The organism is Pseudomonas sp. FW305-20 (genome assembly GCF_058788075.1).
The window spans coordinates 56,093-96,559 of record NZ_JBYTAJ010000024.1 but is presented as its reverse complement, the minus strand read 5'-3'; the positions used below and the strand labels follow the sequence as shown (position 1 = coordinate 96,559).

Genomic DNA, 40,467 nt, shown 5'->3' with positions numbered 1-40,467 from the left:
GAATTCTACAGCGTTACTCGCTGCTGTCAACACCTCTTTTACACCGCTTTCGACCGAGAAGATCGAACCGTCAAAAGCGCCAAACCACCCTGCTCTTTCAACTCCTTCTGGGCTTCGATGACCTGAAGCAGCTCGCTGTCGAAAACTGCATAACTCATTGTTTACCAAGGAGTTTCCCGTTTCGACTGCGCCGGAAGTGGGGCGAATTATAGACTTCCAGAATCTGCCGTCAACCCCTAATTGCATTTTTCTATCAAGTACTTGCAGAGCGCTCAAAACAGCTCACACCCTCTTCTATATAGAAGAAGTCCTCAGAGCACTCCGGCCTCTTTGAATGCCGCCACAGCACCAGCATCCAGACCCAACACCCGCTGCAGAACCTCCAGCGTATGCTCCCCTAATAGAGGAGGTGCATTGCGATACTCCACAGGCGTTTCGGACAGGCGAATCGGACTCGCCACTTGCGGCACCATCCCGGCCAGCACATGGGGCAGTTCGATGGCCAACCCGCGCGCCTTAACCTGAGGATCAGCAAACATCTGAGCCAGATCATTGATCGGCCCGCACGGCACACCTGCCTGCTCCAGCTGCAGCACCCACTCAGCAGTCGTCTTGAATACAGTCGCCTGGCGAATAAGTGGGATCAACTCCGCGCGATTCGCCACCCGCAATTTATTGGTCGCAAAGCGTGGATCATCTGCCCATTGCGGCTGTCCAGCCACTTCAGCGAATTTGCGAAACTGCCCGTCATTACCCACGGTGAGGATGAAGTCTCCATCCGCCGTAGGAAAGTCCTGATAAGGCACGATATTCGGATGAGCATTGCCCAGGCGCTTAGGAGCATTGCCGGTAGTCAGGTAATTCATTGCCTGGTTAGCCAGGCAAGCCACCTGAACATCCAGCAACGCCATATCAATATGCTGACCGCCACCGTCATGATCCCGATGCGCAAGCGCTGCAAGGATCGCCACAGTGGAATAGAGACCGGTCAAAATGTCCGTCAGCGCCACGCCAACCTTCACCGGCCCGGCACCCTCATCCCCCTCGGGTCGCCCCGTCAGACTCATCAGGCCGCCCAACCCCTGGATCATGAAGTCATAACCCGCGCGCTTGGCATAAGGGCCGGTCTGACCAAACCCGGTAATCGAGCAATAAATCAGATTTGGATTAATCGCTTTTAGCGACTCATAGTCCAAACCATAGGCCGCCAACCCACCGACCTTGAAGTTCTCGATCAGGATGTCCGACTTCGCCGCCAGATCACGCACCAGCTTCTGCCCTTCAGGCCGAGTGAAGTCGATGGTGACCGATTGCTTGTTGCGATTGGCCGACAAGTAATAGGCGGCCTCGCTAGTGTTCTCGCCATAAGCGTCTTTAAGGAAGGGAGGCCCCCAGGCGCGCGTGTCATCGCCATTACCCGGGCGCTCGACCTTGATCACTTCGGCGCCAAGGTCAGCAAGGATCTGCCCGGCCCAAGGCCCAGCCAGCACCCGCGATAAATCCAGTACCCGTAGATGCGAAAGCGCGCCCATGGCCGTTCTCCTATTAATAGAACGCCTGAATGCCAGTCTGCGCACGACCGAGGATCAGCGCATGGACGTCATGCGTACCTTCATAGGTGTTCACCACTTCCAGGTTGACCAAGTGGCGAGCAACACCGAATTCATCGGAAATACCGTTACCACCCAGCATGTCGCGCGCCATGCGAGCAATGTCCAGGGACTTGCCGCAGGAATTGCGTTTCATCATCGAAGTGATCTCTACCGCTGCAGTACCCTCGTCCTTCATACGACCCAGACGCAGGCAGCCTTGCAGCGCCATGGTGATCTCGGTCTGCATGTCGGCCAGCTTCTTCTGGATCAGCTGGGTGGCGGCCAATGGGCGACCGAACTGCTTGCGATCCAGAGTGTACTGGCGAGCGGTATGCCAGCAGAACTCGGCAGCACCCAGCGCACCCCAGGAGATGCCATAGCGTGCGGAGTTGAGGCAGGTGAACGGACCTTTCAGACCGCGCACATCCGGGAAAATGTTTTCTTCGGGGACAAACACGTTATCCATGACGATCTCGCCGGTGATGGATGCACGCAGGCCGACCTTGCCGTGAATCGCCGGAGCGCTCAGGCCTTTCCAGCCCTTCTCCAGAACGAAGCCACGGATGTCACCCGCATCGTCCTTGCCCCATACGACGAACACATCGGCGATCGGGCTGTTGGTGATCCACATCTTGCTGCCGGTCAGGCTGTAGCCGCCTTCCACTTTGCGGGCACGAGTAATCATCGCGCCTGGGTCGGAGCCGTGGTCAGGTTCGGTCAGACCAAAGCAACCGATCCATTCACCCGAAGCCAGTTTCGGCAGGTACTTTTGCTTCTGCGCTTCGGTGCCGAATTCATTGATCGGCACCATGACCAGCGAGGACTGCACACTCATCATAGAGCGATAGCCGGAGTCGACGCGTTCGACTTCACGGGCAATCAGGCCGTAGCTGACGTAGTTCAGGCCGCTGCCACCATACTGCTCAGGGATAGTCGCGCCCAACAGGCCTACTTCTCCCATCTCGCGGAAGATTGCCGGGTCGGTCTTTTCATGGCGGAAAGCTTCGAGAACACGCGGCGCGAGCTTCTGCTGAGCGAATTGCTCAGCGGTGTCGCGGATCATGCGTTCTTCTTCGGTGAGCTGTTGATCCAGCAGCAGGGGATCGATCCAGTTGAAGCTAGCTTTACCGCCCATGAGTGTGTCCTCTCGAATCGGGTCAAATAACGTGGGCTGATCCTAGGCCGGGTTCGGCGTTACGGCAAACGAGGATTTTGCATACTGTTGTGCTAATTTCTCACTCCGAAACATCGCAAAATAGCTTTTATGCGATGTATTAGTGAGGTTGACGTACATGCGCAGGAAAATCCCCAGCACAACGGCCCTGATCAGCTTTGAAGCGGCCGCTCGCCACGAAAGTTTTACCAAGGCAGCTCAGGAGCTTTCGCTCACTCAAGGCGCCATTTGCCGACAGATCGCCAGCCTTGAGGAGTTCCTCAGCGTAGAACTGTTCCGACGCTCGCGACGTGGGGTCAAGCTGACGGAGGCCGGTCTTTCCTACAGCCGCCGGGTGGCCACCCAACTCGATGCCGTTGAACGGGACACCTTGTCAGTGATGGGCCAGCAAGGTGCCAACGTGATTGAGTTGGCAGTGGTTCCAACCTTTGGCACTCAATGGCTGCTGCCAAGGCTCAAGGATTTCCAGCAAAAACACCCGGAAGTGACGGTCAACCTCACTAACCGAACGCGGCCCTTTCTGTTTGCCGACACCGACTTCGATGCCGCGATCTATTTTGGCGACGCGGACTGGTCGGGTACCGAATCCCACAGGCTGATGGGCGAAAATCCGATGCCGGTGTGCAGCCCCAATCTCATGGGGAAAAACACAACCCTGTCTCCCGGCGACATCGCCGAATTGCCCCTGTTGCAGCAGACCACTCGCCCTTATGCCTGGCGCCAGTGGTTCAACTCTCAAAACCTAAATATCCCGCGAGACATGACAGGACCGCGCTACGAGCTATTCTCCATGCTTGCCCAAGCGGCCATGCACGATATGGGAATAGCACTGATTCCGCCGTTCCTGATTCAACGCGAATTGGCCGAGAAGCGCCTGGTCATTGCCAACCCCCAGGCGCTATCAAGTATCAAGGCGTATTACTTGATGATTCCCGAGCGAAAGGTCGAATCAGCCTCTTTAAGGGCATTTCGCGATTGGTTGGTCAATCAGGCACAGAGCTACAGCCTAGAAGGATAAAGGCTTTTCGCAACAATCTGACTGCGTAGTCAACAAAACCAAAACACTACAGATATAAGTATTTGTCGCATATTTGATAACTGTACCGACAAGCAGTACAAACGTCCCACAAGCGCCTGAAAACGTGGCCTTGAGCCTCTATTGCGGAGCAATAACGCCTCATTCACCTGACCGATGCGTAAATTCTCCAATTTTTATAAAAATCCTTACAAGGCACGGCCTGCAAGGGATTGAACCGGTCAGTTGCGACATTCGGTCACGGGGTGACTTGTAGTTAATTTTCCGTCACCCCTCATAAACCCTTGAAGGGCACTAAGTTCGCCTGCAAAATGCCGCGCCCCGCCCTGATTTGGCGGGATCGTGCTGATCGGCCGCCCCAGCCGCACCATCCGAAGTGCCTGGGTTTACTCAATAAGATCACGCAGGAGATTTGACGTGCACATTGGTGTTCCTCTCGAAACCCAGACGGGTGAAACGCGGGTTGCTGCAACCCCGGAAACCATCAAGAAGCTGATCGGCCAGGGTCATAAGGTCACTGTGCAAAGCGGCGCCGGTATTAATGCCAGCGTTGTCGACAGTGCCTATGAAGCGGCAGGCGCAATTATTGGCAGCGCCAACGATGCGTTTGGTGCCGAACTGATTCTCAAGGTGGTCGCCCCCAGCGACAGCGAGCTGACGCTGATTAAGAGCGGCACCGTTGTGGTGGGCATGCTCAATCCGTTCAGCAATGAAACCATTGCCAAGCTGGCCGAGTGCGGCATTACCGCGTTTGCGCTGGAAGCCGCGCCACGCACCTCCCGCGCTCAGAGCCTGGATGTTCTGTCCTCCCAGGCAAACATCGCCGGTTATAAAGCCGTGTTGCTGGCCGCTCACCACTATCCACGCTTCATGCCGATGCTGATGACGGCTGCGGGTACCGTGAAAGCGGCGCGCGTGCTGATTCTTGGCGCAGGTGTAGCCGGTTTGCAGGCGATAGCTACAGCGAAACGTCTGGGTGCAGTGATCGAAGCGTCTGATGTACGCCCTGCGGTAAAAGAGCAGATCGAATCCCTCGGCGCCAAGTTCGTCGACGTGCCTTACGAAACCGATGAAGAGCGCGAATGTGCCGTTGGTGTCGGTGGTTACGCGCGACCAATGCCTGCCAGCTGGATGCAACGTCAGGCCCTGGCCGTGCACGAACGCGCCAAACAGGCTGACATTGTCATCACCACCGCACTGATCCCGGGCCGTAAGGCGCCAGTATTGTTGAGCGCGGAAACCGTGGCGCAGATGAAGCCGGGCTCGGTGGTCATCGACCTCGCGGCAGCCCAGGGCGGCAACTGCCCGCTGACCGTGGCGGACCAGGTTGTGGTCGAGAACGGCGTAATCATTTGCGGCCCGACCAACCTGGCCGGCGCCGTCGCCGCAGACGCTTCGGCCCTGTACGCACGCAACCTGCTGGACTTCCTGAAGCTGGTCTTCAACAAAGAAGGCCAGTTCGAGATCAACCTCGAAGACGACATCGTCGCCGCGTGCCTGATGTGCCGCGACGGCCAAGTCATCCGCAAAAACGCCTAAGCAGGGATTCAGACGATGGAAGAGCTTATCTCCCCCGGTATCTACAACCTGATCATCTTCGTGCTGGCGATTTATGTCGGTTATCACGTGGTCTGGAACGTTACGCCCGCACTGCACACGCCTTTGATGGCGGTAACCAACGCAATCTCGGCGATCGTGATCGTCGGCGCCATGCTGGCCGCGGCTTTGACCGTAACGCCACTGGGCAAGACCATGGGCACCCTGGCGGTAGCCCTGGCAGCGGTGAACGTATTTGGCGGCTTCCTGGTTACCCGCAGGATGCTTGAGATGTTCAAGAAAAAAGCCCCGAAAGCAGTAAAAGAAGAGGCGCCTAAGTAATGAGCATGAATCTCGTAACGACGCTCTACTTGATCGCGTCGATCTGCTTCATCCAGGCCCTGAAAGGCCTGTCGCACCCGACCACCTCGCGGCGCGGCAATGTGTACGGCATGCTCGGCATGGCTTTGGCAATTCTCACCACAGTGGGTCTCGTCTATAAGCTAGGTGCCGAATTGGCCACCGCCGGCATCGGCTACGTCATCGTAGGCCTGTTGGTCGGAGGTACCGCCGGGTCGATCATGGCCAAGCGCGTTGAAATGACCAAAATGCCGGAACTGGTCGCCTTCATGCACAGCATGATCGGTATGGCCGCGGTGTTCATTGCCATTGCAGCAGTTGTCGAGCCGCAATCGCTGGGCATCGTCAAGCAACTGGGCGATGCGATTCCTGCCGGTAACCGTCTGGAGCTGTTCCTCGGTGCGGCCATCGGTGCAATCACCTTCTCCGGTTCGGTGATCGCCTTCGGCAAGCTGTCGGGCAAGTACAAGTTCCGCCTGTTCCAGGGCGCCCCCGTACAGTTCGGCGGTCAGCACAAGCTGAACCTGCTGCTGGGCCTGGCGACACTGGGCCTCGGCGTGACTTTCATGCTGACCGGTAACCTGAACGCCTTCGCGCTGATGCTGGCCTTGGCCTTCGTGCTGGGCGTGCTGATCATCATCCCGATCGGCGGCGCGGATATGCCGGTGGTTGTGTCGATGCTCAACAGTTACTCCGGCTGGGCAGCAGCAGGCATCGGCTTCTCGCTGAACAACTCGATGCTGATCATCGCCGGCTCGCTGGTAGGTTCGTCCGGTGCGATTCTCTCGTACATCATGTGCAAAGCGATGAACCGCTCGTTCTTCAACGTGCTGCTCGGTGGTTTCGGCAACACCGCGGACGCCGCCGGCCCTGCTGGCTCGAAAGAAGCCCGCCCGGTGAAATCCGGTTCGGCTGACGATGCAACCTTCCTGTTGACCAACGCCGACACCGTGATCATCGTTCCGGGCTACGGCCTGGCGGTAGCACGGGCGCAGCACGCGCTGAAAGAGCTGACCGAGAAGCTGACCCATCGCGGCGTGACCGTGAAGTATGCGATCCACCCGGTCGCCGGTCGTATGCCTGGCCACATGAACGTATTGCTGGCCGAGGCCGAAGTGCCTTACGACCAGGTGTTCGAAATGGAAGACATCAACTCCGAGTTTGGCCAGGCCGACGTGGTGCTGGTACTGGGCGCCAACGACGTGGTCAACCCGGCTGCCAAGAACGATCCGAAATCGCCAATTGCCGGTATGCCGATTCTCGAAGCGTTCAAGGCCAAGACGATCATCGTCAACAAGCGCTCGATGGCCAGCGGCTATGCCGGTCTGGACAACGAGCTGTTCTACCTCGACAAAACCATGATGGTCTTCGGCGACGCCAAGAAAGTCATCGAAGACATGGTCAAAGCCGTCGAGTAAAACCTGCTCCAGCGCAATACCCAAAACCTCAGCCTTTAGTAGGCTGGGGTTTTTTATTGCCCGCTAAAAACCGACCAAAGGCTCTAAATCGGGGCTCTGCATTCGACCATGGTAGCGGGAGGATTTTTTTTGAAATCACTAGACTGCACTCCTTGCTTTCGTTGCCCGAGATAACAATCCATGTACCGTGACCGTATCCGCTTGCCTTCGTTGTTGGATAAAGTGATGAGCGCTGCTGACGCCGCCGCTCTGATTGAGGACGGCATGACCGTCGGCATGAGTGGCTTCACCCGCGCCGGCGAAGCCAAAGCCGTGCCCCACGCACTGGCCGAACGCGCCAAAATCACCCCGCTGAAAATCACCCTGATGACCGGCGCCAGCCTGGGCAACGACCTCGATAAACAGCTCACCGAAGCTGGCGTATTGTCACGACGCATGCCCTTCCAGGTCGACAGCACCCTGCGCAAGGCTATTAATGCCGGCGAAGTGATGTTCATCGATCAGCACCTGTCGGAAACCGTGGAGTCGCTGCGCAATCAGCAACTCAAGCTGCCGGACATCGCAGTGATTGAGGCTGTGGCGATCACGGAGCAGGGCCATATCGTGCCGACCACGTCGGTGGGTAACTCGGCCAGCTTCGCGATTTTCGCCAAGCAGGTGATCGTCGAGATCAACCTCGCGCACAACCCGAATCTCGAAGGTCTGCATGACATCTATATCCCGACCTATCGGCCGACCCGCACACCGATTCCGCTGGTCAAGGTCGACGATCGCATTGGCAGCACAGCCATCCCGATTCCGCCGGAAAAGATCGTCGCGATCGTGATCACCAATCAGTCCGACTCGCCGTCCACCGTGCTGCCGCCGGACGTTGATACCCAGGCCATTGCCGACCACCTGATCGACTTCTTCAAGCAGGAAGTGGCTGCCGGGCGCATGACCAACAAGCTCGGCCCGCTGCAAGCCGGGATTGGCAACATCGCCAACTCGGTGATGTGCGGGCTGATCGACTCGCCGTTCGAAGACCTGACGATGTACTCCGAAGTGCTTCAGGACTCGACCTTCGACCTGATCGACGCCGGCAAGCTGAGCTTTGCTTCAGGCAGTTCAATCACCTTGTCGAGTCGTCGCAATACCGATGTTTTTGGCAACCTTGAGCGCTACAAGGACAAACTGGTCCTGCGCCCGCAGGAGATTTCCAACCACCCGGAAGTGGTGCGCCGGCTCGGCATCATCGGCATCAACACGGCGCTTGAGTTCGACTTGTATGGCAACGTCAACTCCACCCACATCTGTGGCACGCGGATGATGAACGGTATCGGCGGCTCGGGCGACTTTGCGCGCAATGCTCACTTGGCAATCTTCGTGACCAAGTCGATCGCCAAGGGCGGTGCGATTTCCAGCGTGGTGCCGATGGTCAGCCACGTTGACCACACTGAGCATGACGTCGACATCCTTGTCACCGAGATCGGCCTGGCGGACTTGCGTGGCCTGGCGCCGCGAGAACGCGCACGGGTCATCATCGACAACTGCGTGCACCCGGACTATCGCCAAGCCCTGGATGACTACTTCACAGCCGCTTGTGCGCTCGGCGGTCACACACCGCACATCCTGCGTGATGCCCTTAGCTGGCACATCAACCTGGAAGAAACCGGGCGAATGCTCGCGGTGTAATTGGTACAGATAGCAGCTGACGCAAACACAGTTTCGTCAGCTTGCTGTTGCCAGATCAAATACTGAATAAAACTGTACTGCTGTACCGGTCTTTTCCTACCGTAATTGCCTACCTTTCCAAGTCAATCCAGCAAAAACGCACGATATTAGTGCGGACAAGTACAGTTGCCTCAATTTCGACCAGTACACCACCCTTTAACAGTTAACTGGTACCTCACAATACAGGTGAACTGTATCTAGAGAGACTGGCCAAACGAGAGGATCATTGGCATCAGTTAAACCACTACCTAATCCCGCCATAAGCGGAAGGATGTCAACCATGGAACGTACACTCAGTTCCGAGCTGTTTTTCGAAGACAACGCTGTAAAAACCCAGGCTTCCACGCCTCTTCGCGTTCTCGCAAACCTGATGCTGTGGCAGCGCCGCATCTCCAGCCGCCATCAACTGGCTCGTCTGGATTCGCGTCTGCTGGCTGACGCAGGGATTAGCGAAGCACAACGCTACGAAGAGCTGAGCAAGCCGTTCTGGCGCTAAGTTAGCGTCGCTGGCTCTGACCCACCGGGTCCACCGCCAGCACTCCAAATTGAAAAAACAAAGCCCGTCGTGGGGAACCACGACGGGCTTTGTCGTTTTGGCCCCTCAAAACGGGTAATACAGTAGAGACCCTGCTCGACAGGTACAGTTTTACTATTTAAACAATTGAACCAGTACAATTTCAGCGCGGTGTATCTGTTGCGGAAGAGAGGACGGGATCACCATGAAATCCTCAACTGCCAGCAAAAGGACCGCGCCATGAATCACTTACTGGATGTTTCCGTTTCTACGCCCCAAACAACGCCTCGCTTCCTTGGGTTTCGTAGATGGCTGAGGGGCGTTGCCAACCACCTGGAAAGGGCCCGAACCCGGCGTTTGCTGGGCCAACTGGATGACCGGCAACTCTCGGACCTGAACATCAGCCACGCGGATCGTCTCCACGAAATGAATAAACCGTTCTGGCGTTAACTTCCTGCTTGAACAGACGGGACTGTGCGAACCGATACCATAGGCCTAATATCCAAATGGAGCGTGGCGAACGCTGCACGACTGGCGTCTGAATAAACAGACACTGCGCCACCTCTTAATCGGTTTTCCAAAGGAGTTCCACCATGTCCCGTCTTCGTCTGCTCAGCGCTGCAGCCCTGCTTGCCGTGGCCGCCAATTCCCACGCCACCAGCTTTATCGTGACCACCGATGCCGTCGTCGGCGCGCTCAAGGCCACGTCCGATGCGACCTCCGATGTCACTTCTTCCTTTCGCGATGACAAAATCGTACGTGCCGCACGCGACGACGCCGCCAGCTTCGTGGCCAGCGAAGGCGCCATTCGTGGCGTGAAACTGGAAAGTGCACTCGACCATATTCGCCACCAGGCACCTCAGTTGAACGCGAGTGACGCACAACTGGCGCAAGCCATACTGACTATCTAAGCGTCACCACTGAAGTGGGACACGCCCGCCGTGTCCCAATGTTTTGGCGCTGGCTCTAGATCGGGCGTTGCGCTAGCCTTGGGACTCGCCTTCAGCTATCGAGTCTCATGCGTTTTCTTTCAAATCTGCTGATCTCCCCGCTTTTCGTGGCAGCCTGCTGGGTGGGCTCGGTCCATGCCTATGACGCCTTCAATCTGTCTACCCAAGGCATCGTGGCTACCGGCTACGCCTCAAGCATGGTGACCTCCGCCCCCTTCGACCGTAAGCTGCTACTCGCGGCACACGATGACGCTGCGGCGTTCATCGCCAGTGACGGCCAACTGCGAGGAGCACAACTGGAGTCCGCCCTGGTTTATCTGCGCCGGACCCAGCCAAAACTTCGTGCCAGCGACCTTGAACTGGCGCAGGCAATTCTCGTCCAATAGTTATCCTTGTTCTTGCGGAGTCGTTCCATGCGTAGCCCTCTGATTGTTGCCGCCCTTGGCCTTCTGTTCCTGGTCGATGTGGCCCAGGCGCACACTCTGGTCGCCACCAGTAACATCCTCATCAATGCCACCCAGCGCACACTTGATTTCACTTCCGATACCACGACGTCCATCCGAGACTCAAAGATCATTCGTGAAGCCCACGACGATGCGGCCAGTTTCGTCGCCAGCGATGGCGAGATTCGTGGCGCGCACCTGGAAGCGGCCTTCAACACGTTGCGTACCCGCGTACCGGAAGCTCGCGACGCCAGTGATCAGGTTCTCGCCGAAGCCATCCTCGCACTGTGAGGTCGACAGGCGCCTGGCTGTTGGCCGGGGTCATGTTGCTGCTCGGCAACGTGGCCCAGGCTGACTTGCAATTAAGGCTTAAAACCGAAGGCCTCAGCCCCGCTCAACAACAGGCCAGCCAGGCGCTGCTGGATGAAGCCATGCAGGCGCTGCCGCCGCGGTTCATCGAGCAGCTCGACCGACGCATCGACGTCGGCTGGACCGATAACATGCCGAGCAACGCTTATGGCCAGGCGTCGCTGGTGTCGGAGCTCGACCTGAACCGCAACCTGCTTGCCAGCCTCACTGACGGCAGCGCCGCGACCAAAAAGACTTATCGCCCCCATGGCACCGTGCGCCGCGAAATGCTTGCAACGGTGTTGCACGAACTCACCCACATTTATGACCGCTCGCGCCTATGGCCAGATGCGGAGCGCAGGCTGGTTCAACGCTGCACCCGCCGTAACAGCAGCTCAGGGTTGATTGGCATTCCCGATCAATGCCGCGGCCAGTTCGACCGACGCTTTACGCTCAGCGACGACCCGCGCCTGCTGGACCTCGCCGGCTGGCCGCAATACGTAGGCCGTCGTGGCGAGCGCGAACAGCACAACCGGCAAATTGCTCGCAGCCCGGACATTTACGAGACGAGCAGCCCCAAGGAGTTCGTCGCGGTCAACATGGAGTATTTCCTTCTCGACCCGGCATACGCCTGTCGCCGTCCTGCGCTGTACCGTTATTACAAAGAACATTTCGGCTGGGCGCCCGCCGCTAAAGACACCTGCGGCAAATCCTTTTCCTTCCTCAATGCCGGCAATGATTTCGCCAAAACGCCCCTGGGCCAGGTCGATCCGGAACGGGTCTACGCCGTCGACTATCTGCTGGCTGAAGCCAACCAGAACTGGGTCAGCCGCTGGGGTCACAGCATGTTGCGGTTGGTGATCTGTGCACCCGGACGACCACGCGGGCCGGATTGTCGATTGGATCTGGATCAGCACCTGGTGTTGTCCTACCGCGCCTTCGTCGGTGATGTGCAACTGTCGAGCTGGGACGGATTGGTAGGCAAATATCCGTCACGCCTGTTTGTCCTGCCGTTGGCCCAGGTGATCGATGAATACACCAAGACCGAATTGCGCAGCCTGGCCTCGGTGCCGCTGACCCTGTCGCGCAGCGAGATCGAAGACGTGGTGGAACACGCCGCCGAAATGCACTGGAGTTACGATGGCAACTACTTCTTCCTGTCCAATAACTGCGCGGTAGAGGGCCTGAAGCTACTGCGTAGCAGCACCAACAATACAAAACTGGTCGGGTTGGACAGCATCATGCCCAACGGTTTGCTGGAAGTGCTCAAGGGCCGTGGGCTGGCGGACACCAGCGTGCTGGATGATCCCCGCGAAGCGCTGCGCCTGGGTTATCGTTTCGACTCCTTCCGCGATCGTTATCAAGCGATGTTCGAAGTGCTGAAGAAGCACTTGCCGATCAAGCAGGAAAAGGTCGAAGACTGGCTCGCCTTAAAAGCTGAAGAGCGCCGGCAATGGATCGACCAAGCCGATTTGCGCACCAGCGCAGCCCTGCTGTTACTGGAGCAGGCAGCCTTCCGCCAACAATTGGTGCTGGCCCAGGACGAAGTAAAGCAGCGCTATCTGGGCGCTCGGGAACTGAAAAATGGCGGCATGGACAAGGCCAACGCGACTTTGCAGCAAATCCTTGCCAACAGCGGCTTCCTCAGCCGTCCGGCAGAACTGCTCGGCACCGGTGGTTATGGATTGCCGCAGCCGAGCGAGTGGCAACGTCTGGAATCGGAAAGCAGTCTGCGCCAGAAACAGCTTCAGGCGCTCACAGGCGATCTGGACAAAGAGGTAAGAGCGTTGCTCGAACCGAGTCGTGCAGCCGAGATGGCCGCCAACGAAGCCAACGTGAAACAGGTGGGTGAGCACCTGCGAAAGCTGCACAAAGCGTCAGGCGGATTGGAGTTGCCGTGATAGAAACACCGCGGACTTGTAGCAACTGCACATACAACAAAAAGGGCTTCAGAACGTAGTCCTGAAGCCCTTGATCTTGCTGTTTGTCTGTGACGCGAGCTCTGATTTCTCTAGCTGATGCGGGCTTTACGCACGCCATCTGCCAGCGCCGAGCAAAGGCTCAACACGCCATCAACTGCCTGATCCGGCGTCGAGGCATTGGCGATGTGATCGATCAACGCCGACCCCACCACCACACCATCCGCCAGGCGCGCGATGGACGCCGCTTGCTCCGGTGTCCGAATGCCGAAACCGATGCTGATCGGCAGATCGGTATGGCGGCGCAGACGGGCAACGGCTTCTTCAACGTGTTCCAGCGTCGCCGCACCCGCACCGGTCACACCGGCGACAGACACGTAATAGACGAAGCCGGAGCTGCCGTTCAAGACGGTCGGCAGGCGCACATCATCGGTCGTCGGGGTGGTCAGGCGGATGAAGTCCAGACCGGCAGCCTGAGCCGGGTCGCACAGCTCGCCGTTATGCTCGGGCGGCAGGTCGACCACGATCAAACCGTCAACGCCGGCCTCTTTTGCGTCCGCGATGAAACGCGGCACGCCGTACATGTGGATCGGGTTGAAATAACCCATCAGCACCAGCGGCGTCTCGGTGTTGCCTTCCCGGAACTCACGAACCATTTGCAGGGTTTTCGCCAGGTTCTGCTTGGCGCCGAGGGCGCGGATGTTGGCCAACTGGATGGCCGGGCCATCGGCCATTGGATCGGTGAAGGGCATGCCCAGCTCGATCACGTCGGCACCCGCGCCGGGCAAGCCTTTGAGGATCGCCAGGGAGGTGTCATAGCTCGGGTCGCCAGCGGTCACGAAGGTCACCAGGGCGGCACGATTCTGTTCCTTGAGTTCGGCAAAACGCGTTTGCAGGCGGCTCATCAGTGTTTCTCCTGCTTGGATTGCTCTTGTTGAGACTGTTCCATGTGGTGCATCACGGTTTGCATGTCTTTGTCGCCACGACCGGACAGGTTGACCACCATCAGGTGATCTTTTGGCAGGGTCGGTGCACGCTTGAACACTTCGGCCAGGGCATGAGCGCTTTCCAGTGCAGGAATAATCCCTTCCAGGCGGCAGCATTTGTGGAATGCGTCGAGGGCTTCGTCGTCGGTTACCGAGGTGTACTGAACGCGGCCGATGTCATGCAACCAGGCGTGTTCCGGTCCGATGCCTGGATAGTCGAGGCCGGCAGAGATCGAGTGAGCGTCGATGATCTGACCATCGTCGTCCTGCAGCAGGAAGGTACGGTTGCCGTGCAGTACCCCCGGTACGCCGCCGTTCAGGCTGGCCGCGTGTTTACCGGTTTCGATGCCGTAGCCGGCCGCTTCAACGCCAATAATCTCGACGCTCTTGTCGTCGAGGAACGGGTGAAACAGGCCCATGGCGTTGGAGCCGCCACCGATGCACGCCACCAGGCTGTCCGGCAGACGACCTTCCTGATCTTGCAGTTGAGTACGGGTTTCTTTGCCGATAACGGACTGGAAGTCGCGAACCATCGCCGGATAAGGGTGCGGGCCGGCCACAGTGCCAATCAGGTAGAAGGTGCTGTCAACGTTGGTCACCCAGTCACGCAGGGCTTCGTTCATCGCATCTTTCAAGGTGCCGGTACCGGCCACGACCGGGATCACTTCGGCGCCCAGCAGCTTCATGCGAAATACGTTGGCCTGCTGACGTTCGATGTCAGTGGTGCCCATGTAGATCACGCAATCAAGGCCGAAACGTGCAGCAACGGTGGCGGTCGCCACGCCGTGCATGCCAGCGCCGGTCTCGGCGATGATGCGTTTCTTGCCCATGCGCCGCGCCAGCAGGATCTGGCCGATGCAGTTGTTGATCTTGTGCGCGCCAGTGTGGTTCAGCTCTTCGCGCTTGAGGTAAATCTTCGCGCCGCCACAGAACTCTGTCAGACGTTCGGCAAAGTACAGTGGGCTTGGACGACCCACGTAGTCGCGCTGGAAGTAGGCCAATTCTTCTTTGAATGCAGGATCTTCCTTGGCCAATTCGTATTCACGGGCCAGATCGAGGATCAACGGCATCAGGGTTTCGGCGACGTAACGGCCGCCGAACGCGCCAAACAGGCCGTTGGCGTCGGGGCCGTTGCGCAGGTTAGTCTGGGTCATGGGTCGCTCCAGTTGAATGCGTGGGATGCGTTTGAAGAGAGAGTGGGCTAACTCTACCCCTGACGCCTCAGGCTGAAAACCGATAAGATCGCGTCAACCTGTCAGGAAAACTCACAGATCTCATGAGCCATGACCTTCCCCCGCTAAACGCCCTCCGGGCCTTCGAAGCGACTGCCCGCCTGAACAGCGTCAGCAAGGCCGCCGAACAGCTGCACGTCACCCATGGCGCGGTCAGCCGACAACTCAAGGTGCTTGAAGAACACTTGGGCGTAAGCCTGCTGATCAAGGACGGGCGCGGCCTGAAACTCACAGATGCCGGTATTCGCTTGCGCGATGCCAGTGGCGAGGCGTTCGAGCGATTACGGACGGTTTGTGCAGAGCTGACCCAAAGCACCGCCGATGCACCGTTCGTGCTGGGTTGCTCGGGCAGCTTGTTGGCACGCTGGTTTATTCCCAGGTTGGGACGATTGAATACCGACCTGCCGGACTTGCGCCTGCACCTGTCGGCTGGTGAGGGTGATCTCGATCCGCGCCGGCCGGGGCTGGACGCCTTGCTGGTATTTGCCGAGCCACCGTGGCCTGCGGACATGCAGGTCTATGAGTTGGCGAGCGAACGGATCGGCCCGGTCATGAGCCCGCGATTCGCGGGCTACGAACGACTGCAAAACGCACCGCCCGCAGCACTGTTGGGCGAGCCATTGCTGCATACGACCTCCCGCCCTCAGGCTTGGCCAAGTTGGGCACAGCAAAGCAGCCTCGACACCAAAGCATTGAAGTACGGACAGGGTTTCGAGCATTTGTATTATTTGCTGGAGGCCGCAGTGGCCGGCCTGGGTGTGGCGATTGCGCCCGAACCGCTGGTGGCCGAGGACTTGAAAGCCGGGCGCCTGGTTGCGCCTTGGGGCTTCAGTGAAACCCCGGCGCAACTGGCGTTGTGGCTACCCAAGCGCGCCGCGGACGGCCGCGCTCGGCAACTGGCGCAGTGGCTCAAAAACGAGCTGCGCCAGACGGATTAGTCACCGCGTTTGAACAGCAGATAAGCCGCGAGCAGACCCAATGCACCGACAGCCACACCCGCTGTCGTCCAAGGGTGTTCCTGGGCGTAGTCCCGCGTGGCAATCCCGGTTTCACGGGTTTTGACTTTGACTTCTTCGTAGGCATCGCTGAGCAGGTGGCGCGAATGCTTCAGCGCGTTCTCGGCGTTGCTTTTCAGGACTTTCAGGGTTTTACGCGACTCGTCCGAGGCGTCGTCCTTCAGATTTTCCAAAGACTTCAGCAGACTCTCGATTTCGGCTTCCATGCTTTGCAATGAGGCTTTACGTAAAGAGGTGTTGGCCATGGTGGCTCTCCTGCATTGATTGAGTTGCGTGTGTTGGTTGGGACTTCAGGGCTTCGAGAAAGTGCAGTAAATCTGAACTTTCACTTCGGATTGGCCGACAGAAGTAATACGAAAAATCACTGCTAGGCTGTATTTCACACCCTGAGGAGAACGCCATGACCGACCATCACACCTATAAAAAAGTCGAACTCGTCGGTTCGTCCACCAGCAGCATCGAAGACGCCATCAACAACGCACTGGCCGAGGCCAGCAAAAGCCTTAAATATATGGAATGGTTCGAAGTGACCGAAACCCGCGGGCACATCAAGGACGGTAAGGCAGCGCACTTTCAGGTGACGCTCAAGGTCGGGTTCCGGATTGCCAGTAGCTGAGGTTGAGCTAATCTTCTGAGCCTGCGCGCTGGCCGAGCGCCATAGGGAATGGCAAAGCGCTACATATTTACACCCGCTGATTGCTGGGTGCCCCTATTGATCCGACCAGGGAATGCGACCGATGAAGCATTTTATTTTAGCGGTAGGTTTGTTGAGTCTTGCGGGAACAGCCCTGGCTCAGAGCAAGTCGTGCGAAGAACTGAAAGCCGAAATCACAGCGAAACTCGATGCCAAGGGCATTTCTAATTATTCACTGGAAATCATCGATAAAGGCGCCGCTGCTGACGGGAAAGTCGTCGGCACCTGTGAAAAAGGCTCCAAGCAAATCGTCTACAAGCAAGGCTGACCACCCTCGAAAATGAAAAAACCGACGCAACGACATCGGCTTTTTTGGGCTCGCTATTTGAACGTCAGCCCTTCATGACCTGCGCCAGCAGCTCATAGGAATGCACGCGATCGGCATGTTCGTACAAGTCGCAGGTAAAAATCAGCTCGTCCGCCTGGGTCTGCTCGATCAGCACGTCCAGTTTGGCGCGGATTTTCTGCGGACTGCCAACCATCGCCAGGCCAAGGAAATCGCCGACGGCTTCTTTTTCATGAGGCAGCCACAGGCCGTCCATGGTTTTTACCGGCGGACGTTGCACCAGGCTCTGGCCACGCATCAACGCCAGGATGCGCTGATAGACCGAGGTCGCCAGATAATCGGCCTGCTCGTCGGTATCGGCCGCCACCAACGGCACACCGAGCATCACGTAGGGCTTATCCAATACCGCTGAAGGCTTGAAGTGATTGCGATAGACGCGAATGGCCTCATGCATGAAACGCGGTGCGAAATGTGAAGCGAAGGCGTAGGGCAAACCGCGTTCACCTGCCAGTTGTGCACTGAACAGGCTGGAGCCCAACAGCCAGACCGGGACATTGGTGCCGGTGCCTGGCATTGCGATAATCCGTTGGTCCGGGGTGCGCGGGCCGAGGTAGCGCATCAGCTCCGCCACGTCTTCCGGAAACTCGTCGGCGCTGCCAGAGCGTTCACGACGCAAGGCGCGAGCGGTCATCTGGTCGGAACCGGGAGCACGGCCCAGACCCAGGTCGATCCGGCCCGGGTACAGGCTTTCGAGCGTGCCGAACTGCTCGGCGATCACCAGCGGCGCGTGGTTTGGCAGCATCACACCGCCCGAGCCAACTCGAATGGTCGAAGTGCCGCCGGCCAGGTAGCCAAGCAGTACCGAAGTCGCCGAACTGGCAATGCCGTCCATGTTGTGGTGTTCGGCAACCCAGAAACGGTTGTAACCGAACTTTTCGACGTGCTGCGCCAGGTCCAGGGAATTGCGCAGCGACTGGGCCGCGCTGCCGTTCTCCCGCACGGGCACCAGATCGAGGGTGGAAAACTTGATATCGGACAGTCGTTTCATAAGCCTGCTTCTCCAATTGGGGGGCGCAGGTTTTTTCTTACAAACGAAAACCTGCCGAATCTATAAGCGTGATTCATGCAATGAGGGCATATACCCGAGTTTCAATGGCAGAGCCAAAATTCCTACGAAATAAGAGGAACAATCAGATCAGGTGAACTTTGCACCACGGTCTATCCTCAGAACCCTAGCAACCGAAAACCACGAAGGCGCGACGCTCGCGCCGGAATCTTGAGGAGGCATTCATGGCTATCACAAAGAAAGCATCAGCTCATTGGGAAGGTGATCTGAAAACCGGCATCGGCTCGATTTCCACGGAAACCGGTGTTCTCAGAGAAGCGCCCTACGGCTTCAAGGCGCGCTTCGAAGGCGGCAAGGGGACCAATCCGGAAGAGCTGATCGGCGCAGCGCATGCGGGCTGTTTCTCCATGGCATTTTCGATGATTCTCGGCGATGCCGGTCTCAAGGCTGACAGCATCGATACCAATGCCGAAGTCACTCTGGACCAGGTGGACGGCGGATTCGCGATCACGGCGGTGAAACTGATCCTCAAGGCGAAGATTCCTGGGGCGACCCAGGCGCAATTTGAGGAACTGAGCAATAAAGCCAAAGAAGGCTGCCCGGTTTCCAAAGTTCTGAATGCAAAAATCAGTCTGGATGCAACGTTGGTCAGCTGATAGCGGGTTATCGCAATCCCCGATAAAAAGATCGCAGCCTCGGCGGGCTGCGATCTTTTTTGCCCTTAAACAAACAGGGCTGGCGAAATTGTGGTCGAATAAATGGCAGCAGCTAACGCGCATTACTCTGCGCGCTGCCTCAAAGGAGCTTCAACCATGAAACGTTTTGCCTTGGCGATTATCTGTTGCGCGCTGGCCACATCGGCCCTGGCGGCAACGAAATCCTGTGAAGAACTCAAGGCCGAGATCGAAGCCAAGATCCAGGCCAATAACGTCTCGTCCTACACGCTGGAAATCGTCACCAACGACGAAGTACACGATCAGAACATGGTCGTCGGTTCATGCGAAGGCGGCACGAAGAAAATCATCTACCAGAAGAACGACCGCTGATTCTCCTCACATGAGGCAATAGGACTCTCGATCTTGCGCGACGATTTCACGCTTGGCGTTGTACAACCGGGCGCCAGGGGTGAACGCTATCGAACGGCCTTCGAGCACATAACGCTGGCCGGCTTCGAAATGATCGTAGTTGATGGTCAGGTAGCACAAGCGTTCCGAGGGGCCGTTCATCATGCCCAGGCCACCACCACCGGGCACTTCAAAGTCGAATCGAACAGTCAGCTCATGGCTACCGGGGGTGACCTGGAAAAAACGCCCGTCGGTCAACCGCTGATTGTCCAGGCGTTCGGCCATCAGCAATTTATCGTTGGGGAATGGTGTAGAAAACTCGACCCAGGCCATCTGCGGATTAACCGCTGGCAACGGGCTCTGACAGCCTGCAACGATGATTGCAGCAAGCAATAGCGGTAACCTGCGCATGATGATTTTCTCAAGGACCAGTCCTTTAGAATAGCGCCGATCAGGTACGCTGGCAGCCTGCCGGTACACCTTGGCCAATCACTTTTCGCTGCTGATCATAAAGTTTTGCCCATGGCCGAAAGCCGATATTTCCTGCTTTGAGCTGATACCGCTCGCCGGCGTTGAAGTCGTTGAATTTCACGTTTAGCTGGCAGTCACGCCATAGCGGCTCGGCGTCTGGACCGATATTGGTGGGTGCGACCGGGAATTGATAACGAACCGTCAACTCATGGCTACCCGGCTGAACCTCGAAATAGCGTTTGTCGATGGCGGCCTTGTCATCGACTTCCAGCGCTTGCAGCGCGGTGTCTTCCTGCTTCGAATCCAGGTCGATCCACGCTTGAGACGGATCATGGGGGGGTAATCCGAATCCAGCACAACCTGCCAGCATCAACAGGGTTCCTGTCAGCATCAACGTGCGCATAGCGGAGCTCCAGTCAGGCGGGATAGTCTTGCGGGCAGACTCTCCAGGGATGATTCATTTTGATCAGGCCGCTTCCAAGCCTTGGGTTACTTGATCGCGTTTTACGCATTTTGTTTCCGGGCGTGCTGTTTTTGTTTCTCAACGGTTGCGCCGGCGTCAGCTATTACGGCCAATTGGCCAGTGGTCAGCTGCAATTGCTGCGGGCGCGTGAGCCGGTTTCCAAAGTGATTGCCGATCCCGGTCGCGATCCGCTATTGCGTGCGCACCTGACTCAATCGCAAAGGGCCCGCACGTTCGCCAGCCAACAGCTGCGGCTGCCGGATAACCAGAGTTACCGTTTGTACGCCGACATTGGCCGGCCGTTCGTAGTCTGGAACGTGTTTGCCACGCCGGAATTTTCCCTGACCCCACAGAACCATTGCTTCCCGATCGCCGGTTGCGTTGCCTATCGCGGTTATTACAGTCAGAGCGCGGCCCGCGGTGAGGCTGCGTTGCAACGTTTGCAAGGTATGGACGTGTCGATCGGTGGCGTCGAGGCTTATTCGACGCTCGGCTGGTTCAATGATCCGATTATCAGTTCGATGATGGCCTGGGGTGACGAACGATTGGCCACGCTGATCTTCCATGAGCTGGCGCATCAACGTTTTTATGTGAAGGATGACACTGAATTCAATGAGTCTTTCGCCACCTTCGTCGAACAGGAAGGCACCCGCCAATGGCGTGCATTCCGCGGCCTGGCACCGGACAGCGGCGCGAAGGTGCAACAACGCAACCAGTTCGTTCAATTGGTTCTGGATACCCGCTCGCGACTCGAACGGCTATACACCCTGCCCCTGCCCGCCGACCAGATGCGTCAGCGCAAAGCCGACGAGTTCGAACGCTTGCGGGATGAATACCGGCAGCTGCGCGACAGCCAATGGGCTGGGGACAAACGCTATGACGCGTGGATCAATGCACCGATGAACAATGCCCGTCTGTTGCCATTTGGGCTGTACGACCAATGGGTGGCGGCGTTTGCGGCGTTGTTCAGGCAGGTGGGCGGAGATTGGGCGAAGTTTTATGCAGCAGTCGAGCAGCTTGGTGCGTTGCCGGTCGGGGAGCGCAAGGCGGCGTTGAAGGCTTTGGCGGGATCATAAAATTTCAGTGGCTGAACGGGCGCCTTCGCGGGCAAGCCCGCTCCCACAGGATCCGTGTCGTATACGAAAAATGTGGACGACACGGATCCTGTGGGAGCGTGGCTTGCCCGCGAAAGCAATTTCATTAGCGCCGCAAAAACGCCTGGTGCATCTCCTCCAGCGTCTCGAAGTGCCAGGTCGGGGCTTCTGCGCTCAACTCTTCCCGACTGCCAAAACCGTAACCCACCGCCGCGGCATCCAGCCCGTTACTGCGCGCCCCGATCAGGTCGTGTTTACGATCACCGATCATCAGGGTGCTGGCCGGGTCCAGGCCTTGTTCGGCCATCAAGTGGGCGATCAGCTCGACTTTGTTGGTCCGGGTACCATCCAGTTCGCTGCCATAGATCACTTTGAAGTGCTTGGCAAAGTCGAAGTGCCGGGCAATTTCCCGGGCAAAAATCCACGGTTTGGACGTCGCGATGTACAGCTGTCGCCCTTGGTCGCCGAGGGTTTCCAACAGGGGAGTGACGCCGTCGAATACGCGGTTTTCGTACAGGCCGGTGACCTTGAAGCGTTCGCGATAGAAGTTCACCGCTTCCCAGGCCTTGGGCTCGTCGAAGTCGTAGAACTGCATGAACGCCTGCAACAACGGCGGACCGATGAAGTGTTCAAGTTTGCTCAGGTCGGGCTCATCGATCCCCAGTTTGCTCAAGGCGTACTGGATCGAACGGGTGATGCCCTCGCGTGGATCGGTCAGGGTGCCATCGAGGTCGAACAATACGGTTTGGTAATGCATGTTGAATCCTGAATAAGGGCGCAGGGTCAGAGCTGGTCGTAGCCTTCAGCCAAGTGCAAATTCTTGAGCTTCACGTAGTTCGCTGCGCTGTAGGTGAAAAAGGCTTTTTCCTTGTCAGTCAGTGGCCGAATCTGCTTCACCGGGCTGCCCACATAAAGGAAGCCGCTTTCCAGGCGTTTGCCCGGTGGCACCAGGCTGCCAGCACCGATGATCACATCGTCCTCGACCACCGCACCGTCCATGACGATGCTGCCCATGCCGATCAGAATCCGATTGCCCACGGTGCAGCCGTGGAGCATGACTTTATGCGCGATGGTCACATCGTCGCCAATCAGCAACGGAAAGCCATCGGGATTGAACGGCCCGGCGTGGGTGATGTGCAGCACACAGCCGTCCTGCACGCTGGTGCGCGCGCCGATACGGATGCGGTGCATGTCGCCACGGATCACCGTCAGCGGCCAGACCGAGCTGTCTTCGCCGATTTCAACGTCGCCGATCACCACCGCCGAACCGTCGACAAAGGCGCCTTTGCCCAGTAGCGGCGTGTGGTTCTGATACTTGCGAAGGGTCACGATAGGCTCTCTCTTTTGCTGATAGCTGCGGTGAGCGTCGATTGTAATTAAGATGGCGCAATGTTTCTTCCAGCCAAGGTGCCAACCGTGAGCGTGAACAACCCTCTTTTGCAGTCCTACGACCTGCCGCCGTTCTCGGCGATCCGTGCCGAACACGTGCAACCGGCTATTGAACAGATCCTGGCTGACAACCGCGCCGCCATTACCGAGATCCTCAAAACCCAAGGCAAACAACCGACCTGGGCCGGCCTGGTGCTGGCGATGGACGAGCTGAACGATCGACTGGGCGCCGCCTGGAGCCCGGTCAGTCACCTGAACGCCGTGTGCAATAGCGCCGAATTGCGCGAAGCCTATGAGTCCTGTCTGCCGGCCTTGAGTGCCTACTCCACCGAATTGGGCCAGAACCGCGAGTTGTTCGAGGCATTCGAAGCGCTGGCCAACAGCCCTGAAGCGGCCGGTTTCGAGGTGGCGCAGAAAACTATCCTGGAACACTCCCTGCGTGACTTCCGTCTGTCGGGTATCGACCTGCCGGAAGCCGAACAAAAGCGTTACGCCGAAGTGCAGAGCAAATTGTCGGAGCTGGGCAGCCGTTTCTCCAACCAGCTGCTAGACGCCACTCAGGCCTGGACCAAGCACGTCACCGATGAAGCCGCCCTCGCCGGCCTGACCGATTCGGCCAAGGCGCAAATGGCCGCGGCGGCACAGGCCAAAGGCCTGGAAGGCTTCCTGATCACCCTGGAATTCCCGAGCTACTACGCGGTGATGACCTACGCCCAGGACCGCACCCTGCGCGAAGAAGTCTACGCCGCCTACTGCACCCGTGCGTCGGACCAAGGCCCGAATGCCGGTCAGAACGATAACGGCCCGGTCATGGAAGAAATCCTCGACCTGCGTCAGGAATTGGCGAAGCTGCTCGGTTTCGCCAGCTTCTCGGAGCTGAGCCTGGCCACCAAAATGGCCGAATCCAGCGATCAGGTGCTGAGTTTCCTGCGCGATCTGGCCAAGCGCAGCAAGCCGTTCGCCGCCCGGGATCTGGAACAGCTCAAGGCGTACGCCGCCGAACAAGGCTGCCCGGATCTGCAAAGCTGGGACAGCGGTTTCTACGGTGAAAAGCTTCGCGAGCAGCGCTACAGCGTTGCCCAGGAAGCCCTTCGCGCTTACTTCCCGATCGATAAAGTGCTGGGCGGTCTGTTCGCTATCGTTCAGCGCCTGTACGGCATTGAAATCGCCGAACTGAAAGGCTTCGACACCTGGCACCCGGATGTTCGCCTGTTCGAGATCAAGGAAAACGGCCAGCACGTCGGCCGCTTCTTCTTCGACCTCTACGCCCGCGCCAACAAGCGCGGCGGTGCCTGGATGGACGGCGCCCGTGACCGTCGCCGCACGATCAGCGGCGTACTGCAAAGTCCGGTGGCGAACCTGGTGTGCAACTTCACCCCGGCCGACAGCGGCAAGCCAGCGCTGTTGACCCACGATGAAGTGACCACCCTGTTCCACGAATTCGGTCACGGCTTGCATCACTTGTTGACCCGCGTTGAACACGCCGGCGTATCCGGCATCAACGGCGTGGCCTGGGATGCGGTCGAGCTGCCAAGCCAGTTCATGGAGAACTGGTGCTGGGAGCCTGAAGGTCTGGCGCTGATCTCCGGTCACTATGAAACCGGCGAACCGCTGCCTCAGGACCTGCTGGAGAAAATGCTCGCCGCGAAGAACTTCCAGTCCGGTCTGATGATGGTCCGCCAACTGGAGTTCTCGCTGTTCGACTTCGACCTGCACGCCACCCACGGTGATGGCCGTAGCGTGGCGCAGGTACTTGAAGGCGTACGCGACGAGGTCTCGGTCATGCGTCCGCCGGCCTACAACCGTTTCCCCAACAGCTTCGCCCACATTTTCGCCGGCGGTTATGCGGCGGGCTACTACAGCTACAAATGGGCTGAAGTGCTGTCCGCCGATGCCTTCTCGAAATTCGAAGAAGAAGGCGTACTCAACGCCGAAACCGGCCGCGCCTTCCGCGAAGCGATCCTGGCGCGCGGTGGCTCCCAGGAACCGATGGTGCTGTTCGTCGACTTCCGCGGACGTCCGCCGTCGATTGACGCACTCTTGCGCCACAGCGGCCTGAGTGAGGTCGCGGCAGCATGAGCGAGGGTCCTGTGATCACGAAAAAACGCTTTATCGCCGGGGCAGTCTGCCCGGCCTGCAGCGAGCCGGACAAGTTGATGATGTGGAACGAAGACGCTGTCCCGCACCGTGAGTGCGTGGCCTGCGGTTATTCCGACACGCTGAATGAACAAGGCCTGTCCGTGCCCAAGGAGTTGGGCACGCGGGTCAACACTTCGGCGCTGAAGGTCCCGGACGCCAAGGTTCAGGCCGTGCAGTTTTTCCCCAATCCGAAGCTGAAGAAAAAACCTGACGAGCAACACTGAGTCACCGCCACCTTCCACTTCAGAACGGAGTGGAAGGTGGTATCTATCTACCACCTTTGCCCTGCGCTTCCTTTATAGGCTGACCACATTCAGCCTCTACTCAAGGAAGACGCCATGCCCGACACCAATCCGCTTTTGCAGGCCTGGGACCTGCCGCCCTGGTCGCAGATCCGCACCGAACACCTCGTGCCGGCAATCACAACGATCATCACCGACAACCGACAGGTCATTGCCGAAACCATCATCAGCCAATCCGTACTTCCCAATTGGGATGATCTGGTTCTGGCCATCGATGAAGTCGATGCACGGCTGAGCGAGGCTTTGGACATCATCCAGACCCTGGCGATGACGAAACACGACGATACCGCCTGGAACACGGCAGTTGCTGCATGCAATGACGCCGGAGCGAAGTACCAATCCGAAAAAATGAGCAATCGCGCGTTGTTTGAGGCATACCAGCGGTTGGCGAACAGTTCGATCGCCCTCAACTTCGATGAGCCACGCAAGGCCGCGCTGGCCAAGATTCTGCGCAAATTTCAATTGGCGGGAATCGAATTGCCCCGGGCGCAACGGGAAAAGCTGGCCCGGTTGAACCTCGACATTAATCGACTCGAAGAGCTGTTTCTCATCCATCTGAAAAGTGCCAACGCTGCCTGGACCAAGCACGTCGATGACGTTGCGGTTCTGGAAGGTTTATACCCCACCGTAAAAAATCGCCTGAAACACCTGGCCAAAGAAGCAGGACATGAAGGCTGGCTGATTCCCCTGGATGAAAACACCTGCCAGCAAATCATGATGTACGCCGAAAATCGGGCATTGCGAGAAGAATATTTCGTGGCGTATTCCACGCGCGCGTCCGATCAAGGCCCGAATACCGACGAGTTCGATAATGATCCTGTACTGACGCTGATGCTTTCGCTGCGCCACCAGAAAGCCGAACTGCTTGGTTTCGACAATTTCGCGCAACTGCGTCTGGCCACCGCAGCGGCTGAGTCCACCGATCAGGTTCAGCGTTTTCTGCGTCGACAAGTTACGTTGAACACACCGTCACTTGCACAGGATTCAAAGGAGCTACAAGCGTTTGCGCTCGAACGGGGCATTTCGGAAGTACAGGCCTGGGACCACGAATTTCTCGCTGAAAAACTGCGCCACCATCGTTTCCCTCAAGCCCTGGAGAATCTGCGCGACTATTTCCCCCTGGACGGCACCTTGCGACGACTCTGCCTGTTCTGCGAACGCCTGTTCGGGATCCGGATTCTCGAGCAGGCTGAATTCAGTCGCTGGCATAACGATGTGCGACTGTTTGAGATCAGCGAGCATGGCCAAACCCTCGGGCATATTTATCTTGACCCGTACCACCGCAAGGAAGCCCCGGATTACGCCTGGACCGGCACGCTGCGAAACCGACGAAGAAACGCCGAAGGCCGCGTAGCACTACCGATTGCCGATCTTCACTGCAACTTCACACCAGGGGTCGACGGCCATCCGTGCCTGCTTGAGTACAAGGATCTGCGGGTGCTTTTTCATGAGTTCGGTCATTGTCTGCAGCATGTGCTGACGAGTTCGCCGCATCACAACCTCTCCGGCATTTTCCAACTGGGGCGCGACAGTGCGGAATTTGCAGGGCAAGTATTCGAGCAATGGTGCCTGTCACGGGAGTTTCTGTTATGGCTGGGTGCCCACCACCAAAGCGCTGAACGCTTGACCGAGGCACGGGTAGACGCGGCATTGTCAGCCCTCGAAACCCAGACCAGCCGACAAACCGCACTCTTGCTGTTGGGCGCAATGTTCGATTTCGAAGTGCATCGCAGCCAAGGCGATGGTCGTAGCATCCAGCAAGTATTCGAAGAGGTTCAGCGGGAGCTTCCCCACGTGCAACTGCCGTCTTATTGTCGGTTCGCAAACAGCTTCGATTATCTGGTGACCGGTTACGCCGCCTCCGTTTACGCCTACCAGTGGTCACACGTATTGGCTATCGAAGCCTTCAAGCGATTCCAACAGGATTGGGTTTTCAATGCGCAAACAGGGCGAGCCTTTCGCGAGGCGTTTTTTTCTTCGGGCGATTCGCGTTCTTTGCTGACCGCTCTGGAAGCGTTTCTTGAACGGCCGATTGCCGAAGATCTGTTCGCGCTTTCGTCAGAGGCCGTTACCCCGCTGAGGCAACGATTTACTCGACATGGGCTGATTTGAACCAGTTCTTCATCGAACAACTGGCGAACGGACTGGTGCTGCAATCGCCGTTGGCCAACGCGGTGCGGAGCTTGTCGACATCGGCTTGCATCATGTAACGGACGCTGTCCTTGAAATGAGTGCTGTCACCAAAGCCGCCCTGGGTCATTTCGTTCAGGGCGTCTTCCTTGCTCCAGCCTTGCAACACGACCCGGTACATCGCCGCCATTAAGCCCGTGCGGTCCGAGCCATGTTTGCAGTGCATCAGCACCGGCCCCTTGGCTTCAGCGGTCTGGATCGTTCGAAGGGCATTGAGTACATCCGCGTCATCCACATGGTTGGTGCGGTAGGGCAGCTGTATTTGTGCGATTCCTGGCGTCGTTAACCAGCTTGAATCCGACTCTGGCAAGAACGAGATAACCGTCCCGACCTTGAGTTTTTCCAGTAACGGCACAGCGCCCCTGTCTGGCAATGCACTGCGATAGAGCGTCGGGGACATTTTGAAAAGGTTGTACTGCACCTCGACCGATTGAGCCCATTCCTCAGGTCGGGGTAATGCACTGTCGTCGGCAAGGGCCAGCGGCAGGTTTAAAAGTGCGGCCAGCGACAGGCAGATCGCCTGGGTACAACGCAGTAGAGACATGCTCGGGGTGACCGTTCAGGAATCGGGAAGATGACACTGAGCTTCAACTCCCAGCGGTCAAAGGCCTGTGACTCCTCTGTCAAAGAATCGTGAATCAGCCGATCGCTTTCGTTGCAAAACCGAGGTTTTTCAGCTGAATCGGTTCATCTTGATGCTTAGCCTGCTACCATTTGTTTCTCAATATTACCGATGCGGGGCGATCTTCATCGGTGCCAAAACGAAAAGTCGTCCTGCGAGACGGCTGAAAAACCGCTACTGCCTGATGAGGTGCCACCCTATGTCCGATCAAGATCGAGACAACCCGCGGCGTGAGTTTTTGCGCAAATCCCTGACCTTGATCCCGGTGGTCACCGTTGCCAGCAGCGGTCTGGGCAGCGCAGTCCTGATGGCCGCGCCCGAAGCAGCCCCGGCCGGTCCCGTCAAAGCGCCGGTCAGCACCAGCACCTATGAACCCAGCTACTTCACCGCCGAAGAATGGGCGTTCATCAACGCCGCTGTCGCCCAATTGATTCCGAGCGATGCCCAAGGGCCAGGCGCTCTGGAAGCCGGTGTGCCTGAATACATCGACCGCCAGATGAACACGCCTTACGCGGCCGGCGCGTTGTGGTTCATGCAGGGACCATTCAACGCAGACGCCGCTCCGGAAATGGGCTGGCAGAGCAAATTGGTGCCCAAAGAGATTTATCGCCTGGGCATCGCCGCGACGGATGCGTGGTCGAAAACGCTCAACGGTAAAGTATTTGCTGAGCAAGACAGCGCTACCCGAGACGATTTGCTCAAGCAACTCGAAGTCGGAAAACCGCAGTTCGACAGTGTCCCCGCGAAGATTTTCTTCAACCTGCTGCTGCAAAACACCAAAGAAGGGTTCTTCTGCGACCCGATTCACGGCGGCAATAAAGGCATGGTCGGCTGGACCATGATCGGCTTCCCCGGCGCCCGCGCCGATTTCATGGATTGGGTGGACCGCAACGAGCAATACCCCTTCCCGGCAGTTTCAATTCGCGGCGAGAGGGCGTGAGCATGGCAACGGTAATGAAGAAGGTCGACGCAGTGATCGTCGGTTTTGGCTGGACGGGCGCAATCATGGCCAAGGAGCTGACAGAAGCCGGCCTGAATGTGCTGGCGCTGGAGCGCGGGCCGATGCAGGACACTTACCCCGATGGCAACTATCCACAGGTGATCGACGAACTCACCTACAGCGTGCGGAAAAAACTCTTCCAGGACATTTCCAAAGAGACCGTGACCATTCGCCACAGCGTGAATGACATCGCGCTGCCGAACCGCCAACTGGGCGCCTTCCTGCCCGGCAACGGTGTCGGCGGCGCCGGTTTGCACTGGTCCGGCGTGCACTTTCGGGTCGACCCGATCGAGTTGCGCATGCGTAGCCACTACGAAGAACGCTACGGCAAAAGCTTCATTCCCAAGGACATGACCATCCAGGACTTCGGCGTCAGCTATGAAGAGCTGGAACCGTTTTTCGATTACGCCGAGAAGGTTTTCGGCACGTCGGGACAGGCCTGGACGGTGAAGGGTCAATTGGTCGGCGAAGGCAAGGGCGGCAACCCGTACGCGCCGGATCGCTCCGATCATTTCCCGCTGGAATCGCAGAAGAACACTGTTTCCGCACAGCTGTTTCAGAAAGCGGCCACCGCAGTGGGTTACAAACCCTACAACCTGCCGTCGGCCAATACGTCAGGCCCCTACACCAACCCCTACGGCGCACAAATGGGCCCGTGCAACTTCTGCGGCTTTTGCAGTGGTTATGTCTGCTACATGTATTCCAAGGCATCGCCGAACGTAAACATTCTGCCGGCGCTCAAGCCGCTGCCCAATTTCGAGCTGCGGCCCAACTCCCATGTACTGCGGGTCAATCTCGACAGCACCAAGCGCAAGGCAACAGGCGTCACCTACATCGACGGCCAGGGCCGGGAAATCGAGCAGCCGGCAGACCTGGTGATCCTCGGTGCCTTCCAGTTTCACAATGTTCGGCTGATGCTGCTTTCGGGTATCGGCAAGCCGTATGACCCAATCAGCGGCGAAGGCGTGGTCGGCAAGAACTTCGCCTACCAGAACATGGCCACCATCAAGGCCTACTTCGACAAAGACACCCACACCAACAACTTTATTGGTGCCGGCGGTAACGGCGTGGCGGTGGACGACTTCAACGCCGACAACTTTGATCATGGCCCCCATGGTTTCGTCGGCGGCTCACCGATGTGGGTCAACCAGGCCGGCAGCCGACCGATCGCTGGCACATCCAACCCACCGGGCACCCCGGCCTGGGGCAGTGCCTGGAAACGTGCCACCGCCGATTACTACACCCATCAAGTGTCGATGGATGCCCACGGCGCGCATCAATCCTACCGTGGCAATTACCTCGATCTGGACCCGGTGTACCGCGATGCCTACGGCTTGCCACTGTTGCGGATGACCTTCGACTGGCAGGAAAACGACATCAAGATGAACCGTTTCATGGTCGAGAAAATGGGCAAGATCGCCGAAGCAATGAGCCCCAAGGCCATCGCCGTGCTGGGCAAGAAGGTTGGCGATCACTTCAACACCGCGTCTTACCAGACCACCCACCTCAACGGTGGCGCGATCATGGGCACCGATCCGAAAACCAGCGCCCTGAACCGATACTTGCAGAGCTGGGACGTACACAACGTTTTCGTCCCCGGAGCGTCAGCTTTCCCACAAGGTTTGGGCTACAACCCTACCGGCCTGGTGGCCGCATTGACCTACTGGTCGGCCCGGGCGATCCGCGAGCAGTACCTGAAAAACCCCGGCCCGCTGGTTCAGGCTTAAGGAGCGATGACCATGAAAGCACTTGTTATCGCGACCCTGGCGCTGCTCGGTTGTGGCTCGATCAACGCCGCAGAAATCGATCAAAACCTGATCAAACAAGGCGAGTACCTCGCCCGCGCAGGTGACTGCGTGGCCTGTCATACCGCCAAGGACGGCAAGCCGTTCGCCGGTGGTTTGCCGATGGAAACGCCGATCGGGACGATCTACTCCACCAATATCACGCCGGACAAAACCGGCCTGGGTGACTACAGCCTTGAGGATTTCGACAAGGCCGTGCGCCATGGCGTCGCCAAAAACGGTAGTACGTTGTACCCGGCGATGCCGTATCCGTCCTACGCCAGCGTCACCGAAACCGACATGAACGCCTTGTACGCCTACTTCATGCATGGCGTGGCGCCTGTCGCTCAGGCGAACAAGGCCAGCGACATTCCCTGGCCTTTGGGCATGCGCTGGCCGCTTGCGGGTTGGCGCTGGATGTTCGCCCCGGCTGTGGCGGACTACAAAGCGCCACCCGGCGAAGATGCCGTGGTCAGTCGTGGGGCGTATCTGGTGGAAGGTCTCGGACATTGCGGCGCGTGCCATACGCCGCGTGCCCTGACCATGCAGGAAAAATCCCTGAATGCAGGCGAAGGCAGCGCATTTCTGTCAGGCAGTGCGCCATTGGAAGGCTGGATCGCGAAAAGTCTGCGCGGTGATCACAAAGACGGCCTCGGCAGCTGGAGCGAAGAACAATTGGTGCAGTTCCTCAAGACCGGCCGCAGTGATCGCAGCGCCGTGTTTGGCGGCATGAGTGATGTGGTGACACACAGCATGCAGTACATGACCGACAACGATCTGACCGCGATTGCCCGTTACCTCAAGTCCCTGCCGGCGAATGATCCCAATGATCAGCCGCACCAGTACGACAAACAGGTGGCACAGGCGCTGTGGAACGGGGACGACAGCAAGCCCGGCGCTTCGGTGTACATCGACAACTGCGCGGCCTGTCACCGTACCGATGGCCATGGCTACACTAAAGTGTTCCCGGCGCTGGCAGGCAACCCGGTGTTGCAGTCGCAGGATCCGACGTCGCTGATTCACATCGTACTCAAGGGCGGCACGCTGCCGGCGACTCACACGGCACCTTCGACCTTTACCATGCCCGGTTTCGCCTGGCGCTTGTCGGATCAGGAAGTAGCGGATGTGGTGAGTTTCATTGCCACTAGTTGGGGAAACAAAGGGGGCCCTGTTAAAGCCAGTGATGTAATGGCGGTAAGGGAAGACTATTTGAGAACAACTTCAAGTGATGACAAGGGCGAAACGACGACTCATTAAATAAAAAAGCGGTATGGGAAATTCCATACCGCTTTTTTTAGATTTCAGTTACAACCTCAATCGCGATTAAGGTTTGACGATCTTCGAATAGGCACTCGCCAAGGCCAGCAGAACAGCCTTGTCTTGTGCGTCGATGTCACCATCGCCGTCCACATCAGCAGGGGCGGTACCCATGGTGAAAGTCACGCCGCCGTCGTTCGATACGGCCTCGCGGGTGCTCGAGTCCAGCAGAGCGTAAGTGACAGCACGGTTTTCCGGATCGTAACCCTCTTCCTTTAGTGCAAACTGCATGGAAACCCGAACTTCTTTTGGACTAACAGTAGAGGCTCGCATCAGTTGCAAAAAAATACCGCGCTGATTGTAATTCGACATTGATTAATTCCATTTAATAGTTGGTCACGAAACTTCGTGCGAGGGGGATATTACTAACAGCTCTTATAACTATGCCAGTCGTTATATGTATCTCATGGTGACGAGCGTTAAATACAAAGAACTCAGAATTACCAGGCGCCGAACGGCACTGGCCGAATTTGCCGAGCCCCTATACTGTATGAACATACAGTCAAAGGACCCTTGTCGATGTCTACTCCCTTGCCACCTCGCGGCCGCGGCACCGCCACCAACCCGCACAACCGTTTCGCGCCGAATCGCTCGGTGGCCGAGGATGACGGCTGGTATCAGGAAGCGCCGATCACCCAGGGCACCGAGGTGCGCATCGAAACGGCGAAAACCATCATCACGCGCAACAACTCGCCGGACTTGCCCTTCGATCGCTCGATCAATCCCTATCGCGGCTGCGAGCACGGTTGCATCTATTGCTACGCACGGCCCAGCCACGCTTATTGGGACATGTCGCCAGGGCTGGATTTCGAAACCAAACTGATCGCCAAGACCAACGCCGCCGATGTACTGGAAGAACAACTGTCCAAGCGCGGCTATCAATGTGCGCCGATCAATCTGGGCTCCAATACGGATCCTTATCAACCGATCGAACGCGAACACAAAATCACCCGAAAAACCCTCGAAGTGCTGCTGCGCTATCGCCATCCCGTGACCATCATCACCAAGGGCTCGCTGATTCTTCGGGATCTGGACCTGCTGGCCGAACTCGCCGAGCAGAGGCTGGTAGCAGTGATGATCAGCCTCACTACCCTGGACGATGAGCTCAAACGCATCCTCGAACCGCGCGCCGCGGCACCCAAGGCTCGGTTGCGGGCGATCCGCGTGATGCGTGAAGCGGGAATTCAGGTGGGCGTTCTGTGCTCGCCGATGATTCCGATGATCAACGACAGTGAACTCGAAAGCCTGCTCACCGAAGCTCATGCCGCCGGGGCGCAAAGTGCGGCCTACATGATGCTGCGCTTGCCGCTGGAGGTTGCACCGCTGTTCGAAGAATGGCTGGCGGCCCACTATCCTCAGCGTGCCGCGCATGTGTTGAGCCTGATTCGCCAAAGCCGTGGCGGCGAGCTCTACGACAGTCGCTTCGGTGCCCGGATGCGTGGCGAAGGGCCGTTTGCCGATCTGCTGGCGCAGCGCTTTGCCAAAACCATCAAACGCCTGGGACTCAATCGTCGGGAAGGTTTTAATCTGGACTGCGAAGCCTTCTGTCCGCCCGGTCGCCAGATGTCGTTGATTTGAGGACAATTGGCCTATGGTTGAGTAGGGTGAAATGCACTTTGCCACTACGCCAGTCACGTTTTTTGTGAGCTGTAACACACGTTCTAGAGCGTTTTATTCAGTTTGAGTTAAGTTTCGACCGCTACCTTGTTCATCGAGTGACTGATGGGTCGAGGCTCTCGACCTGGATGTTTTTTAAACAGCCACTGGCTTCACACCGGACAAAACGGGAAAATTCCCTGACTCCGCCAAAGAGGATGAATCATGAGTGACAAGGATAAACAGCCGTTGGCTGCGTCGGCTTCAGCCCAACCGGAGGCGGAAACCGCCGATGCAGCGCTGCAGCATATCGTTGACGGCTTTTTGCATTTTCATCACGAAGTTTTTCCACAGCAGGAAGAACTCTTCAAAAAACTCGCCACGGCCCAGAGCCCCAGAGCGATGTTCATCGCCTGCGCCGATTCGCGCATCGTTCCCGAGCTGATCACCCAAAGCGCCCCCGGCGATCTGTTCGTCACCCGTAACGTCGGCAACGTTGTGCCGCCTTATGGGCAAATGAATGGCGGTGTATCCACGGCGATCGAATACGCCGTCCTGGCCCTTGGCGTGCAGCACATCATCATCTGCGGGCACTCTGACTGTGGCGCGATGCGCGCAGTGCTCAACCCGCAAAGCCTGGAAAAAATGCCGACGGTCAAAGCCTGGTTGCGTCATGCCGAAGTGGCAAAAACCATGGTCCAGGAAAACTGCCATTGCGCTGACGAAAACGAAAGCATGCACGTCCTCACCGAGGAGAATGTGATCGCCCAGCTGCAGCATTTGCGCACGCACCCGTCGGTAGCCTCGCGCATGGCCAATGGTCAGTTGTTTATCCATGGCTGGATCTACAACATCGAAACCAGCGAAATCAGAGCTTACGACGCGGACAAGGGTTGTTTCCTGCCGCTCGATGGCAGCCACCCGATTCCGGTGGCGACGCCTAAAGCGCGCTTCTAAATCCTCCTAAATCATTGTGTGGTTTAGCCGAGGCTGCCGATCAGGCAGCCTGGCTTCGCCATGCCTGAAGAAAACTTCGGGAGAGTCACCATGCGTGCTGCTCAACTTAAAGCTGTTCTGCCACGGGAGCTGCTGGCGTCCGTGGTTGTGTTTCTCGTCGCCCTGCCCTTGTGCATGGGCATCGCCATCGCCTCGGGGCTGCCGCCATCCAAAGGCTTGATCACCGGCATCATCGGTGGCCTGGTGGTGGGCTGGCTTGCCGGTTCGCCACTGCAAGTCAGCGGCCCGGCGGCCGGCTTGGCGGTTCTGGTGTTCGAACTGGTGCGCCAGCATGGTATCGCCATGCTCGGTCCGATCCTGTTACTGGCGGGTTTTCTGCAGTTGCTGGCCGGGCGCTTTAAATTGGGCTGCTGGTTCCGGGTGACGGCGCCAGCAGTGGTCTACGGCATGCTCGCCGGGATTGGTGTACTGATCGTGTTGTCACAGGTGCATGTGATGCTCGACGCCGTGCCCAAGCCTTCGGGGCTGGACAACCTGGCAGCCTTCCCCGCTGCCGTCGTGCAGGCCTTGCCCTCCTTCGGTTGGCAAGCCGGGTTGCTCGGACTGTCGACGATTGCGGTGATGTGGCTGTGGGAGAAATTCCGCCCCCATTCCCTGCGCTTCATTCCCGGCGCACTGCTGGGTGTAGGCCTGGCGACGGTCGCCAGCCTGATGCTCGCCTTGCAGGTCAAACGCGTGGAAGTCCCGGCCAACCTCGCAGAAGCCATCGACTGGCTGAAGCCTGCCGACTTGCTCAATCTGGCTGACCCGACCTTGCTGATCGCCGCATTTGCCGTGGCGTTTATCGCCAGCGCCGAAACCCTGCTTTCAGCCGCCGCGGTGGACCGCATGCACAGCGGCCAGCGCTCAGACTTCGACCGGGAATTGTCGGCTCAAGGCGTAGGCAACATGCTTTGCGGCCTGCTCGGCGCGCTGCCAATGACCGGCGTGATCGTACGCAGTTCGGCCAACGTCCAGGCAGGGGCCACCACGCGACTGTCGGCGATCTTCCATGGCTTGTGGCTGCTGGCTTTCGTGTTGCTGTTGTCCAGCGTGCTGCAAAGCATTCCGGTGGCGAGCCTGGCGGGCGTTCTGGTTTACACCGGTTTCAAACTGGTCGACCTCAAGGCCTTCCGCGGTCTGGGCCGTTATGGCCGGATGCCGATGTTCACCTACGCGGCAACAGCCCTGGCGATCATCTTCACCGACCTGCTGACTGGCGTGCTGATCGGCTTCGGCCTGACCCTGGCCAAACTGGCCTGGAAGGCTTCGCGGTTGAAAATCAGCCTGATCGACCTGCCCAAGGACGGCGAAATGGAATTGCGGTTGATCGGTGCAGCGACCTTTCTCAAAGTGCCGGCGCTGACCCAGGTGCTGGGAACCATTCCGGCTGGCGCGACGGTGCATGTGCCGCTCAATAACCTGAGCTACATCGATCACTCGTGCCTGGAGTTGCTGGAGGAATGGAGTCGGGCCAATGCGGCCAAGGGGTCAAAACTGTTGATTGAAGCGCGGGGGTTGAAGCGCAGGCTGGAAGGGCGATTGCGGACCACGACGGGCGTCGGCTCCGCAGCCGCTTAAAAAAAATCGCAGCCAACAGGCTGCGATTTTTTATGGGCAACGAATCAAGCCGCTGGCTGATCCAGCTCCAGGCCGACGCCCAACTGGCGCGACAGGCACGGCCAGCGCTTCCATGCAGCGCCGGTGTCGGGGCTGTTGAGTTTCTCGCGGTAGGCCTCGACGGACTCCAGCGCGAAACTGTCTTCATTGAGCATCTCGTCCACGGCGTGATGCACCGCCTCATCCAGTTGATTGGCGAACTCTTCGCCGATCAGTTGGTGGGCAATCAGGTTGGCAACCGTCATGTCCAAGGGGATCAGTGGCTGGCCAAAATGCTTGATGTACAGGTCATTGACCTCTTCGACCAGGCGGTGTGCCAGATAGGCTTCGTCCAGCAGGCTGTCCAGACCCACGTGACCGGCCATGATCGCTGGCGGCTGAAGGAAGAACTGCTCGGCGATTTTCAGCACCGGTTTGATCTGTGATTCGATACCCGCTTCCCTGGCGACTTCATTGGCTGCGTCCAGCAGGTCCGGCACTTGCTCTATATACGCGGCCACAAAACGCGTCATCACGCCGTTGGCGTCGACATCCGGCAATTGGATGGCGGAGTGAAGGTGTGGCAATTGGGTTTCCAGCTGACGAGTCAGCAGGCCGGTTTCGGCTTCGTGTTGTTGGGCTTTTTGGATCTGCTCGCGCAATGCGGCGGTGTTCATGAAAACTCCAGGAAACAAAGGCAATGAAATAGGGAAGACATAACTTAGCTGGCATACGAAAAATGCTAAGACGCATTTGTCATAATTATTTCATCCTTGAGACATCAAAGTTATATCGATTTGCCACCACTCGTCTGCATCCTTCTCCATTCGTGCCCTGGAACGCAAGTCCCAGCTGTTTCAGATGATTTACGCCATCACGTTGCGAGGTGGCAGTCGCTGTCTATACTCGGGTGGGAATGGAGTTAGCTGATGACGCCCGACTGCACACGCAGCAAGGCTCGGCGATTCAAGTTCGTAGTCTGAAAAAGCCGCTCCCTTGCCGCAGGTGAAAGCCGGCGGGATAAAAAGAACTATAAGGGGAACCCGCAATGATGCGACATCCACATGTCTGGATGGGCCTCCTGTTGTGGTCGATTTTCAGTCAGGCGCAAGCGGCCTGGACTGTGAATATGGCGCCTGGAGCGACTGAAATCAGTCACGCAGTATTTGACCTGCACATGACCATTTTCTGGATCTGTGTAGTGATCGGCGTCATCGTCTTCGGCGCCATGTTCTGGTCGATGATTCTCCACCGCCGCTCGACCGGGCAGGTGGCCGCAAAATTTCATGAAAGTACCACCGTCGAAATCCTCTGGACCATCGTGCCCTTCCTGATCCTGGTGGCCATGGCGGTTCCCGCGACCGCAACCCTGATCAAGATGTACGACGCCAGTGAGCCGGATATCGATATCCAGGTCACCGGCTATCAGTGGAAGTGGCACTACAAATACCTGGGCCAGGATGTCGAGTTCTTCAGCAACCTGACCACGCCTGCCAATCAGATCAACAACAAGGAAGCCAAGAGCGAGCACTACTTGCTGGAGGTCGACAAGCCTTTGGTGCTGCCGATCGGCGCCAAGGTGCGCTTCCTGGTGACTTCCGCCGACGTTATCCACTCCTGGTGGGTGCCGGCCTTTGCAGTCAAGCGCGATGCGATTCCGGGGTTCGTCAACGAAGCCTGGACCCGTGTCGACAAACCCGGCCTCTACCGCGGTCAATGCGCCGAATTGTGCGGCAAGGACCACGGTTTCATGCCGATCGTGGTCGAGGTCAAGGAAAAGGCCGATTACGAAAAATGGCTGGCCGAACGCAAGGCTGAAGCCCTCCAACTCAAAGAACTGACCAGCAAGGAATGGACCCTCGAGGAGCTCAAGGAGCGCGGCGACAAGGTCTATCACACCACCTGCGTCGCCTGTCACCAGGCCGAAGGTCAGGGCCTGCCGCCGATGTTCCCGGCGCTCAAGGGCTCGAAAATCGCTACCGGACCGATCAAGGATCACTTGGGCATTGTCTTCCACGGCAAGCCCGGAACCTCCATGGCGGCGTTCGGCAAGCAGCTCTCGGAAGTCGATATCGCAGCGGTCGTGACCTACGAACGTAACGCCTGGGGCAACAATAAAGGCGACATGGTCACCCCTAAAGAAGTGCTGGAGCTGAAACAGGCGGAAAGCAAATGACCCAGTCTATTGCGCACGTAAGCAACCCGTCGGGGCATCGCGCCCCGGCCTGCCCAGCCCATCTGTTTGCAGGAGACAGGACATGACTGCTGTCGTCGACGACCATGTTCATACCGGCACCGCCCACGCCCACGGCCCAGCCAAAGGCCTGATGCGCTGGGTGCTGACGACCAACCACAAGGATATCGGCACGCTGTACCTGTGGTTCGCGTTCTCCATGTTCTTGCTCGGCGGCTCGTTCGCGATGGTGATTCGTGCCGAGTTGTTCCAGCCGGGACTGCAAATCGTCCAGCCGGAATTCTTCAACCAGATGACCACCATGCACGGCCTGGTGATGGTCTTCGGCGCGGTGATGCCGGCTTTCGTCGGCCTCGCCAACTGGATGATCCCGTTGATGATCGGCGCGCCGGATATGGCACTGCCACGGATGAACAACTTCAGCTTCTGGCTATTGCCGGCGGCGTTCATCCTGCTGGTATCGACCCTGTTCACCCCCGGCGGCGGACCGAACTTCGGCTGGACGTTCTACGCCCCGCTGTCGACGACCTACGCACCGGAAAGCGTGACCTTCTTCATCTTCGCCATCCACTTGATGGGGATCAGTTCGATCATGGGCGCGATCAACGTGATCGCCACCATCCTCAACCTGCGCGCCCCCGGCATGACGTTGATGAAAATGCCGCTGTTCGTCTGGACCTGGCTGATTACCGCGTTCCTGCTGATCGCGGTGATGCCGGTACTGGCCGGCTGCGTGACGATGATGCTGATGGACATCCACTTCGGCACCAGTTTCTTCAGTGCCGCCGGTGGTGGTGACCCGGTGTTGTTCCAGCACGTGTTCTGGTTCTTCGGTCACCCCGAGGTGTACATCATGATCCTGCCGGCCTTCGGTGCCGTCAGCTCGATCATTCCGGCCTTCTCGCGCAAGCCGCTGTTCGGCTACACCTCGATGGTCTATGCGACGGCGAGTATCGCGTTCCTGTCGTTCATCGTCTGGGCGCACCACATGTTCGTGGTCGGCATTCCGCTGGTGGGCGAGTTGTTCTTCATGTACGCCACATTGCTGATCGCGGTGCCGACCGGCGTGAAGGTGTTCAACTGGGCCAGCACCATGTGGCAAGGCTCGCTGACCTTCGAGACACCGATGCTGTTTGCGGTGGCGTTCGTGATCCTGTTTTCCATCGGCGGGTTCTCCGGGTTGATGCTGGCCATCGCCCCGGCGGACTTCCAGTACCAGGACACCTACTTTGTGGTCGCGCACTTCCATTACGTACTGGTACCGGGGGCGATCTTCGGGATCTTCGCCTCGGCCTACTACTGGCTGCCGAAATGGACCGGCCACATGTACGACGAAACCCTCGGCAAGCTGCACTTCTGGCTCTCGTTCATCGGCATGAACCTGGCGTTCTTCCCGATGCACTTTGTAGGGCTGGCGGGCATGCCACGGCGGATTCCCGACTACAACCTGCAGTTCGCCGACTTCAACATGGTCTCGTCGATCGGCGCATTCATGTTCGGCGCCACGCAGATCTTCTTCCTGTTCATCGTGATCAAGACCATCCGTGGTGGCGAGCCGGCACCGGCCAAGCCGTGGGATGGAGCAGAAGGCCTGGAGTGGAGCATTCCGTCGCCGGCGCCGTATCACACCTTCACCACGCCGCCGGAAGTGAAATGAACACTGCGACCTTTGTGGGGGCGAGCCTGTGTGGCGAGGGAGCTTGCTCCCGCTGGGTCGCGAAGCGGCCCCAAAAGGTTTGCGCCTGCTTCGCAGCCGAGCGGGAGCAAGCTCCCTCGCCACAAAGGGCAGCTCCCATAGGGTTCTCTGCGGAGGTTAGAAGCGATGGCTGACTCTATTTCTTTGAAGAAACTGGTCACGCGCCTGTTGCTGGTGGTGGTGGCGATGTTTGTCTTCGGGTTTGCCCTGGTGCCGATCTACGACGTGATGTGCAAGGCGTTCGGCATCAACGGCAAGACCGGCGGGC

At 58.1% G+C, this 40,467-nt stretch carries 43 protein-coding genes (1 of these 43 running past the window's edge); 29 read left to right on the top strand and 14 right to left on the bottom strand.

The features are described 5' to 3' along the window. From AC3WP4_RS20165 to AC3WP4_RS20155, 3 genes are all read right to left on the bottom strand, one after another. A partial coding sequence (locus AC3WP4_RS20165) for a hypothetical protein (protein WP_218219205.1) occupies positions 1-276 on the bottom strand: 276 nt, incomplete at its 3' end. Positions 277-311: 35 nt separating this feature from the next. Then, positions 312-1,532 carry a CaiB/BaiF CoA transferase family protein gene (locus tag AC3WP4_RS20160; RefSeq protein WP_074872390.1) on the bottom strand — a complete coding sequence of 407 codons (1,221 nt, stop codon included), beginning with the start codon at positions 1,530-1,532 and terminating at the stop codon, positions 312-314. 13 nt (positions 1,533-1,545) lie between these two features. After that, positions 1,546-2,727, bottom strand: a complete 1,182-nt coding sequence (locus tag AC3WP4_RS20155) for an acyl-CoA dehydrogenase (protein WP_008154475.1) — start codon at positions 2,725-2,727, stop codon at positions 1,546-1,548. A gap of 157 nt (positions 2,728-2,884) precedes the next feature. On the opposite strand from AC3WP4_RS20155, the gene AC3WP4_RS20150 reads away from it, so the two are divergent. The 11 genes from AC3WP4_RS20150 (at position 2,885) to AC3WP4_RS20100 (ending at position 12,985) form a co-directional block, all read left to right on the top strand. Beyond that, on the top strand, positions 2,885-3,784 hold the full coding sequence (locus tag AC3WP4_RS20150; protein WP_074872388.1) for a LysR family transcriptional regulator: 900 nt from the start codon (positions 2,885-2,887) through the stop codon (positions 3,782-3,784). Positions 3,785-4,219: 435 nt separating this feature from the next. Further along, on the top strand, positions 4,220-5,341 hold the full coding sequence (locus AC3WP4_RS20145) for a Re/Si-specific NAD(P)(+) transhydrogenase subunit alpha (protein ID WP_074872386.1): 1,122 nt from the start codon (positions 4,220-4,222) through the stop codon (positions 5,339-5,341). A gap of 15 nt (positions 5,342-5,356) precedes the next feature. Then, entirely contained in the window at positions 5,357-5,680 is a 324-nt protein-coding gene (locus AC3WP4_RS20140) for an NAD(P) transhydrogenase subunit alpha part 2 (protein ID WP_003187010.1), read from the top strand. Further along, positions 5,680-7,116: an NAD(P)(+) transhydrogenase (Re/Si-specific) subunit beta gene (locus AC3WP4_RS20135; protein ID WP_074872384.1), complete on the top strand. Its 1,437-nt coding sequence runs from the start codon at positions 5,680-5,682 to the stop codon at positions 7,114-7,116. Before AC3WP4_RS20140 ends, AC3WP4_RS20135 begins: the two co-directional genes overlap by 1 nt. Before the next feature lie 180 nt (positions 7,117-7,296). Then, entirely contained in the window at positions 7,297-8,790 is a 1,494-nt protein-coding gene (gene scpC, locus AC3WP4_RS20130) for a succinyl-CoA:acetate CoA-transferase ScpC (protein ID WP_074872382.1), read from the top strand. Between the two features lie 319 nt (positions 8,791-9,109). Next, entirely contained in the window at positions 9,110-9,325 is a 216-nt protein-coding gene (locus AC3WP4_RS20125; protein ID WP_008154465.1) for a DUF1127 domain-containing protein, read from the top strand. 258 nt (positions 9,326-9,583) lie between these two features. After that, positions 9,584-9,793 (top strand): DUF1127 domain-containing protein, encoded by a 210-nt coding sequence (locus tag AC3WP4_RS20120; protein ID WP_074872381.1) that lies wholly within the window; start codon positions 9,584-9,586, stop codon positions 9,791-9,793. A 143-nt stretch (positions 9,794-9,936) separates the two neighbouring features. Continuing rightward, entirely contained in the window at positions 9,937-10,254 is a 318-nt protein-coding gene (locus AC3WP4_RS20115; RefSeq protein ID WP_074872379.1) for a DUF2388 domain-containing protein, read from the top strand. Between the two features lie 107 nt (positions 10,255-10,361). Further along, positions 10,362-10,679: a DUF2388 domain-containing protein gene (locus AC3WP4_RS20110; protein ID WP_074872377.1), complete on the top strand. Its 318-nt coding sequence runs from the start codon at positions 10,362-10,364 to the stop codon at positions 10,677-10,679. Positions 10,680-10,706: 27 nt separating this feature from the next. Further along, a complete protein-coding gene (locus AC3WP4_RS20105) occupies positions 10,707-11,027 on the top strand; it encodes a DUF2388 domain-containing protein (RefSeq protein ID WP_076029111.1) in 321 nt (106 codons plus the stop codon). Beyond that, entirely contained in the window at positions 11,024-12,985 is a 1,962-nt protein-coding gene (locus AC3WP4_RS20100; protein ID WP_102615815.1) for a DUF7844 domain-containing protein, read from the top strand. Before AC3WP4_RS20105 ends, AC3WP4_RS20100 begins: the two co-directional genes overlap by 4 nt. Before the next feature lie 110 nt (positions 12,986-13,095). Here the strand turns inward: AC3WP4_RS20100 and trpA are convergent, their stop codons facing one another. Both trpA and trpB read right to left on the bottom strand, forming a co-directional pair. Continuing rightward, the gene (gene trpA / locus AC3WP4_RS20095) at positions 13,096-13,908 is read right to left on the bottom strand and encodes a tryptophan synthase subunit alpha (RefSeq protein ID WP_074872371.1); all 813 of its coding nucleotides are present in this window, start codon (positions 13,906-13,908) and stop codon (positions 13,096-13,098) included. Continuing rightward, complete coding sequence (gene trpB / locus AC3WP4_RS20090; RefSeq protein ID WP_102615814.1) at positions 13,908-15,143, bottom strand: tryptophan synthase subunit beta; 1,236 nt, start codon at positions 15,141-15,143, stop codon at positions 13,908-13,910. Before trpB ends, trpA begins: the two co-directional genes overlap by 1 nt. A gap of 122 nt (positions 15,144-15,265) precedes the next feature. On the opposite strand from trpB, the gene AC3WP4_RS20085 reads away from it, so the two are divergent. Then, the gene (locus AC3WP4_RS20085; RefSeq protein ID WP_076029114.1) at positions 15,266-16,159 is read left to right on the top strand and encodes a LysR family transcriptional regulator; all 894 of its coding nucleotides are present in this window, start codon (positions 15,266-15,268) and stop codon (positions 16,157-16,159) included. Here the strand turns inward: AC3WP4_RS20085 and AC3WP4_RS20080 are convergent. Further along, entirely contained in the window at positions 16,156-16,482 is a 327-nt protein-coding gene (locus AC3WP4_RS20080) for an ElaB/YgaM/YqjD family protein (protein ID WP_074872366.1), read from the bottom strand. The genes AC3WP4_RS20085 and AC3WP4_RS20080 overlap by 4 nt on opposite strands. A gap of 155 nt (positions 16,483-16,637) precedes the next feature. On the opposite strand from AC3WP4_RS20080, the gene AC3WP4_RS20075 reads away from it, so the two are divergent. Together AC3WP4_RS20075 and AC3WP4_RS20070 are read left to right on the top strand one after the other, a co-directional pair. After that, positions 16,638-16,853, top strand: coding sequence for a dodecin (locus AC3WP4_RS20075; protein ID WP_008027736.1), 216 nt, complete (start codon positions 16,638-16,640; stop codon positions 16,851-16,853). Positions 16,854-16,974: 121 nt separating this feature from the next. Further along, the gene (locus tag AC3WP4_RS20070; RefSeq protein ID WP_074872364.1) at positions 16,975-17,199 is read left to right on the top strand and encodes a DUF1161 domain-containing protein; all 225 of its coding nucleotides are present in this window, start codon (positions 16,975-16,977) and stop codon (positions 17,197-17,199) included. 64 nt (positions 17,200-17,263) lie between these two features. Here AC3WP4_RS20070 and AC3WP4_RS20065 read toward each other — a convergent pair whose 3' ends face one another. Next, positions 17,264-18,265, bottom strand: a complete 1,002-nt coding sequence (locus AC3WP4_RS20065) for an LLM class flavin-dependent oxidoreductase (RefSeq protein ID WP_102615813.1) — start codon at positions 18,263-18,265, stop codon at positions 17,264-17,266. 242 nt (positions 18,266-18,507) lie between these two features. Between AC3WP4_RS20065 and AC3WP4_RS20060 the strand changes: the two genes are divergently transcribed. Both AC3WP4_RS20060 and AC3WP4_RS20055 read left to right on the top strand, forming a co-directional pair. Beyond that, a complete protein-coding gene (locus AC3WP4_RS20060) occupies positions 18,508-18,939 on the top strand; it encodes an OsmC family protein (protein WP_008152515.1) in 432 nt (143 codons plus the stop codon). A 156-nt stretch (positions 18,940-19,095) separates the two neighbouring features. Next, positions 19,096-19,329, top strand: a complete 234-nt coding sequence (locus AC3WP4_RS20055; protein WP_074872359.1) for a DUF1161 domain-containing protein — start codon at positions 19,096-19,098, stop codon at positions 19,327-19,329. Between the two features lie 6 nt (positions 19,330-19,335). Here AC3WP4_RS20055 and AC3WP4_RS20050 read toward each other — a convergent pair whose 3' ends face one another. Further along, positions 19,336-19,758 carry a PA0061/PA0062 family lipoprotein gene (locus tag AC3WP4_RS20050; protein WP_074872356.1) on the bottom strand — a complete coding sequence of 141 codons (423 nt, stop codon included), beginning with the start codon at positions 19,756-19,758 and terminating at the stop codon, positions 19,336-19,338. Between the two features lie 40 nt (positions 19,759-19,798). After that, positions 19,799-20,221, bottom strand: a complete 423-nt coding sequence (locus tag AC3WP4_RS20045; protein ID WP_074872354.1) for a PA0061/PA0062 family lipoprotein — start codon at positions 20,219-20,221, stop codon at positions 19,799-19,801. 59 nt (positions 20,222-20,280) lie between these two features. On the opposite strand from AC3WP4_RS20045, the gene AC3WP4_RS20040 reads away from it, so the two are divergent. After that, positions 20,281-21,357, top strand: a complete 1,077-nt coding sequence (locus AC3WP4_RS20040) for an aminopeptidase (RefSeq protein WP_102615812.1) — start codon at positions 20,281-20,283, stop codon at positions 21,355-21,357. Between the two features lie 124 nt (positions 21,358-21,481). Here AC3WP4_RS20040 and AC3WP4_RS20035 read toward each other — a convergent pair whose 3' ends face one another. Both AC3WP4_RS20035 and AC3WP4_RS20030 read right to left on the bottom strand, forming a co-directional pair. Beyond that, positions 21,482-22,132, bottom strand: a complete 651-nt coding sequence (locus AC3WP4_RS20035; protein ID WP_102615811.1) for an HAD family hydrolase — start codon at positions 22,130-22,132, stop codon at positions 21,482-21,484. Between the two features lie 26 nt (positions 22,133-22,158). Beyond that, positions 22,159-22,704 (bottom strand): gamma carbonic anhydrase family protein, encoded by a 546-nt coding sequence (locus AC3WP4_RS20030; protein ID WP_102615810.1) that lies wholly within the window; start codon positions 22,702-22,704, stop codon positions 22,159-22,161. A gap of 60 nt (positions 22,705-22,764) precedes the next feature. Here AC3WP4_RS20030 and prlC point away from each other — a divergent pair, with 60 nt between their 5' ends. The 3 genes from prlC to AC3WP4_RS20015 all read left to right on the top strand — a co-directional run bounded on the left by prlC (position 22,765) and on the right by AC3WP4_RS20015 (position 27,317). Beyond that, the gene (prlC, locus tag AC3WP4_RS20025) at positions 22,765-24,843 is read left to right on the top strand and encodes an oligopeptidase A (RefSeq protein ID WP_173860476.1); all 2,079 of its coding nucleotides are present in this window, start codon (positions 22,765-22,767) and stop codon (positions 24,841-24,843) included. Beyond that, positions 24,840-25,127: a YheV family putative zinc ribbon protein gene (locus AC3WP4_RS20020; RefSeq protein WP_074872347.1), complete on the top strand. Its 288-nt coding sequence runs from the start codon at positions 24,840-24,842 to the stop codon at positions 25,125-25,127. The genes prlC and AC3WP4_RS20020 overlap by 4 nt, the downstream gene beginning before the upstream one ends. Before the next feature lie 114 nt (positions 25,128-25,241). Beyond that, the gene (locus AC3WP4_RS20015) at positions 25,242-27,317 is read left to right on the top strand and encodes a M3 family metallopeptidase (RefSeq protein WP_102615809.1); all 2,076 of its coding nucleotides are present in this window, start codon (positions 25,242-25,244) and stop codon (positions 27,315-27,317) included. Here AC3WP4_RS20015 and AC3WP4_RS20010 read toward each other — a convergent pair. Then, a complete protein-coding gene (locus AC3WP4_RS20010) occupies positions 27,295-27,939 on the bottom strand; it encodes a phosphatase domain-containing protein (protein WP_102615808.1) in 645 nt (214 codons plus the stop codon). The two genes, AC3WP4_RS20015 and AC3WP4_RS20010, sit on opposite strands and share 23 nt — an antisense overlap. A gap of 277 nt (positions 27,940-28,216) precedes the next feature. On the opposite strand from AC3WP4_RS20010, the gene AC3WP4_RS20005 reads away from it, so the two are divergent. From AC3WP4_RS20005 to AC3WP4_RS19995, 3 genes are read left to right on the top strand one after another with little or no spacing between them, the layout of a single operon-like run. Next, on the top strand, positions 28,217-28,957 hold the full coding sequence (locus AC3WP4_RS20005; protein ID WP_102615807.1) for a gluconate 2-dehydrogenase subunit 3 family protein: 741 nt from the start codon (positions 28,217-28,219) through the stop codon (positions 28,955-28,957). 2 nt (positions 28,958-28,959) lie between these two features. Continuing rightward, positions 28,960-30,744: a GMC family oxidoreductase gene (locus AC3WP4_RS20000; protein WP_074872341.1), complete on the top strand. Its 1,785-nt coding sequence runs from the start codon at positions 28,960-28,962 to the stop codon at positions 30,742-30,744. Positions 30,745-30,756: 12 nt separating this feature from the next. Next, positions 30,757-32,058, top strand: coding sequence for a c-type cytochrome (locus tag AC3WP4_RS19995; protein WP_102615806.1), 1,302 nt, complete (start codon positions 30,757-30,759; stop codon positions 32,056-32,058). A 66-nt stretch (positions 32,059-32,124) separates the two neighbouring features. On the opposite strand, the gene AC3WP4_RS19990 is transcribed toward AC3WP4_RS19995, so the two are convergent. Next, entirely contained in the window at positions 32,125-32,430 is a 306-nt protein-coding gene (locus tag AC3WP4_RS19990; protein ID WP_074872337.1) for a hypothetical protein, read from the bottom strand. A gap of 207 nt (positions 32,431-32,637) precedes the next feature. On the opposite strand from AC3WP4_RS19990, the gene AC3WP4_RS19985 reads away from it, so the two are divergent. From AC3WP4_RS19985 to AC3WP4_RS19975, 3 genes are all read left to right on the top strand, one after another. After that, positions 32,638-33,696 (top strand): PA0069 family radical SAM protein, encoded by a 1,059-nt coding sequence (locus tag AC3WP4_RS19985; RefSeq protein ID WP_102615805.1) that lies wholly within the window; start codon positions 32,638-32,640, stop codon positions 33,694-33,696. A 243-nt stretch (positions 33,697-33,939) separates the two neighbouring features. Then, a complete protein-coding gene (locus AC3WP4_RS19980) occupies positions 33,940-34,671 on the top strand; it encodes a carbonic anhydrase (RefSeq protein ID WP_033059830.1) in 732 nt (243 codons plus the stop codon). Positions 34,672-34,761: 90 nt separating this feature from the next. Next, positions 34,762-36,291: a SulP family inorganic anion transporter gene (locus tag AC3WP4_RS19975; protein ID WP_074872333.1), complete on the top strand. Its 1,530-nt coding sequence runs from the start codon at positions 34,762-34,764 to the stop codon at positions 36,289-36,291. Between the two features lie 44 nt (positions 36,292-36,335). Here AC3WP4_RS19975 and AC3WP4_RS19970 read toward each other — a convergent pair whose 3' ends face one another. Next, entirely contained in the window at positions 36,336-36,986 is a 651-nt protein-coding gene (locus tag AC3WP4_RS19970; protein ID WP_008152480.1) for a hypothetical protein, read from the bottom strand. Between the two features lie 371 nt (positions 36,987-37,357). Here AC3WP4_RS19970 and coxB point away from each other — a divergent pair, with 371 nt between their 5' ends. From coxB to AC3WP4_RS19955, 3 genes are all read left to right on the top strand, one after another. Continuing rightward, positions 37,358-38,485 (top strand): cytochrome c oxidase subunit II, encoded by a 1,128-nt coding sequence (coxB, locus tag AC3WP4_RS19965; RefSeq protein ID WP_102615804.1) that lies wholly within the window; start codon positions 37,358-37,360, stop codon positions 38,483-38,485. 82 nt (positions 38,486-38,567) lie between these two features. Next, positions 38,568-40,160, top strand: coding sequence for a cytochrome c oxidase subunit I (ctaD, locus tag AC3WP4_RS19960; RefSeq protein WP_074872329.1), 1,593 nt, complete (start codon positions 38,568-38,570; stop codon positions 40,158-40,160). 165 nt (positions 40,161-40,325) lie between these two features. After that, positions 40,326-40,467: the 5' end (the start) of a cytochrome c oxidase assembly protein gene (locus tag AC3WP4_RS19955; RefSeq protein WP_074872327.1), read on the top strand. 416 nt of this gene lie beyond the right edge of the window; 142 of the gene's 558 nt are visible here — the first part of the coding sequence; its start codon is at positions 40,326-40,328; its stop codon lies beyond the right edge, outside the window.

Bases quoted from the DNA above. Each gene is read 5' to 3' on its own strand.
- AC3WP4_RS20160 (WP_074872390.1), bottom strand. From the start codon at position 1,532: ATGGGCGCGCTTTCGCATCTACGGGTACTGGATTTATCGCGGGTGCTG.
- AC3WP4_RS20155 (WP_008154475.1), bottom strand. From the start codon at position 2,727: ATGGGCGGTAAAGCTAGCTTCAACTGGATCGATCCCCTGCTGCTGGAT.
- AC3WP4_RS20150 (WP_074872388.1), top strand. From the start codon at position 2,885: ATGCGCAGGAAAATCCCCAGCACAACGGCCCTGATCAGCTTTGAAGCG.
- AC3WP4_RS20140 (WP_003187010.1), top strand. From the start codon at position 5,357: ATGGAAGAGCTTATCTCCCCCGGTATCTACAACCTGATCATCTTCGTG.
- AC3WP4_RS20135 (WP_074872384.1), top strand. From the start codon at position 5,680: ATGAGCATGAATCTCGTAACGACGCTCTACTTGATCGCGTCGATCTGC.
- scpC (WP_074872382.1), top strand. From the start codon at position 7,297: ATGTACCGTGACCGTATCCGCTTGCCTTCGTTGTTGGATAAAGTGATG.
- AC3WP4_RS20125 (WP_008154465.1), top strand. From the start codon at position 9,110: ATGGAACGTACACTCAGTTCCGAGCTGTTTTTCGAAGACAACGCTGTA.
- AC3WP4_RS20120 (WP_074872381.1), top strand. From the start codon at position 9,584: ATGAATCACTTACTGGATGTTTCCGTTTCTACGCCCCAAACAACGCCT.
- AC3WP4_RS20115 (WP_074872379.1), top strand. From the start codon at position 9,937: ATGTCCCGTCTTCGTCTGCTCAGCGCTGCAGCCCTGCTTGCCGTGGCC.
- AC3WP4_RS20110 (WP_074872377.1), top strand. From the start codon at position 10,362: ATGCGTTTTCTTTCAAATCTGCTGATCTCCCCGCTTTTCGTGGCAGCC.
- AC3WP4_RS20105 (WP_076029111.1), top strand. From the start codon at position 10,707: ATGCGTAGCCCTCTGATTGTTGCCGCCCTTGGCCTTCTGTTCCTGGTC.
- trpA (WP_074872371.1), bottom strand. From the start codon at position 13,908: ATGAGCCGCCTGCAAACGCGTTTTGCCGAACTCAAGGAACAGAATCGT.
- trpB (WP_102615814.1), bottom strand. From the start codon at position 15,143: ATGACCCAGACTAACCTGCGCAACGGCCCCGACGCCAACGGCCTGTTT.
- AC3WP4_RS20085 (WP_076029114.1), top strand. From the start codon at position 15,266: ATGAGCCATGACCTTCCCCCGCTAAACGCCCTCCGGGCCTTCGAAGCG.
- AC3WP4_RS20080 (WP_074872366.1), bottom strand. From the start codon at position 16,482: ATGGCCAACACCTCTTTACGTAAAGCCTCATTGCAAAGCATGGAAGCC.
- AC3WP4_RS20075 (WP_008027736.1), top strand. From the start codon at position 16,638: ATGACCGACCATCACACCTATAAAAAAGTCGAACTCGTCGGTTCGTCC.
- AC3WP4_RS20070 (WP_074872364.1), top strand. From the start codon at position 16,975: ATGAAGCATTTTATTTTAGCGGTAGGTTTGTTGAGTCTTGCGGGAACA.
- AC3WP4_RS20065 (WP_102615813.1), bottom strand. From the start codon at position 18,265: ATGAAACGACTGTCCGATATCAAGTTTTCCACCCTCGATCTGGTGCCC.
- AC3WP4_RS20060 (WP_008152515.1), top strand. From the start codon at position 18,508: ATGGCTATCACAAAGAAAGCATCAGCTCATTGGGAAGGTGATCTGAAA.
- AC3WP4_RS20055 (WP_074872359.1), top strand. From the start codon at position 19,096: ATGAAACGTTTTGCCTTGGCGATTATCTGTTGCGCGCTGGCCACATCG.
- AC3WP4_RS20050 (WP_074872356.1), bottom strand. From the start codon at position 19,758: ATGCGCAGGTTACCGCTATTGCTTGCTGCAATCATCGTTGCAGGCTGT.
- AC3WP4_RS20045 (WP_074872354.1), bottom strand. From the start codon at position 20,221: ATGCGCACGTTGATGCTGACAGGAACCCTGTTGATGCTGGCAGGTTGT.
- AC3WP4_RS20035 (WP_102615811.1), bottom strand. From the start codon at position 22,132: ATGCATTACCAAACCGTATTGTTCGACCTCGATGGCACCCTGACCGAT.
- prlC (WP_173860476.1), top strand. From the start codon at position 22,765: ATGTTTCTTCCAGCCAAGGTGCCAACCGTGAGCGTGAACAACCCTCTT.
- AC3WP4_RS20020 (WP_074872347.1), top strand. From the start codon at position 24,840: ATGAGCGAGGGTCCTGTGATCACGAAAAAACGCTTTATCGCCGGGGCA.
- AC3WP4_RS20015 (WP_102615809.1), top strand. From the start codon at position 25,242: ATGCCCGACACCAATCCGCTTTTGCAGGCCTGGGACCTGCCGCCCTGG.
- AC3WP4_RS20010 (WP_102615808.1), bottom strand. From the start codon at position 27,939: ATGTCTCTACTGCGTTGTACCCAGGCGATCTGCCTGTCGCTGGCCGCA.
- AC3WP4_RS20005 (WP_102615807.1), top strand. From the start codon at position 28,217: ATGTCCGATCAAGATCGAGACAACCCGCGGCGTGAGTTTTTGCGCAAA.
- AC3WP4_RS20000 (WP_074872341.1), top strand. From the start codon at position 28,960: ATGGCAACGGTAATGAAGAAGGTCGACGCAGTGATCGTCGGTTTTGGC.
- AC3WP4_RS19995 (WP_102615806.1), top strand. From the start codon at position 30,757: ATGAAAGCACTTGTTATCGCGACCCTGGCGCTGCTCGGTTGTGGCTCG.
- AC3WP4_RS19990 (WP_074872337.1), bottom strand. From the start codon at position 32,430: ATGTCGAATTACAATCAGCGCGGTATTTTTTTGCAACTGATGCGAGCC.
- AC3WP4_RS19985 (WP_102615805.1), top strand. From the start codon at position 32,638: ATGTCTACTCCCTTGCCACCTCGCGGCCGCGGCACCGCCACCAACCCG.
- AC3WP4_RS19980 (WP_033059830.1), top strand. From the start codon at position 33,940: ATGAGTGACAAGGATAAACAGCCGTTGGCTGCGTCGGCTTCAGCCCAA.
- AC3WP4_RS19975 (WP_074872333.1), top strand. From the start codon at position 34,762: ATGCGTGCTGCTCAACTTAAAGCTGTTCTGCCACGGGAGCTGCTGGCG.
- AC3WP4_RS19970 (WP_008152480.1), bottom strand. From the start codon at position 36,986: ATGAACACCGCCGCATTGCGCGAGCAGATCCAAAAAGCCCAACAACAC.
- coxB (WP_102615804.1), top strand. From the start codon at position 37,358: ATGATGCGACATCCACATGTCTGGATGGGCCTCCTGTTGTGGTCGATT.
- ctaD (WP_074872329.1), top strand. From the start codon at position 38,568: ATGACTGCTGTCGTCGACGACCATGTTCATACCGGCACCGCCCACGCC.